Here is a 57166-nt window from a genome sequence, read left to right as displayed (position 1 = left end):
CATGGACATGAACATGGACACGAACCTGAACACGAACATGAAGGCCTGGATGCTCGACCAGCCCGGACAAGCCCTGGCATTGCGCGACGTGCCTGCGCCGCAGCCGCGAGCAGGCGCAGTGGTGGTGCGGATGGAGGCGGTGCCGCTCCTGAGCTACACCCGCGCGTACCTGCAAGGCGCGCTGCCCTACGCCTACCCGCCGGGGCCTTTCACCCCCGGCACCAACGGCATCGGGCGGATTGCCGCGGTGGGCGAAGGCGTGCAATCGTTGCAGGTTGGCCAGCGGGTCGCCGTGAATCCGCTCTGGCGCAGTAGCGAAGCCGGCCCGGAGCCCGAACAGGCCCTGATCGGGCTGACCGGCATCAGTGCTGGCAGCGCTGCCATGCTCGCCGCTTTCCCTCACGGCACGCTACGCGAGCTGGCCGAGATGCCGGCCTCGACATTGATTCCGCTGCGCGGGCTCGACCATCTGAGCTCCGCGCGGCTGGCGGCGCTGGCCAAGTTCGTCGTGCCATTCGGCGGCCTGCGCCGCGGCAGGCTGCAGGCGGGCGAAACGGTGGCCATCAATGGCGCCAGCGGATACTTTGGCAGCGCGGCGGTGATGGCGGCGCTTGCCATGGGTGCTGCCAGGGTCATCGCGCTAGGGCGGCGCGCCGCCTCGCTGGAACGGCTGGCCGCGCTTGGCGGCGGCCGGGTGACGCCGGTGGTCCTGCACGGCGAAGCCGACGCGAACGCCGAGGCGATCCGCGCAGCCGCGGGCGGCCGGCTGGACCTGGCCTTTGACATGGTCGGGCAGGCGAGCGATGCCAGCGCCACGCTCGCCGCGCTCAAGAGCCTGCGGCGCGGCGGTCGGCTGGTGCTGATGGGCAGCATGACGGTGCCGCTGCCGATTCCCTATGGCGAGATGCTGCGCAACAACTGGGAGCTGATCGGCCATTTCATGTACGAGAGCGCCGATTACCTTGCCTTGGTGGCACTGGCAGCCTCGGGTCAGTTAGCGCTGGATGCGGTGCGGTTGGAAACCTTTGCCTTCAGCGAACTGGAAAGTGCGATCGATGCGGCGGGGCGCATGGATGGGCTGGCATGCACGGTTGCGCTGCTTGGGGCGGGTGGGGTGTGACTGGGGGGAGGCGGAGCGTCAACGCGTCCATGCCACCGACAGCCAAATAGGCATCTTGCAGCACTCCCAAGTATGAACCACGTTCACTTGTCTGTAAATTCAGACATGTAGCTATTCAGTATCGCAAATGGCAGGTCTATGTTGATCCTTCGTCACAACCGTTCCCCATCGGCAGCGGTTGCGGCGATCGACGAGGGAAGCGTCGATTTTCTGAAGCCCCAACATAAGACAGGAAGAACATGCCACAAACTGCTCACGAAGCGGTGACCTCGCCTATGGACCCGGCCGGCACCCGCTTCACGCCAACCCGGCTCAGCGCCATCGCGCTCGCCTCTCTGGCGCTGACCCTGGGTGCCTGCGGCGGCGACGATCCCGTTGCTACCACCCCGGCTTCAACCACCCCGATAGCGGTCGCGGGCTGCGAACTGAACGGCACCACCGGGGGCGAAGCCGTGGTGCTGCCGGGCGACCCCAACGCGCCGGAGATCGCCACCGGCTATGCGCCCAAGAATACGGTCTATGCCAAGACCTATATGGCGGTGACCAACAACCCGGTCTCGACCAAGGCTGCCTGCGACGTGCTGAAGAACGGCGGCACGGCGGTGGACGCCGCGGTAGCGGCGCAGATGGTGCTGAACCTGGTCGAGCCGCAATCCTCCGGCATCGGCGGCGGCTCCTTCATCATGTACTACGACGCGGCCACCAAGCAGGTCACTGCTTACGACGGGCGCGAGATGGCGCCGGCCGCCGCCGACGGCAACTATATCCAATGGAAGTCCGCCGCCGACCAGACCACGCCGGCGCCTAACGCGACGCACAGTGGCCGCTCCATCGGCACGCCCGGCACGTTGCGCGTGCTGGAGCTGGCGCACGGCGAGCACGGCAAGCTGGCCTGGAAGGACTTGTTCTCTCCCGCCATCAAGCTGGCGACCGACGGGTTCCCGATTCCGCCCCGCATGGCTGCCGCGATCGCCTCGGCGGTCAGCAACCCGATGACGGCCCCGAGCATCAAGCGCGATGCCGAGATGGCCGGATACTTCCTCAATGCCGACGGCACCCCGCGCGCGGTCAACACCATCATCAAGAACCCGGCCCTGGCCAATGTGTTCACCTCGGTCGCCAGCGGTGGCGCGGATGCGTTCTACAAGAACGGCCCGATTGCCCAGGCTATCGTCGCCAAGATCCAGAACACTTACGGCGGCACCGCCACGCCGGGCCTGACCACGCTGGCTGACCTGGAGAGCTACGTCGCCAAGAAGCGCAAGGCGGTCTGCACGACCTATCGCGAGTACGAGATCTGCGGCATGCCGCCGCCGTCGTCCGGCGGCATCGCGGTGGCGCAGATCCTGGGCATCGTCGAGAACTACGAGATGTCGCGCTATGCGCCGTCGAACATGGACAAGAACGGCGGCCGCCCGAACGTGCTCGGCGTCCACCTGATGGCCGAGGCAGGCAACCTGGCCTWTGCCGACCGCAACAAGTATGTGGCGGACACCGACTTCATCGGCCTGCCGGGCGGCAGTTGGGAAAGCATGCTGAACAAGCCTTACCTGCGCAAGCGGGCGGACCTGATCAGCACGGTGGGCTCCATGACGCTGCCGGTCGCCGCGGGGGACCTCGGCGCTGTGCCGCTGGCCCCGTCGGTCATCAACGAGCACGGCACCACGCACCTGTCGCTGACCGACAAGTACGGCAACGTCGTCTCCATGACCACCACCATCGAGGCCGGTCTCGGCTCGTATCACTTCACCAACGGCTTCCTGCTCAACAACCAGCTGACCGACTTCAACGCGGCACCGGCCGATGCCGGCGGCGTGCCGATCGCCAATCGCGTGCAGCCTGGCAAGCGCCCGCGCAGCTCGATGGCGCCCACGCTGGTGTTCAAGCGCAATGCCGACGGCTCGCGCGGCGACTTCTACATGACCACCGGTTCGCCGGGCGGCGCCAGCATCATCCAGTACGTAGCCAAGACCCTGGTGGGCGTGCTGGACTGGAAGATGGACGCGCAGCAGGCCGTGTCGATGATCGACTTCGGTGGCTCAAACAACGCCACCAGCGGCATGATGGTCGGCGGCGAGCATCCCAACGTGGATGCCACCAAGCCGGCCGGCGGCCTGGCCGGCGACAACGATCCGCTGGTCAAGGGCCTGCGCGGGCTCGGTCACGTGGTCAACGTGACGGCGCAGTCGAGCGGCTTGAGCGCGATCATCCGCACCACCGTGGGCGGGTCGACGGCGCTGGTCGGCGGGGCCGATCCGCGTCGTGAAGGCGTGGTGCTGGGCGATACGTTCAAGCCATAAGCCGGGGCGGAAAGGTTTGCGGAAATTTCTCCGCATGCATTGGGAAGTGGCTGGTAGGCCGATGCGAGTCCGCTCGCTACAGTAACCACTTACCGCTCTCTCCCCGGGGGTGGTTTTCCCGAGAGGGCCTAATCCCTTGGTCCTCCTTCCGTGGCGCTGCATGCTCTTGCATGCAGCGCTTTTTTTTCCTCGCCTTCCCCACCGTCCCACCACGGGTTTCGCCTACCAGACCCGGATCTTGAGCTGCAGCGAGATGCAGCCATCCACCTTCCCCCGCATCGTCGGCACGTAGATCAGGTTTGCACCCACGCGCCCATACTCGACGCTGATGATGGGTGCCGCCATCGGCGACCATCCACCGTGATTGACATCCGGATACCCCCGCACCGCGCCAGCCGCGGCACCGATCCGCACCGGGCCAAGATGCAAAGGCTGCCAGGTGACGGTTGCATAGGTGGAGTGAAAGCGCATGCTGTTGCGGTACTCGCCGGCCGACAAGGTGAAATCCTCGGTGATGCGGACATCCGCGCCGAAGCCCCAGTTGGCCGCGTTGTAGTGCGCCGCATGATTGAAGTGGTAAGAGAAAAACCCGGCGTTCAGCCAGACCTGGGGGCTGAAGGCGGGCGCCGGCGTAGCCTGCGCCGAATCTGCCGGGGTGTCTGGCGGCGTGCTGTCATCCGCGCGAGCGGTGACGGCCCACAGGGATGCGCCTAGCGCAAACACCATCAGGAGCTTGCGCGAAAAAAGGCGATACCTCGCCGCGCCAGGAACTGGATAAGCATCCATGGCCGCTTCCTTGTCGATTGTCTTGGCTGGGAGCTGGCTGGACGCGACGCGAATCGGCGTGCGGGCGCAGCCATCCTGCGCGAGTCCGGCGTGGCGCCGGCGGCCCTAGGTGGCGGCGATGTGCATGATGTTCCCCGGTTGCGTGGCAAGTGCGAACGCGTACCGCGTGCTGCGCGGCCGCTTCGTCATCGGTCCCGGCGGCTAATTGGATCGGCGGGCCGGTTTTGTATTTATCGTGTTACCAGTCTGGTGCTTCGGCGCGTGGGATTCAATCAATCGAAAGCCGTAAGCCTATGGAGGGGATTGGAGGGCAGCGGATATCAACCTTCCGGAAAAAACGGGACATTGCGCGAGCTTGCGCAGGCAGGCGGGGGCGGGAGGGTTGATATGCCGCTGGCGGCTGCCAGGCGGCAGCGCCAGGGCATGGCGCAATCAGGCAAACACGCGTTTGACGATGCGGGCAGGCGAGCGCCGCGGCAGAGGCTGCGGCGCTTGGGTCATACGGGAGACGCGCTGGCGGAACTAGCCGGGCTGTGCGTCATCGCGCGCCAGGCCAGGTGCGCGGTGCCGGCGGGCGGCGCCGCACGCATGGCTTGCGCGCGCACATCCGGAAAATCCGCTGCGTCGAGCCAGACCGACAGGAAGGCGCCCATCGCATCGAGCAGCGTGTCCGAGTTGATGCCGGTCGGCCCGCCCACCTTCGGGCAGATGACCAGGTGGGTGCCCTCGTGCGAATACACGCGCAGCGTCTTGACGAGATCCGCCGGCTGCAGACGATGCTCCGAGCAGGGCACGCTTGGGAAGCCGAACGCCAGCAGGAATTCTTCTTCCTCGGCCTGCCCTGTGCAGAGAATCACCTTGGGACGCATGCGCTGGCGCTGCGCCGCGATAAAGCGGAAGCGCCCGCCCTGGCGGCAGAATTCCACATAGCGCCAGTTCGGGCTGAGGCACGGATTGCGGCGAAAGGACTCGATCTGCGACAGGTCCATCTGCTGCGGCTTGGGCAGGGGGTAGAGATTGATCTTGAACTCCCAGCCACGCGGCGCGTAGAGGTATTGGTCGAAGTAGCTGCGCCAGTCCAGCCCCGGCATGGTTTCACGCAGCGTGGCCGCGCGCGTCGCCGCCATGATGCGGGCGAGGCGCTGGTGCGTTTGCCAGCGCGGCATGTCGTGCCGGTGGCGCTCGCGGAATGCGCTATCCCAGGCAGGCGGCTCATGCACAGGCGCCAGCGAGGCACCCGGCGAAGACGCAAGCAGGTGCGGCTCCTTATCGCATATCCAGACAGCCGCGCCGATGTTCCCCCCCTCCATGCCGGCGTACGAAGAGAAATACGCGTCCAACTCCTCGCTGCTGAAAACTGATGTCATTTGATCTCTCATTCGTCGTGGCCCGTCATGCAAGTCCCTGCCGGCGCGCGCGGCGCGCGACAGGGCTCCCCAAGTGGCAGCGGCATGGCGCCGCGCGCCCGCGCGTGAATGACAAGGACTAGCGCAATCGCCGTGCCATCTGGCCGATGGCGCTAGCCGACGCGGCGCAGTGGCGGCGAGGGGCGGATGCGATCAGGCTGGAAGCCGCGCCAGATAAGGGGTTGCGGGCGATTTGCCTATGGCGGGGAATAGGGCGGATGTCGTGGGCCGCCGCGAGGCAGTGTTACGCCGCTGTTACGCGTTACGTAACGTGGGCGGTGTGGGGGAACGCGGAGGGTATCTTGCGTACTGCGCGAACGCGTCGTCGTACGGCGTCGGATGGCCGACTCAGCAGCATCAATTGCGGCGCGCGTACGCTTTTCTTCGCAACGAGGTAAGCGCGCGCCTGACCGTTCTGACGCACAAGCTTGGTTGGGCCGGCGCTGGACGCATTTTCGCTCCCTATGCCCAGCCTGGACGAGATCGGCGAGGTCACATTGAGCCGCGAGCGCCTTAATCTGGCCGACGTGCTGCAGGACAATGGCGTCGTTGAGTCGGGCGACCTGCCGGCGGCGGTAACGACGCAAACGCGCCCCGTATGCAAATGCCCGTTGCCAGCGCGCCAAAGACTGTCGTCGCAATCGAACGCACCGGCGGCAGGGGCGCCAACAAGCAGGCGGCGCGTTTCACTGGCTGGCGGCTCTAGTGTTGTTTGCGCAGGGCTGTACCCTTGCGGTGCAGCCCTCCAATCTAGGTGCTAGCATCAAGCATGCGCTCAGGCCGGGCTGGGGCGCACACGACGAATCTAGAATCTACCGTAGATGGGCAGGCCCCAAGATATTGGGCAGTGCAGAGCGACGGGGCCGTCGCGCAACTGTTGGGAAGAGACCACCATGTTAGCCAGATACGCTCGTAATGTTGCCAGCGGTGCTCGTCTCTATTGGCAAAGCCGTATTGCCCCGCATCCCATAACTTCGTTCGCGTTTTTTCTAGCGTTTTGCGCCGTAGAAATTTTGTTGATCGTGGCCGCGAGATTTGAGTTTTCGCTTGCGTGGTTAGCTGTTTGGCTAAGCTTCCTGGTCGGAGATATCAGCACATTAATAAGAGTGGCTAGATGTCGGAACTGTGGAATTCTTGTGGTACCCGCTCCCGCGTATCGTAAAGAGTGCCCGGTTTGCGGCCACATAATGTTTCCGTGAGCTTAATGCTCTCGTCAGAAAGCAACGTCACCCACTTTTCGCAAACCCCTCTGCTTTGGTCTTGTTGCCTTTGTCGTGGAACTTTGCGGCATGGCGTTTGGCTTTGCAATCGACTATGGCCCCCACAATCCGCTTTCCTTTGTGGCGTTCGGCATAGTGGTATTGGCTGCGCTCACCGAATTCGTCGCCATTATTTGGGGCTGGATTTAGATTTATCGTATTTTTCGTAGTTGGCGACACAAAGCGCGGCACTGAAGAAGCGCTGGCCGAGATAAGCTGTCCCCTCTGTTTGAAGCAAAGAATATCATTCAGCGTTATGCCGGCTACCAACTCGACCCCGGCGTCGAGTTTGAGGAGGTTGAGCCTTTCGTGGTACCCGCTGGCGCAAGCTACATCGTTGAGGCGGGCTTAGAGCTAAAGAAGGATGAAGAGGTCGCGGCCACGCAAATCGTCCACGTTGGCGCGGGCGAGATGGCAAGCTCAACGCAAAAGCGCGCCAAGTAGCCCAGTACATTCATGCGCGGTCCAGCTTACGCGCCGGCTTTGCGTCATGCGCAACGAGACGGTAGGCTCGGCTTCGCCGATTGGCTTGCGGCCATGACCGCGCCCAGCTCCGCCGCGAGTCATCGTCTTTGCCGGCCTTGCCGTTGTCGTCATCGCCTAGTCCAAAACCCGGTGCAGCTGGCTACATGAGGCCCAGAAACAACAAAGCCCAACCGGGAGGGCTGGGCTAAGTGTTTGATTCCTATGGTGCGAAGAGAGGAATCGAAAAACTTCCGTAATCCGGCATGAAATAAGGGATCTAGTGGCGATAGATGCGATTCATACCCCGTTGCATACCCCCAATTTCACGCAGTACCCCATAACGAGTGATTCTTTCGCCACTGTTGCCAAAGGTTGGCAAGGCGCCGTCAAACCCGAAGAGGGGCCGCGGGTGAAACACCTGCCAGAGGCATCGGACCGGGCTAGTTCTTGGAATGGGCAGCGGAAATTCGTGTCTAACTGCTCAGGCGCGCCAGGAGGCCGCGATGAGCATATGTATCAGAAACCTCACAATCTGCGTGGCCTTACTGCTGACCGGTTGCGTGGTAGTGCCTGCTTATGATGGCTATGGCTACCCGGCCTACGGCGCCTATCCCTACGAGCCTTACTATCCAGCCTACCCCTATGGCCCCTATTACAACTACGGTTGGTGGCCTGGAATTTATGGCGGTGCGGTTTTCTTCGGCGGCGGTGGCCATGGCGGGGGACGCCACGGCGGGCGCGGAGGTGGCCGCGGTCGCTGAGCCGTGTCGCTTCATTTCTTGCACGTCGCCATCACCCGCTCGTTCACGCCCAGCCGGTACAGCCTCGCGCCCACCTGAGTCAGTAAGGCCCGTCCCCTCGTTCTCCTGGTCCGTTAGCCGCTTCACCTGCTCCGCAGCGCGCTCGTCACGCCGGGTGCCCCTCAGATTTGAGGCTGCCGCTCCCCGCGGATATGATGGCGACTGAGGCGGCGGCGCTCTCGCCACGACGGATGGCGCCATGACCGCATCCCAGATGGAATCAACCGCGACTTCACAATGAAAACCCTCGGTATCGCTTTCTATTTCCTCGCTACTGCCGCGCTATCCGCTCAAGCAGTTGAAGCGCCTGACAGCCAATGGCAGCGCGTTGGGTTGTCGCTATCTGAGCTTGTTGGCCGTGGTTACGGCATTGCCGCGGTTACGAGCGACTCGTCTCCAAATGGGGTATCAACCGAAACGTTCTTCCTTCAAAGGGGCGAAAGCGCATACAAATGCATCGAGGTTCATGCCATTGATTTCAAGGCAAAAAAGTCTGCAGCGCTTTTTGATTGCTTTGAACTCGTTACGCCCTACGCAACACCTCGCGCCAAGTGAGGGGAGTACGCGGGACGGTGCGGGCCGTCTTGCGTCACCCTACGTGGCCTACCTAGACGCCCCCATCGCCGCCTTCAGCCTGACCTCATACCCGGCGTGCAGCGCCAGCTCGGCCAGCGCCGCCATCACCATAGATTTGACGCTCTCACACATGGCCCGCGCGGATGGTGAGGGCCGTGCAGGCGGTGCCCCTACTTGAGACGGCCCGATGAATTGCCGTGTGCTCATCCTCTTCGCGGTTGCTCTCATCTCTGCTTGTACGGGGCTACCGGCGCCAAGTCTCTGTTCACCACAGAGGGACGCGCTGGGCAGGATCACCCGTAGCCATACGGCCGTCGCGGAATTCAAGCGGCTCAATCCCTGTCCGGCCAACGGCGTCCGCTCTGGGCCATGCCCGGGGTACGTTGTCGACCACGTCATCCCCCTCTGTCATTGCGGGACCGACGCGCCAAGCAATATGCAGTGGCAGACGGTCGAAGAGGCCAAGGTCAAGGACAGATGGGAGCGCAGTATCTGCAGCGCGCCATCGTCGGCGCGCTGACGCCACTCCAGAAGGTCTGCCCTCGGCTGCAACCCCTCTGGGCCGGGCACGTCCCAAATGGGCCCGTTGCCCCGATGTCAGCGTTTCCAGACTATCGGCGCGGAGGCAGAGCAGGCGGCCACCTTGCCGGACCAGCTCCTGCTGGTAGTGAGCTTGATGAGCTGTTCGTTGACCGGCTCGATCTGCCGTTGCCTGCGCTCGGCCAGGCTGTTGGCCACGGTGGTAAGCGCTGCCTTGCACGCCGTCTCCGCCGCGCTAGATCGCACGGTGAACTGCTGATAGCGATAGTTGACCATGAGGGTGAAGCCGTCCGGAACGTATTCAACCGTGTATTCGGTGTCCATGTCATACGTCGACATCTGTCGGCTAGCAGATGGCGCGGGGGTAGTGCAAGCCGCTGATACCAGGCAGGCCATTGCTGCCAACACCTTCTTGTATTTCACAGCATGATCTCCATGGATTCCGTTGCAGGAAGCGAAGCGCATCTTGGCTTGTGTGCGAGTCTGGGGCTGGATGGTACCAAGGAATGGCGGCGCAGGAAGCCGGACGGATATGGGGGCGGCATGTTCCTGCAATGGCGGCTGGCGCCACCGCGGCATACCCGCTGTTAGACAATAGACGGAACTAGAGAAATCCAGAAACCGGCTACTGGATTGGGTTTGACGGTGATCCCGAATTGAATGCCGAAACTGAACACGATCTATACGTCTTCCGGCCCGATACTAACCACCAAGAACAAGCCGGCGCGCAGCGCTGCCGTTGCGCAGCATAGCGAAGCCCAACACCAAGCCGCCACAAATGAGGCCAAGCCACCCGAGGCGCAATCCCAGGGGATTGTCTTGCCGCGGGATGGCTTCTCCCGTTTCAAGCAGCTCCAGCCGTTCCTACCGGTCAGCCGCGAGACGTGGCGGAAATTGACCCGTGACGGCTTGGCGCCGGCACCCCAAAAATGGGGTGGACGCCGGGCAAAGTTTGCAAACGGCGGGCAACAAAAAACCCAGAGAGCGTTACGCTGTCTGGGTTTCTAGGCAATGCTGGTCAAACTTTGGAATTCTTATGGTGCCGAAGAGAGGAATCGAACCCCCGACCTTCTCATTACGAATGAGCTGCTCTACCGACTGAGCTACTTCGGCCCACCATCCGTCAACAACTGGATGAAGCCCGCAATCATAGCAGCGTTTTTTTTTGCTGGGAAGCCCCGGCGCAGAATTTTTGCCGGGAATCCCCGCGGGCGCGCCGCCGGGTGGCGGCGCGGTCATTTAGGCGGCGTCGTTGGCGGGCAGTGGCGCGGGCTCGGTGCGATGGCGGAACCGGAGCAGGTAGGCCACGCTGAGCACCGCCAGGAAGGGGATGCCAGTGAGCAGCGTCATGCGGAAGGCTTCGGTGAACAGGGTGGTCAGCATGATGGCCAGCAGCATGCCTGCGCCTAGCAGCGTGAGCACGGGGAAGCCGCGCATGCGGAAGGCCAGGGGGCGGTTGCCGGCGGCAGTCCATTGGCGGCGGAAGCGGTAGTGGGTGACGAAGATCATGAACCAGGTGAAGAGGGCGCCGAACATGGAGATGGCCATCATCAGCAGGAAGGCGTCGCCGGGGTAGAACACGTTGAGCCCGGTGGCCAGTGCGATGCCGATGCTGGAGAGCAGCAGCGCGCGCACGGGGATGCCGCGCTTGCTGACTTCGCCGAAGCTGCGCGGCGCTTGTCCTGCGCGGGCCAGGCTGAACATGGTGCGGGTGGTGATGTAGAGCTGGCTGTTCATGGCGGACAGCGCGGCGATCAGCACGACGAAGTTGATGATGGCGGCGGCGCCCGGCACGTGGATGGCTTCCATCACCTGGACGAAGGGGCTCTTTTGCGCGCCGGCCTGGTTCCAGGGGACGATGGCGAGCATCAGTGCGAGCGTGAGCAGATAGAACAGGCCGAGCCGGATCATGGTGGAGCGGAAGGCTTGCAGCACGGCGCGCTCGGGGTCCTGGGCTTCGCCGGCGGCGACCGCGATCATCTCGATGCTGAGGTAGCTGAAGATCGAGACGATCACCGCGACCCACATGCCCCACAGGCCGTTTGGCAGGAAGCCGCCGTGCGCCGTGTAGTGGTGAAAGCCCGCGCCGGCCGCGCCGCTGCCGGTGCTGCCGGGCGCGCCGAAGACGATGTAGGCGGCCACCAGGATAAAGGCGACGATGGCGATGATCTTGACCATCGAGAACAGGTATTCGACGGCGCCGAAGATGCCGACGCCGACCAGGTTGATCAGGATCAGCGCGGCGGAGAACGAGACGATCCAGAACCACGCGGGCACCTGCGGGAACCAGTAGCCCATGTAGAGCGCCACCGCGGTGACTTCGGTGCCGACCGCTAGCACGATGGAGGCCCAGTAGGCGTAGCGCACCAGGAAGCCCGCGAGCGGGCTGACATAGTGCTCGGCATACGCGCCGAAGGAGCCGGAGGTGGGGTGGGCTACCGTCATCTCGGCCAGGCAGCCCATCAGCAGCAGCGTGACCAGCGCGCCGATGGCATAGCTGAGCAGCACGCCGGGGCCGGCGAAGCCGATGGCAAAGCCGCTGCCCATGAACAGGCCCGTGCCGATGGCGCCGCCAATGGCGATCATCGCCAGCTGGCCGGGCTTCAGGGTGCGGTGCAGGCCTTTCTCGCGTTGGACGATTTGCTGGAAGCTGCTTTCCGCGCTCCCGCGTCCGTGGATCTGGTTCATGTCTCCTCCTTGGTTTTTTACGCCGCGGCCGTGTTGCCTGGCAGTGTTGGCGACATTTCGCTCGTTCGGGGTTGCTGTATCCGCAGTCTAAGCCCCGCGGGACCGCACTACGCAGGGAAGCGTCGCGCCAACGGTGCGGAAATTTCGCAATTCTTGCCTTCAGCCGTGCGCGGCGAGGTCACCGCCGAGCCCGAAGAAGCTTGCGGCATTGCCGCCGAGCAGGCGCCGGCGGGCGGCCTCGGCAAGATCGCTCTCGCGGATCAGCGCGCCGACCTGTTGCTCGCCGAGCGGATAGGGGTAGTCAGAACCCAGCATCACCCGGTCCTCGCCCATCACGTCGACCAGCAGCTTGAGCGCGCGCGGGTCGAACACGGCGGAGTCCACGAAGAAGCGGTTGACATACGACGAGGGCGGGTGCGGGCAGTCTTCGCGCACGATGTCGCGATGGCGCCAGGCGTTGTCGACGCGGCCGAGCAGGAAGGCAAAGCTGCCGCCGCCATGCGCGAAGCACAGCTTGAGCGAGGCCGGGATGCGCTCGAACGCGCCGGACAGGATCAGCGACAGGATGCCGAGCTGCGTTTCCGCCGGCATGGACACCAGCCACGGCAGCATCCACTTTTTCATGCGCGGGGCGCCCATCATGTCCCACGGGTGCACGAGTACGGGAATGCCTTCGTTGGCGCAGTGGATGAGGAAGGTGATCAGGCCTTCGTCGTCGAGATCGCGGTCGCCGAGGTGGTTGCCGATCTGCACGCCGACATGGCCACCGGCCTTGGCGCGCGAGGCTTCGCGGCAGGCGGCGTCGATATCCTGCAGTGGCACCTGGGCCAGCGCCTTGAGCCGCGCGGGACGGTGCGCGCAGAGTGCCAGCGCGTAGTCGTTCATGCGCTGCGACCAGGGCACCGCGACGTCCGCCGGATAGCGGTAGCCGAACATCACGGGCGTGGCGCACATCAACTGGATGTCGACACCGCAGCGGTCCATTTCCTCGATGCGGCGCGCGGGGTCCCACAGCGCGGAGTAGACCGGGCGGAACGGCTGGTCGCCGGTCATGATCATGGCAGTGTCAGTGCCATTGGTCTGCAGCCAGGGCGCGGCGACGGAGTCAAGCGCCGCGGCCTCCTGGCGGGTGATGGGCGGGAAGAAATGGCTGTGGATATCCACCACGCTGTTGGTGCTCATTTAGGGTCCTTGCTGGCCTGTGCCGAGGCCCGGCCAGGATGCACCGTGCCGCATTGCCCGCAGCGGCGCAGCGCTGCGTTGTCGTAAAAGCCGGCAAACAGCGGAGGCAGGTCGGTGACGATGCTCTTGAGCTGCACCTCCACGCGGTGCACCAGCGCGCTGCACGCGGGGCAGTACCACTCGAAGCCGTCCACCACGCCTTCGGGGCGCTGGCGCTCGATGACCAGGCAGCGGCTGTCGGCCTCGGGGCGTTGCGGGGAATGCCGCACGTGCGCGGGCAGCAGGAAGATGTCGCCCTCCTTGAGGTCGACGCGCTCGCGCTTGCCGCGGTCCATGATATCCAGCCAGGCATTGCCCTTGAACTGGTAGAAAAACTCTTCGAGCGGATCGTCATGGAAATCCGTGCGCTGGTTGGGGCCGCCCACCACCGTGACGATGGTGTCGGCGTCCTGCCAGACCTGCTGGTTGCCCACGGGCGGCTTGAGCAGGTGCGCGTGCTCGTCCAGCCAGCGCGGGAAGTTGAGGGGCATGCCGTAGGTGAACATGGCGCGAGTCTCTTGTGCGTGTGAGGTTGCGGTTGCGATGCCGGGCTTGTCAGTGCATCAGTACATCAGTGCGTCAGCGCGGCAGCGGCTGGTAGGCCACGGCCTTGATCTCGATGAGCAGATGCGGGTGCGGCAACTGGTGCACGGCCACGGTGGTGCGGGTCGGGCCGTCGTAGTCGAAGTAGTCGCCGTAGACCTCGTTGTAGCCGCCGAAATCGTTCATGTTGACGAGAAAGGTGGTGATCTCCACCAGGTCGGACAGATCGCAGCCGACGCTTTGCAGGATCTCGCGGATATTGAGGATCACGGCGCGGGTCTGCTCGCGGATATCGAGCGCGGTCACGCCCATGGCGTCGGCGCTGGCGCCGGCGAAGCTGTTGTCCGCACGGCGCGAGCTGGTGCCTGAGACAAACAGGAAGTCGCCGGCCCGCTTCACGTGCGGGAAGCGGCCGCGCGGGGTGGCCTTGCCGGTCAGGACTTTGGAAAGCGTGGTCATGCGTGGTCTCCGGTGGTCAGCGTGTGCTCAGTTCGACTTGCCCCATCCCGCTCACGCGGGTGCGCACGTGGCAGCCGGGACGCAGCGGCTCGGCAGCGGTGGCCGCGCCGGCCATGATCAGCGAGCCGGCCGGCAGCACCATGCCGGCCCGCGCCAGCAGTTGCGAGGCCTGCACCAGCGCGCGCAGCGGGTTGCCGAGGATGGCCGCGGTGGTGCCGAGCTGCGCCGCGCGGCCGTCGATCTCGAGCTGCACGCCGCGGTTGGCTAGCGCGCAGTCCCGGCGCGACCACGGCCCCACCACCAGCGCGGCGGACGAGCAGTTGTCGGCGACCACGTCGGCCAGCGAGAACTTGAAGTCGCGATAGCGCGAGTCGATGATCTCCATGGCCGGGGCCACCGCCTCGATGTGGCCGCCGGCATCGAGCAAGGTGAGCGGACCGGCGATATCGCGCGATGTCAGGAAGCACACCTCGGGCTCGATGCGCGGATGGATAAAGGCATCGAGCGCGAGCACGGCGCCTTCCTCGCACAGCATGGCATCGGTGAGCTGGCCCCAGATCAGGCTGTCCACGCCCATCTGGACCATCTTGGCGCGGCTGGTGAAGCCGAGCTTGATGCCGATCGGTTGCTCGCCGCGCGCGTGGCGCAGCGCGACGGCGCCGGCCTGGATGGCGTAGGCGTCTGCGATGGAATAGGGCGTGGCTCCGCCTGGCGGGTCGATGGCTTCACGCTGGCGCGCGGCGTCGTCGAGGCGGGTGGCGTACTGGGTAATCTGATCGGCAATCATGCGGCACTCGCGATCGGGGTGTTGGTGGTGGTGGCGGTGGGATGGGCGCCGGGATTGGCGGGATCGCGCTGGCGCAACAGGTCCAGCGCCACGTCCACGATCATGTCTTCCTGTCCGCCGACCATGCGGCGGCGTCCGAGCTCGACCAGGATGTCGACGGTGGCAATGCCGTAGCGCGCCGAGGCAGCCTCGGCGTGGCGCAGGAAGCTGGAGTACACGCCGGCATAGCCAAGCGCCAGCGTTTCGCGGTCGACGCGCACGGGGCGGTCCTGCAGCGGGCGAACCAGGTCGTCCGCGGCGTCCATCAGTGCGTAGAGGTCGGTGCCGTGCGGATACCCCGCGCGGTCGATCGCCGCGATAAAGACTTCCAGCGGTGCGTTGCCCGCACCCGCGCCCATGCCGGCGAGCGAGGCGTCCACGCGGTCGCAGCCGTGCTCCAGCGCCACCATGGAATTGGCCACGCCGAGCGACAGGTTGTGGTGGGCGTGCATGCCGGTCTCGGTGGCGGGATCGAGCACTTGCTTGAACGCATCGAAGCGCTCGGCCACGTCGCGCATCGACAGCGCGCCGCCGGAGTCCACCACGTACACGCATTGCGCGCCGTAGGACTCCATCAGCCTGGCTTGCTGCGCCAGCGCCGCCGGCGTGGTCATGTGCGACATCATCAGGAAGCCCACGGTATCCATGCCGAGCTTGCGCGCGTACTCGATATGCTGGCGCGAGATGTCGGCCTCGGTGCAGTGGGTGGCAACGCGCACGGTACGCGCACCGGCATCGTAGGCCGCGCGCAGGTCGTGGATGGTGCCGATGCCGGGCAGCAGCAGCGTGGCCACGCGTGCGTGCTTGAGCTCCGCCGCCACCGCGGCGATCCATTCGAGATCGGTGTGCGCGCCAAAGCCGTAATTGAAGCTCGAGCCGTTGAGGCCGTCGCCGTGGGCCACCTCGATGCTGTCCACGCGTGCCGCGTCCAGCGCGCGGGCTATGGCCACGGCTTGCGGCAGGCTGTATTGATGGCGGATGGCGTGCATGCCGTCGCGCAGCGTCACGTCCGACACGTAGACTTTCTTCATGGCCTTGCCTGCGGGATGTTGTGCTGCGGTCATTGCGTTGCTCCTTGCGCACGCGCCAGCTTATGCTCGGCCACGCGCTCGGCGGCGGCCAGCGCGGCGGACGTCATGATGTCGAGATTGCCGGCGTAGGCCGGCAGGTAGTGCGCGGCGCCTTCCACCTCCAGGAACACCGAGACCTTGAGGCCGGCCAGGCGGCCGATGCCCGGCAGCGTGAGCGGGCGGGCCGGGTCGATGCGCTCGAACTGCACCTGCTGCTTGAGCCGGTAGCCGGGCACATAGGCGGCCACCTGCGCCACCATGCGTTCGACCGAAGCGCGGATGGCGTCCTGGTCGGCATCGGCCGCGGTCAGGCAGAACACCGTGTCGCGCATCAGCAGCGGCGGCTCCGCCGGGTTCAGCACGATGATGGCCTTGCCGCGCGCGGCGCCGCCCACTTCCATGATCGCGTTGGCGGTGGTCTCCGTGAACTCGTCGATATTGGCGCGCGTCCCCGGGCCGGCCGAGCGGCTGGCGATGGACGCGACGATTTCGGCGTAGCTCACCGGCGCGACTTGCGACACGGCACGCACGATGGGAATCGTGGCCTGCCCGCCGCAGGTGACCATATTGATGTTGGGCGCGTTGAGGTGGCCGTCCAGGTTGACCACCGGCACCACATACGGGCCGATTGCCGCCGGTGTGAGGTCGATCACCTGGATGCCGTGCTTTTGCAGCACGGCGTTGTGATGCATATGGGCGCCGGCCGAGGTGGCATCGAAGGCTACGCGGATGTCCGCGAAGCCGGGCATGCCAAGCAGGCCTTCGATGCCTTCATGCGTGGTGGGCACGCCGAGGCGCTGCGCGCGGGCGAGGCCGTCGGAGGCGGCGTCGATGCCGACCATGGCGCCGACTTCCAGGTGCCGGCCGTGGCGCAGGATCTTGATCATCAGGTCGGTGCCGATATTGCCGGAGCCGATGATGGCTGCGCGCAGGCGCGTCCGGGATGGCTTGCTTATGCTCATGCTCGTGCTCATGCGGAGGGCTCCTTGTTGGCTGGGGCGAAGCGCGTGGACAGGCGTCCCAGCCCTTCGATCTCCAGGTCGAAGACGTCGCCGGCGGCAACCGGCACCATCGGGCCCAGCGCGCCGGTCATGACGATGTCGCCGGCTTGCAGCGGACGGCCCACGCGCACCATGGTGTCGGCCAGCCACAGCGCCGCGTTGAGCGGGTTGCCGAGGCAGGCGGCGCCGGTGCCGAGCGAAACCTGTTGGCCGCGGCGCTCCATCACCATGCCGCAGCCGATGAGGTCCAGGTCCGCCAGCTTGACGGGGCGCGAGCCGAGCGCGAACAGGCCGCTGGATGCGTTGTCGGCAATCGTGTCGGCCAGGCGGATATCCCAGCTGGCCACGCGGCTGCCGACGATCTCGGCAGCGGGCAGGGCGTAGGCGGTGGCGCGGATCAGGTCGGCGATGGTGTGGCGCTCATGCGCGAGCGGATGCGCCAGCACCAGCGCGATCTCGGCTTCGATCTTGGGCTGCAGCACGCGGCGCAGGTCGATCTCCTCGCCCTCGGCCACGGCCATGTCGGCGAACAGCATGCCGAAATCCGGCTCGCCCACGCCCAGCTGCTGCTGCACGGCGCGCGAGGTCAGGCCGATCTTGCGGCCCACCAGGCGGCGGCCTTCGGCGAGCCAGCGCAGCGTGTTGATCTCCTGCACCTGATAGGCCGCCTGCGGATCGGTCTCGCCGATCAGCGTGCGCACCGGTGCGCACGGCGCATGCCCGGCATGCGCCTGCCACAACAGGTCGGCGGCGGCGCGGATGGCGGCGCCGGCGTTGGATGGTTGTTTGGTCTCGTTGGTCATGGCTCAGAGCTTGATGCAGATGTTCGCCACTTCCGAGTAGAAGTCGAGCGAGTGGCGGCCGCCTTCACGGCCCAGGCCCGAGAGGCCGACGCCGCCGAAGGGCGTGCGCAGGTCGCGCAGGTACCAGGTGTTGACCCAGGTCAGGCCCACGCGCACCTGGCGTGCCACGCGGTGGGCGCGTGTCAGGTTGGTGGTCCACAGCGCGCAGGCCAGGCCATAGGCGCTGTCGTTGACGCGCGCGACGACTTCCTCTTCGCTGTCGAACGGGGCGATATGGCAGACCGGGCCGAAGATTTCCTCGGTGACGCAGCGCGCGCTGTCGGGCAGGCCGGTCCAGATGGTGGGCATCACGTACGCGCCTTCGTCGCGCGCATCGCCGAACAGCGGCACGCTGCCGCCGCAGACCACGGTGGCGCCTTCTTCCACCGCGAGGCGGAAATACGACGCCACCTTGTCGCGGTGGCCGCGCGAGATCAGCGGACCCATGTCCACGCCATCGTCGCCGGGGTAGCCGAGCTTGAGCGCTTGCGTGCGTGTCTTGAGCGCTGCCACGAAGGCGTCGAAGATCGGCCGCTCGACAAACACGCGCTCGGAGCACAGGCAAACCTGGCCAGCGTTGGTAAAGGACGAGCGCAGCACGCCCGCCACCGCGGCGTCGAAATCGGCGTCGGCGAACACAACCGCGGCGTTCTTGCCGCCGAGCTCGAAGGAGATTTCCTTCACGCCATCGGCTACCGCACGCATGATGGTGCTGCCGGTCCTGGACTCGCCGGTGAACGTGATGGCGTCGATGCCCTCGTGGCGGGTGAGGAATTCGCCGGTGGAGCCGCCGCCGAAGCCGTGCAGCAGGTTGAACACGCCGTGCGGCACGCCGGCCTGGTGGATGACCTCGGCCAGCAGCGCGGCCGAGGCCGGGGTCTCTTCCGATGGCTTGGCCACCACGGTGTTGCCGCACGCGAGCGCGGGCGCCACCTTCCAGGTCAGCAGCAGCAGCGGCAGGTTCCACGGCGAGATGATGCCGACCACGCCCACGGGCTTGCGCACCGTGTAGTTGAGCGCGCCTGCGCCATCCGCCGTGGGCGTCTCGTACAGTTCGTTGCCGGCGGTCTTGGCGAGGTCGGCGAAGGTGCGCAAGTTGGTGACGGCGCGCGCTACGTCCAGCGTGCGGGCCTGGTGCTCGGGGCGGCCGGTGTCTTCCACCTCGGCGGCCACGAACGCGTCGAAGCGGGCTTCGATGCCGTCGGCGATGCGGTGCAGCAGCGCGGCGCGCTGTTGGACGTCGAGTTGTCCCCAGGGGCCTTGCAGCGCGCGCCGCGCGGCTTGCACGGCGCGGTCCACGAGCGCCGCATCGGCTTCGCACACGTTGGCGACAAGGTGGCCGTCGACCGGGCAGGTGTCGGGAAAAGTGCCGGCGCTGGCGACGAACTCGCCGTCGATGTAGTGCCGGATGAGTGGAATGTTTTGCTTGGGCACGGGTTGGTCTCCGTGCTGCGCGGGGTGGGGGAAGGGTGCGCAGCGAGGACCAGTATATGGAGCGCCCCCCGGCCTTGCATAATGAAGAAGAAGGCCCCTGGTATTCCAAAATGGCATGTCTGGAAGCGGCCAGGGTGGCCGGCTTCGGGGCGCTCAGCGCGCTTGCGGCAGCGCGGCGGCTTCACGCAGGCAGGCGATGAAATGGGCGGCGGCGGGTGCGGGCGCGCGGTCCGTGCGCACCGAGTAGCCGATGGTGCCAAAGCGCCCGATATCGCCCAGGTCGAGGATGGCCAGCAGCCCGAGGCGCACGAAATGATCGGCCACATCGCGTGCCATCAGGCCGATGGCGCCGAGATCCTGCATCAGGCCGATATTGGTCAGCAGCGAGAGCGACTCCACCAGGTTGGCGGGCACCTGCAGGCCGGCGTCGAGGAACAGGCGCTCGGCGGCCAGGCGCGCGGGGGATTCGTTCAGCGGCAGGATCCACGGGTGCGCGGCCAGTTCGGCCAGGCGCAGGCCGGCGCTGGTGGCCAGCGGGTTGTCGCGCGCCACCACCACGCACATGGCGGTGTCGTACAGCGCGGTGTGCGTGAGCGCGAACATGCGGGCGAGCGGCAGGTCGCTCTCCGGCAGGCGGCCGATGACCAGATCGAGCTCGCCGGTGGCAAGGGCGGGGAAGAGGCGGTCGGTGGGGGCTTCGCGCACCGTCACCAGGATGCCGGGGCGGCGCGTTTTCATCAGCGCGATGGTGCGCGGCAGCAGCCGGGCCGAGGCCGAGATCAGCGTGCCGACGATGACGTTGCCGGTGTCGCCCGAGCGGAAGCTGTTGAGCTCGTCGGTGAGGTAGCGCAGCTCGGCGATGACCGACTTCACGCGCTCGCCCAGCAGCAAGCCGTAGCTGGTTGGCACCACGCCGCGGTTGGTGCGCTCGAACAGGGGAACTTCGAGATCTTCTTCCAGCTCCTGGATCGCCTTGGTGACGGCGGGCTGGGTCAGGCTCAGCTCGCGCGCTGCCCGCACGATGGAGCCGGACTGCAGCACGCGATCGAAGATCAGCAGGGGCTTGAGCTTGAGGCGGCGCAGCATCACGTCGCTCAAGGTAACGGTGGGACGGCTGGACATGAGGCACATTGCTTTGACCGCCTGGTGGGGCGGAAGACCATGCGCCGATTATAGGGTGGGCACCGGTGCCGCCATATTGAGGTTTACCGCCGGCGCGGCTCGCGGGCCGCGCCGGTGTGCTTGCCGCCGCTTGCCGCTTACTCCGGCTGGATGCCGGCTGCGTCGATCACCGGCTTCCACTTCTTCTGGTCCTGCTTGATGCGCTGGGCGAATGCTTCGCGCGTCTCACCCAGCGGGATGATGCCGGCCTTCTCCAGGTGCGCGCGGAATTCCGGCTCGGCGATGATCTTCTTTGCCTCGGCGCCAATCTTGTCCACGATCTCGGGCGGCATCTTCGATGGGCCGACCAGGCCGTTCCACGTATCCACCTGGTGGCCGGGATAGCTCTCGGCGATGGTGGGCAGCGACGGCAGCTGCGCCAGGCGCTTGTCGCTGGACACGGCGAGCAGGCTGAGCTTGCCGGTGCCCGCATACGGCATCACCTCGGACACGCTGGCGCTGTACAGGTCGATCTGGCCGGCCAGCACATCGGCCAGCGCGGGCGCGCCGCCGCGGTACGGCACCATGGTGGCCTGCACGCCGGCGCGGCTCAGGAACAGCAGCGCGGAGAGCTGGGTCAGGCCGCCGTTGCCGGCGTGGCCCACGTTCAGCTTGCCGGGGTTTTCCTTGCCATAGCGCACCAGGTCCGCCACCGTCTTGAAGTTGTGCCGAGTGCTGGCGGCGAGGATGAAGGGGTTGCCGCCGACGTTGACGATGGGCACGAAGTCCCGCACCGGGTCGTAGCGGATCTTGTTGGTCATCGGGGCGGTGACGATCTGCGTCATCGTCGACATGAACAGCACATAACCATCGGCCGGTGCGCGCGCGACATACTCCGCCGCGATCAGGCCGCCCGCGCCGCCGCGGTTGTCCACCACGAAAGGCTTGCCAAAGATCCTGCCCAGGCGCTCCGCCAGCAAGCGCGCAATCATGTCGGTATTGCCGCCAGGGGCGAACGGCACCACGATGGTGACCGGACGCGCGGGCCAGGGCTCCTGCGCGTGGACCAGCGCGGGCAGCGCAGCCGCGAAGGCCAGTGCCAGGCTTGCGGCAAGGCGGCCGCCGAGTTTGCCTGCGATGYCTCCGCACGCCTTTGCCGTGCTGGCGGCTTGCGCGGGCAGCGCGCCCGCGGCCCGTTGCGTCCATGCGCAGTGGACGCTGTGTGTCTTCATCATGGGTCTCCTCCGTGGTGATTGCCGGCGTTCTTCGCGGGGGGAAGCGCCGCGCGGATTGTTTTCGGAAATCTACTCGATGCGGCAGGCCTGCCCAAACGCGAGGCGGGGCAGCCGTGGAAACAGGCGGGCGGGGTCGCCGCAGCCGAGGTTGCACAGGAAGTTGACGCGCCAGCGGCCATCGGGGAAGAACGCCTGGTTGACGGCGCCGGCGTCGAAGCCCGAGAGCGGCCCGCAGTCCAGCCCCAGCGCGCGGGCGGCCAGGATCAGGTAGCCGCCCTGCATGGAGCCGTTGCGCATCGCTGTCTCCTGCGACAACGATGCGTTGGCGGCGAACATCTCGTACATCGCCGGGCGGTGTGGGAACAGGGTCTCGGCCAGCGCATGAAACTGCGTGTCGTAGGCGACGATAGCGGTGACCGGTGCTTGCATGACCTTGTCCACATTGGCGGGAGCGAGCGCCGGCAAGAGCTTGGCCTTGGCCTCGGGCGAGCGCACGAACACCAGCCGCATCGGGCAGCAGTTGGCGCTGGTCGGGCCTTGCCGCACGAGCGTGTACAGGCGCTCCAGCGTGGCGTCGTCGATGTTGCCCTCGAGCCATCCGTTGTGGCTGCGGGCCGCCATGAACAGGGTGTCGAGCGTGGCGGTGTCGATCATGTGGCCTCCTCGTCGCGCCATGCGGTGGCGGTGATCTCCACGCGCATGTCGGGGTGGGGCAGCGCGGCCACCGCCAGGCATGTGCGCGTGGGCACGGCCGCGGGGAAGTGGCGCGCGTAGGCGGCGTTGAAGATCTCGTAGTCGGCCATGTCGATGAGGTAGCAGGTCATGGCCACGCAATCGGCCAGGCCCATGCCTTCGCTGGCGAGCGCGCGCTCGATCTTGCCCAGCACGCAATCGGTCTGCGCGGCAACGTCGTACACGCGCGTGCCGTCGGCGGCCATGCTGACGCCGGCGCAGCCATCGGCCGTGCGTGCGCTCATGCCGCTGACATGCACATGCCGCCCGGCCCGGCGGCTCGCCGCGTAGCGCGCCAGCGGTGGCGGGTCCTGCCGCACCGGCGCGTTCATGCCGGCTGCGCCAGGCCGCGCAGGGCCGGCATGGCGGTGGCCATGGCTTGCGCGAGCTGCAGGGCGGCATCGGCCGCGAGCGGCACCAGCGGCGGGCGCACCTGGCGCCAGCCCGTATCGCTCGCCAGCAGCGACAAGGTGTGCTTGACGGCAGCCACCATGGGGAAGCGCTCCGCGGTCTTGCGCACCGCGGTGATGCTGTCGTTCAGGCGCGCGGCCTCGGTCACCGAGCCATAGGCCAGCGCGATATCGCGCGCGTTGATGTTGTTGGTGGCGGAGATGCAGCCGGCGGCGCCCAGCGCCAGGCTGCGCAGCATCAGGATTTCCGAAGCGGGGAAGATCGACAGCGTGGGGAAGCGCTCCAGCATCGCCACCACGTTGTCCCAGTCGCCGCTGCTGTCCTTCACGCCGGCGATATGCGCGGGGAAAGCCGCCACCAGCCGCTCGATCAACGGCAAGGTGATGGGCACGCCCGACATGGCGGGGATGTGATACAGCACGACGCGCAGCGCGGGATCGTCCACGCGCTGGATCAGCTCGCGGTAGTAGGCGAACACGCCGTCCTCCTGCACGCTCTTGAAGAAGAACGGCGGCAGCACCAGCACGCCCGCGCAGCCGCGGTCGATGGCATGGCGGGTCAGCGCCACGGCGTCTCCAATGGCGCAGCAGCCGGTGCCGACCAGCACGCGCTCACCGGGGATGCCGGCGTCGATCACGGCGTCGACCAGCGCCATGCGCTCCTCGAAGGTCTCCGAGCAGGCTTCGCTATTGGTGCCGGAAATCGCCACGCCCGCGCCGTCGGCCACAAGGCGCTGGCAGTGCGCGACGAAAGCCGGCAGGTTGATCGAGAGATCGTCATTGAAGGGCGTGACCACAGGCGCGAACACGCCGCGCAGTTTGTCTGCTGCCATGGGAAAGTCTCCTGTCTTGCTGTTTGTTGTTTCTGTTTGTTATTTCGAGGCGGCGCGGTGCGTGACGACGGATTCGATGAAGCCGCTCAGCGCGTCGGCCAGCGCGGTATCGGCGCTGCCGAGATGCGCCACCACGGACGTATGGTTGTGGTGCGGCACCTGGACCACGCGCGGCGCGCGCCGCTGCGCCTTGGCGACGCGCGCGGCGTACTGCAAGGCGTAGAGGTCGAGGTAGGGATTCTCATGCTCGGCGAATACCACCATCAGCGGCGCCGTCAGCCGCTGCGCAAACGCCATCGGCGCGCGTTGCTGCTGCTGCGCGCTGTCCGCGCCGTAGTAGGCGACGACGCCGCCGGCGTTGGGGTTGTCCGGCAACGTGTCGGCCTGCAGGCGCGCGCTGACCAGCACCGCGCCAGCCACGCCCGCGGCCTCGCCATCGAACAGCGGATCGCTCAATGCGCTGGCCACGTGGCTGCCGCCGGCCGAATGGCCGATGAGCACGATGCGGCGCGCGTCGCCGCCGTAGGCGTCCACCGATGCGCGCAGCCATGCCAGCGCCGCCACCACATCCTGCGCGCCGGCCGGATAGGGCGCCTGCGGCGCAAGCCGGTATTCCAGGTTCACGCCGACATAGCCTAGGCGCGCGAACAGGCGCGGCACGTTGGCGTAGATGTAGGGGCTGGCGTCCTTGTTGCCGCGCAGGAAGGCGCCGCCGTGCACGAACACCACCACGGGCAGCGCGCTGGCCGGCGTGGCATCGGGCGGCAGGTAAAGATCGAGCTGCTGGCGTGGATCGCTGCCATAGGCCAGGCCCGCCACGCGCTGCATGCCGTCGGCGGGCAGCGCTGCGTGGACAGCGTCATAGATCTCGCAGACCTGCTTGCGGTTGCCCTGGATGTCGCGCGCCCAGTCATGCCCCAGCGCGCGCATGGCGTCGCGCTGCGCGGGCGAGAGGCCTGGCAGGGCCTGGTCACTCAGCGGGCTCGTCGGACCCGCCGGGCTGGCACCCTGGCTCACGGCGCGTCTGCGGCTTGCGGGTCCGCGGGCTGGTCTTCGTCCTTGGCCGGTTGCTTGCCATGCTTGGCGGCGAGCATGGCGGCGGGCGGGGTCACCACGAAGTGCGCAAGGCGATGGCGATCGAAAGATTCGAGGTTGCGTTCCCAGGTCTGCGGCTCGTGCGCGGTGCCGGTGGCGATGCGCTCCATGTCGGTGTAGATCTCGACGTTGTTGCCGTCCGGGTCCTTGAACACCAGGAACCAGTTGCCGCCCGGCCCGTGCTGGCCGATGCCGCGCTCGATCACCACGCCGTGGCTGCGCGCCACGTCCACCGCGCGTTTCATCTCGTCCAGGGACTCCACGTAGTAGGAGAAATGCTCCAGGCCGGGGCGCGTGTAGCGCGGCAGGTCGTCGCGCTCGGCGCTGTCCTCGGGCAGGCGCGAGAGCGCCAGGTCGTGGTGGTCCTCGCCGGCGCGCAGGAAGACCATCTGGTCGGCGATGCGGTCCGAGACCTTGAGGCCCATCACTTCCGTATAGAAGCGGGTGGATTGTTCAAGGTCGCGCACCATCAGCACCAGGTGGCCCAGCTTGCGGGTACGTATCGGGTTCATGCCAGTCTCCTCCAGGTCGCCGTGGCGATGCGTGTGGGCGCAGTGTGCCTGCGCCGCCCGCGCATTGCCACGGCGGTCGTGTTCAACGCGCCGCCAGCGCCTCTAGCGCCACCGCGTTCTCGATCGAGCCAATGCCTTCGACCCAGGCCACCATGTTGTCGCCGGGTTTCAGGAACACGCCGCGTCCCATGCCGACGCCATCCGGCGTGCCGGTGGCGATCAGGTCACCCGGCTGCAGCGTCAGGATGCGCGACAGGTAGGCGATCTGCTCGGCCACCGAGAAGATCATCTGCGAGGTATTGCCATCCTGCATGGTTTCGCCGTTCACGCTCAGCGACATGCGCAGGTTCTGCGGGTCGGCGATGCAGCCCGCCGGCACCACCCACGGGCCCATGGGGCCGAAGGTGTCGAAGCTCTTGCCGCGGAACCAGTCGTGGGTGAAGGGATAGTCGGTGCGGCGGTTGAGGTCGCGCGCGCTGATGTCGTTGAAGACGGTATAGCCGGCGATGACCGATAGCGCGTCTTCCACCGATACGTGGCGGCAGCGCTGGCCGATCACCACGCCAAGCTCCACTTCCCAGTCGAGCTTGGTGGTTTCCGGCGGCATCAGCACGGTCGCGCCGGTGGGGATCACGCTGGTTTCCGCCTTCATGAAGGCATAAGGCTGGCTCTCGCTGCGCACCGCCAGCTTGGTGCCCATCTCATCGGCGTGGTCGTAGAAGTTCGACGCCACGCCAAAGATGCGGCCCGGCTGGTAGGGCACGGCGTAGGTGGCGGCCGCATCCACCGCGGCGAGCTTGCCGCTGGTTGCCAGTCGGGCCGCGCGGCCGGCCATGTCGGCCAGCAACGGAGCGTGTCGCGCCCACTGCGCAAACACCTGGTTCATGTCGCCGGGCAGGCTGGCGGGATCGAGTCCGCAAGCGCGTCCGAGCGCGGCCAGGTCGTACAGGGTATCTGCGACTACCAGGCCGGCGCGCTTGGCGCCGGCGAGTTCATAGGTTGCGAGGCTGTGCCAGTTCACCTTGTCTCCTTGTCATTTGTGTTCAGGATGGCGGAATGCACCGCCTTTTATTGCTATGCATTTCGATCTATGTGAATACTTTAAGTGTTGCGTGTATACACGTCAACGCCTTCGTGATAATTTTGTTCAACACCGCTTCCAGGCGGATTCGAAGACGGAGGAGAAGAGAAGATGGCTAGCGGATTGCATGGTGAACAACAGGCACTGGAGCAGGTACTGGTGTTGACGCGACTGGCGCTGGACGCCGCCTGGCTGGCGGCGCAGGCCCCGCGCTATCGCTTCATGGCGTGGAACGAAGCCGGCGACGGCGCCCGTGCCAGCGCGCGCGCCGTGCTGACCAATGGCTCGACCGGCTTGTCGGCCGCGGAGCTGGTGGCGCTGCCGGCGCTGGAGCTGGTGGCGAGTTTCGGTGCTGGCTACGAGAACATCGACCTGGCCGCCGCAAGGGCGCGCGGCGTGCGCGTGTGCCATGCCCCCGACACCAACAGCCAGGTGGTGGCCGACCACGCGCTTACGCTGATGCTGGCGCTGTCGCGCGGGATTGCCGTGCTCGATCGCGGCGTCAAGTCAGGCCAGTGGGAAAGCCTGCGCGCGCCGCGCCCGGGCGTGCGCGGCAAGACGCTGGGCATCGTCGGGCTGGGCAATATCGGCGGCAAGCTGGCCGTGCTGGCGCAGGCCATGGGCATGCAGGTGGCCTACCTGCGGCGCAGCGCCCCGGCCGCAGCGCACTACACGCCGTATGCCGATCCGATTGCGCTGGCGGCCGCAAGCGATGTGCTCGCGCTGACCTGTCCGGGCGGCGCGGCCACGCATCATCTGGTTGACGCGGCGGTGCTGCGCGCGCTGGGGCCGCGCGGCCTGCTGGTGAACGTGGCGCGCGGCAGCGTGGTGGATACGCTAGCGCTGGTCGAGGCGCTGGCGCGCGGGGAGATCGCCGGTGCCGCGCTCGACGTCATCGAGACGGAACCATCGGTGCCGGCGGCCTTGCACGAGATGGACCAGGTCATTCTGACGCCGCACCTGGCCGGYCGCTCCCCGGAAACACGAGTGGCGCAGCACACGGCGCTGGCGGGCAATCTCGATGGCTGGTTCCTGCAAGGCGAGCCGATGCATCCGGTGGCGTTGCCAGCCTGAGCGCGTCCCCGCGGCGCGGGGACGCAAACGTTGCGGCGAGGCGCCTACAGGCCTTCGCGATCCGCGTTGAGGTCCGGGTTGCGCAGCGCCGGGCCGGCGCCGCCGCCGCTGCCTTCCTTGGAAGCGCCGCCCCAGCCGTGATCGGTCAGGTCGATGATGATGTCATGCGGGTCGCGGTACTTCACCTCGTAGAAGATGTTGCCCTTGACCGGCACTTCGCCCATGTAATAGCGGCCACCCGCTTCTTCCACGGTCTTGCGCGCCTCGGCGATGTCGTCGACCCACACGCCGATGTGGTGCAGGCCGACGAAGTCCTTGCCGCGCTCTTCCCCGGCAGCCTCGTCGCTTTTGTAGTTCAACAGCGCAATGCTCATGGTCCCGTCCGTCAGGTAGACCCCGCGCGCCAGCGACGAGTCGGTCTCGCCGACTTTGCGAAAGCCGAATGCCTTTTGGTAGAACTCGGCCGCGGCCCAGGGATCGGGGACGGACAGGGCAATGTGGCGCAGTTTGCTGGTCATGTTTGTGCTCCTCGTTTGGCGATGGATTATCGGCACGGCGTAATTGCCGCTGGCCAATATGTATACACTCAATGCAAAGTGTATTCAATAGAAGTTGTGGGGAACATTTTTGGCGCTGCTTGATGAGGTGAAGGGCGCGCCGCGTATAATTGCGCCCATATCCGGGGCAATGGCTGCTTTGCGATGCCCCGAACCGGGGGCTCGCCATGCCGAACGCTTCGATCAAGGACAAGGACACAAGGACAACAGTGACCACCATTGCCGCCCAAATCAGCCAGAAGCTTGCCGATGAAATCATCGCCGGCACCTTGCCGCCCGGCGAGAGGCTCGAGGAACCCGCGCTGGCGGAGCGCTTCCAGGTGTCGCGCACGCCGGTGCGCGAGGCGCTGCGCCTGCTGGACGCGCGCGGGCTGATCGAGCTGGTGCCGCGGCGCGGCGGCGTGGTGGCCAATGTGGGCGCCGGGCAGCTGGCCGACATGCTGGAGGCGCTGTGCGAGCTGGAGTCGCTGTGCTGCCGCATCGCCACGCAGCGCATGAGCGCCATGCAGCGCCGCCAGCTGGAGCTGCTGCACGAGCAGACCGAGGCCGTGGGCGAGCGCCGCGATGCGCAGGCGTACCTGGAGCTCAACCACCGCTTCCACCAGCTGATCTGCCAGGGCACGCAGAACGAGACGCTGATGGCTGCGGTCGAGAACCTGCGCGACCGGCTGGCGCCGTTCCGTGCCGCGCAGTCCGGCGTGGAGCGCCGCTTCGAGACCTCGCACCGGGAGCACCAGAAGATTGTCGAGGCGATTCTCGCGGGCCAGCCGGAGGAAGCCTACCTGGCGATGCGCAGCCACACGACGCGCCTCACGCTCAACGTGATGGAGCTGATCGAGGCGCAGCGCGCCGGCGGTGCGGCCAAGCGCGACTAGTCGCATCCAGGTCAGCACCAAAGGCAGCAGAAAGGGCGCACCGTATCGTGCGCCCTTTCTTTATGCAAACGGCCGTGCGCGGCCTTGTTTCAGAACTTATGCGTGATCCCCAGCCCCACGCCGGTGGCGGAGTCGCCCGGTTTCAGGCCGGGCACAGAATTGCCGGAGAGGTTGTAGCGCGCCGTCGCGTGGTTCACCAGGCGCGTCCATGCCGCCCATAGTTCGGTCCGCTTCGACAGCGTGTACCCGTAGCCCAGCGAAACCTGCCAGGCGCCGGAATCCGTGCCCGGCAGGCCGATGCCGCCCACCGCCGCCGTGCTGCTTCCGTGGGCGTTGCCGCCCGCGGTGTACGACGCGCGGAACTCATGCGCGCCGATGGCATGCGTGGCCGCTACCTGCCACGCATCGCGCCGCACCGATTGGCCCGGCGCCGGTTCGTAGGAGAGCCGTTCGTAGGCGCCGCGCAGCTTGGTGCCGCCAAAGGCGTACACCACGCCGAGCCGGTCCGCGTGGTCGCGCGAGCCGTTATAGAAGTAGTCGCCGTGATACTCATGCCCCCACGCCACGTACCAGCTCTTGTCCTCATAGGACAGCAGGCCGGACCAGGCGATCGGGTTGGTGGTGGGGGTGCGGTCCTCGGGCATCGACAGGGCCAGCCGTGCGGAGACGCCGCCCCAGTGCGGCGTGCTGTATTGCACCAGGTTTTTCTGGCGGCGGTCGAACGACTCCGGCGCGGCGCCGTTGGCGCCTGTGGTGAAGCCGTTGCCCATGATGGAGTTCGAGGCAAAGATGCCCGCGGTGAACGGGTCTACCTTGTACACGGAGACAAAGCGCAGCGGCATTTCCCACTGCCCCATCAGGATCTGGCCCCACGGGCTGCGCAAGCCTACGCCGGTATTGCGGTCGCCGATCTGCGACGTGCCGGTGCCATCCATGCGCAGGTTGGTCTCGATCTGGAAGAAGGCCTCCAGCCCGCCGCCAAGCGACTCGCGGCCACGAAAGCCCAGCACTGACAGATCGTTCGACAGGCGCGACACCGAAGCGGTACGGCCGTTGCCCGAGAGCCGCACCTGTTCCACGTTTTCCTTGATGAAGCCGTAAATCTGCACGCTGTCGCTCTGTGCCCGGGCGAGTTCGGGAAAAGCACCGGCAAGGGCAGCCAGCGCGGGCAGGGCGGCAAAGCGAGAGATGGCGCGCGCGGCGCGCCGGCCAGGGCAGGGCGTGGTCATGGTGTCTCCTTATTGTTGAAGTACAAATACTATCTGTTTGTAAACATACTGTAATATGTGTATACACTTAGTGATAAGTGAGTGCAAAAGAGAAAAAAGTGTGTGGTGAGGCGCATTGTTTGTGCGTGGCGCTATCAATGCGATGACAGCGGCATGGCTGTGGCTGTGGCACGTGGAAAGAGAAAAGAAGGAGAAAGGAGAGGGCGAAGCAGGCAGGGGAGCAAGCCGGCAGATTCGCGCTTGTGCCGGACCCGGGCGAGTGTCATTCGCACTCGCCGGAGCGCGCCGGCGCAACGTGGATTTTTCAGCGTAAACGAGGCTGTTTTCTCATCGCATCGAGGCGGTGCGGAGGCACTCGTTCCGCCGTTTCCGGCCATAAATTAAAGGCATCCCGGAGGCGGAATATTTCATTTTCGCCGCATGCCAGCCCTCTCCATACTGCGGCTGAACACTGCGCAAGAAAGGCCCCGAACAAGCGGGTCGCGCATGACCAGGGCACCGGCAAGAGCCAGCCGGTGCAGCCAGCGCGCATGCACACATGCATACAGGCACTCAGGCAGGTGCAGCGCGACGGCCAACCACAAAAGAGGAAGAGGAGAGGAGAGGAAATGAGAAGAGCTGACAAGGTGTCGTATGCCCGGGCCATGGTGTCCTGCGCGCTGGCAGTGGGGGGCGCGCAAGTCTGTGCCGAGGAGTCCTGGGTCAGGCTGTCAGGCTTCGTCGACATCAGCGTGGAGCGCCTCGCGCAGTCGGGCAAGGGGGGCTCGGTGTATCGCGTGTCCAGCGGCCAATTGAGTTCGTCGCGGATCAACTTCAGCGGGCAGGAAGTGCTCAGCAGCGACCTGAAGGCCATCTTCACCTACGAGCCGCAATTCTCGGCCGATACCGGCACGGCGGCGGCGCAGGCGCGCCAGTCATTCGTCGGGCTGCACAGCAACAAATACGGCGTGCTGACCATGGGCCGCCAGAACACGCCGTCATACTGGATCGCCGGCTATGCCGACCCAAGCTTCTCGGCGGACTACAGCATGGTCAGCAACATGCAGTTCTTCTACGCGGCCTACCGCGTGGACAATGCGATCCAGTACAACACGCCGCGCTTCTACGGGTTCATGGGACGCTTCATGGTGACCACCGGCCTGGAGGACACCACCCGGGCTGGCCGCTACCTCAGTACCGGCATCGAGTACCGCGACGACAAGCTCTACGCGGGCTTCGTCAGCGACCTGCGCTATACGCGCAATATCAACAACGCCGGCAGCGTGCCTTCGGCGCGCGACAACTACGCCTCGCTGGCCTACAAGTTCGGCGATTTCGAGCCGACGCTGGTTTACCACACCTACAACGGCTACTACGCGTATCCGCCTTATGCGGACTTCCAGTCCAAAGGCTGGGATATCCAGATCGGTGCGCGCTACAAGCTCAACCCGTCGAACCGTTTGTACGCCAGCTTCGTCCATCGCAAGGACGACAACAACACCAAGCTGTCGGACGCCAACGGCTTCGTGCTGGGCTACATCTACAGCCTGTCCAAGCGCAGCGAGATCTACGCCACGTACGCTCACGTGCAGCACAAGCATGACAGCCCGATCCGCTACCCGGTCACGTTCTCGGCCTCGCCTACCAGCCAGCAGAACCCGTCCGGCATGGCCATCGGCATTCGCCACGCGTTTTGAGCGCCCGGCCTGGACATGATGCGGCGGTCTTGGTCCGGTGGGTTGCGCCCTGCGATGGGCACCGGCCGCGGCGGGCGAGGGCATTGTTAATAGAAAAGGGAAAAGGAGGAAGCCATGCTTCGAATCAGAACGTTCAGATCAATCCTGGCAACGGGGACAGCTTCAGCGGCCATATGCATGATGGCCTGCGCAAACGCGGACACGGTGCAGGCCACGGCGGCGCCAGGGGCATCCCTAATGCAGGGAGCGCAGGGAGCGCAGGGAACACCAGTAACGCCAGGCACGCCCAATGTTCAGGATCCCCRTCTCGCCGCCTGGCTGCGGCTGACGCCCGATCGCTCGCCCGCGCCGCTCAAGCCGGGTGTCGACTACGGGATGGATCCGGCCACCGGACAGTTCGTCTGGCCGAAAGCAACGCCTGAAGTGCACAAGGGGCAGCGCTTCCCCGGTGAAATGACCACATGGGACAAGAAGAGCTTTGCCAAGAACGTGGAGGTTCTGGCCTTCTATCCCGCCGTTGGCTCACCCTTCCATGCCTGGAACAACATCGCCGACTTCGAGGGGCGCCGTTACCTCTACATTCATGACCGGGACTATCTGCGGATCATGGACATCACCGATCCCGCCCATGGCAAGGTGGTCTATTCCAAGGGCGGTGTCTGGGGACCGAAAGGGTCGAGTGAGAATTACGATCCGCGCAACGTCGACGACTACCTGGGTGGCGCGACCATTGCCTGGAGCAAGGCACTGGGCAAGCCGGTGCTCGTCGCGTCATTTGAAATTGGACGCTATGGCCTGATGACTGACAAGACCCAGCAGCCTGACCAGGTCGCGGCGCAGCGTCGCTACAATTCGCTGAAAGGGTTCAAGGTCTTCGCCATGGATGGCCCGCTGCCAAGCCAGTGGCGGCTGCTGGCAACCCGCACCACCGACTACAAGCACCCCGATGCGCCGATCGGGCAACAGCAGGGGTCCGGGTCGCTGGATTCGCCTGAATACCATGGCGGCAAATACATGATCCTGGCGTCGGCGCCGGATGACACGTACGGCCTGACCGAGTATCCCAATTATCTTTACTCGCCCGGCTATCAGGTCTGGGACATGTCCGATCCCGCGAATCCGACCTTTGTTTCCCAGATCTCGGTGCCGGGGCAGATCCTCGGCAACGAAGCCCATGAGCAGGCGTATCTGATGAATCAACGGGCTGGCAACCGTACCTCATGGATGGGGGCGCGCATTCCAATTTTCCTGCCCAAGCCATTGGAGGACGGTGGCAAGATCGGCTTCGGCGCGATGGGTGGCCTCGGTCTCTATGCGTTCGACCTTTCCGACCCGGCAAAGCCGAAGGTGCTCGGCAACGTCAATACGCCGCCCAGCTTTGCCGGTACCGAATACGACAACGCCGATGTCAGCCAATATGCGCGCACGGGCTATGTCCTGACCGGCGGCTATCCGATGAACCGCGATTGCTATGAGCCATACAAGGACATTTTCGTCGTCGACGCACGCGATCCGTCTCACTTGAAGGTGGCCGGCAAACTGCCGCAGCCGAAGGTGCCGGAGGGGGCGGCATTCACGAGCTTCTGTCAGCGTGGCGGCAATTTCGGCCCGAAGCGGGCGAACTCCATCGGCCAGCCCGGCCAATGGCGTCAGGGCATCGTTCCCTATTCTTTCTACAATGCCGGCGTGCAGATTTTTGACGTCAGCCATCCGGAAAAGGCGACGATCGCGGGCTATTTCGTGCCTGCGCTGGCGGACGAGACGGAATTGCCGAATTACACGCTCGGCAAAGGCGTGTTCGCGATCTACACGGAGTACGACCGCAATATCATCTGGGCCTTCACCGAGAACGGTGCCTACGCGCTGTCAACGCCCCTGCTTGGCAAGCCGGTCCTGGGCGCGTCCGCTACGCCCTGGCCATCGCGCAAAGTTGCCGCACGGGCGCAATAGATGCAATAGACGCAATAGAAAAAGGGACGCCGCGGCGTCCCTTTTTCGTCGGGTCGATGAAGCCGCCCGCAATCAGCCGGCCGCTTTCTCTTCCTGGTGGTAGCGCGTGGCGCGTTCCACTTCGTTCTTCGAGCCGAGGATCACCGACACGCGCTGGTGCAGCTTTTCCGGCTGGATGTCGAGAATGCGCTCATGGCCGTTGGTGGCCGCGCCGCCGGCCTGCTCGACCAGCATGGCCATCGGGTTGGCTTCGTACATCAGGCGCAGCTTGCCGGGTTTTTCCGGTTCGCGCTTGTCCCACGGGTACATGAAGATGCCGCCGCGCGTGAGGATGCGGTGTACGTCGGCCACCATCGAGGCGATCCAGCGCATGTTGAAGTTCTTGCCGCGCGGGCCTTCGTCGCCGGCCAGGCATTCGTCGATATAGCGGCGCACGGGCGGGGCCCAGTGGCGCATGTTGGACATGTTGATCGCGAATTCCTTGGTGTCTTCCGGGATCGTCACGTCCGACTGCGTCAGCACGAAGCTGCCGGCCTCGCGGTCCAGCGTGAACATGTGCACGCCGTTGCCAACGGTCAGCACCAGCGTGGTCTGCGGGCCGTACACGGCGTAGCCGGCGGCGACCTGGCGGCTGCCGGCCTGCATGAAGTCGGCTTCAGTGACGGTCTGGCCCGGCTTGGGCATGTGCAGCACCGAGAAGATGGTGCCGATCGACACGTTCACGTCGATGTTGGACGAGCCGTCGAGCGGATCGAACAGCAGCAGGTATTCGCCCTTGGGATAGCGGTTCGGGATCTCGTAGATGCTGTCCATTTCCTCGGACGCCATGGCGGCGAGGTGGCCGCCCCATTCATTGGCGTCGAGCAGGACTTCGTTGGCGATCACGTCCAGCTTTTGCTGCGTCTCGCCTTGCACGTTGCCGGTGCCGGCCGAGCCGAGGATGCCGGCGAGGGCGCCCTTGCTGACGGAGTTGGAAATGGCCTTGCAGGCGCGCGCCACCACTTCGATCAGGAGCCGCAGTTCGGGCTCGATCGTGTTGTGCTTGCGCTGCTCCTCGACCAGGTAGCGGGTGAGGCTGATGCGACTCATGGGGATTCTCCTTGAATGGCCGCAATTCTACATGGGCGCCAGCCCGCCAGGCCAATGCCACCGGCCCGTGGGGTACTGTCGGCGGGGGCGGGGCGCGGTGCTGCCGGCCGCGCCCCGGCCAGCCCGGCGCTGCCTTACGGCGCCAGCGCCTTGCTCACGATCTCGCGCACATCGCGGGACAGGTCGCTGGCCGCCGCCACCTGTTCCAGCGCGGCGCGCATGCGGTCGCGCAGCGGCAGCGCGTACTTCTGCCAGCGGTCCATCACCCGCGCCAGGCGGGACGCCACTTGCGGGTTGATGGCGTCCAGCGCCAGCACCTGCTCGGCCCAGAAGGCGTAGCCCGAGCCATCCTCGGCATGGAACTGGGCCGGGTTGGCCGCGCAGAAGCTGAAGATCAGCGAGCGCGCGCGGTTGGGGTTGCGCAGGTTGAAGGCGGGATGCTGCATCAGCGCGCGCACCGTGTCGATGGTGTGCTTGCCTTTGTGGCCGGCGCTTTGCGGCCCCACGGTGCCGCGCTGCGTGCCTTGCAGCGAGAACCATTTGTCGATCACCAGCGGGTCTTGCTCGAAGCGCTGGTAGAAATCGGCCAGCGCGGCCTCGCGGCCAGGGGCAAAGGTGTTAACCATGGCGCTGAGCGCGGCGAAGCGGTCCGTCATGTTGTCGGCGGCCTGGTACTGCGCTTCGGCCAGCGCCTGCATGGCGGCGTCGCCGCTGTCGGCCAGGTAGCCCAGTGCCAGGTTGCGCAGCGCGCGCTTGCCGGCGGACACCGCATCGGGGCTGTAGGCGCCCGGCGTGGCATTGGCCTCGAACGCGGCCAGCCAGTCGGTCTTGAGCGCGCGCGCCAGCGCTTCGCGCATGAACTGGCGAGCGCGGTGGATGGCGGCCGGATCGGCCACGCCCATGCGCTCGGCGAGGTAAGCCTCGGCCGGCAGCGTCAGGGCCTGCTCGCGAAAGGCGGGGCTGAGCTGCTGGTCGTTGAGCACGGTGCGCAGCGCGGCCACCAGCGCCGGGTCGAGCTCGAGCTCGCGGCCGGCCTGGCTCTGGGCCACCAGTTGCAGCAGCGCGCGCGTGGTCAGGCGCTGGCCGGCCTCCCAGCGGTTGAACGGATCGCTGTCGTGCGCGAGCAGGAAGGTCAGCTGCGCCTCGCTGTACTCGGCGTCGATGATGACCGGCGCGGAGAAGTCGCGCAGCAGCGACGCCAGCGGCGGCTCGGCGCCGCGAGGCAGGTTGATGAAGCGGAAGGTCTGCTCGGCCTCGGTGAAATCCAGCACGCGCGTGGTGGCGCCGGGCTGGCTTTCCCCCTCGAGCTGCAGCGCGAGGTCGGCGCCGCTGGCGTCGATCAGGCCCAGGGCGAAGGGAATGTGGAAGGGCAGCTTGTCCGGCGTGCCGGGGCGCGTCTCGATGCCGACCTTGGGGCACGTTTGCGACAGCGTCAGCGCCAGGGTGCCGGCGGCCGCATCCCACGCGGTGCGCACCGCGACCACCGGCGTGCCGGCCTGGCTGTACCAGCGGCCGAACTGCGTCAGGTCGCGGCCATTGGCATCGGCCATGGCGGCGCGGAAGTCGTCGCAGGTCACAGCCTGGCCGTCGTGGCGCTGGAAGTACAGGTCCATGCCCTTGCGGAAACCGTCGCGGCCTAGCAGGGTCTGGTACATGCGCACGACCTCGGCGCCTTTCTCGTACACCGTCACGGTGTAGAAGTTGTTGATTTCCTCGTAGCTGTCGGGGCGCACCGGATGCGCCATGGGGCCGGCATCCTCGGGGAACTGCACCTGGCGCAGCATGCGCACGTCCTCGATGCGCTTGACCGCGCGCCCGGATTCGGAGCCCATCATGTCGGCCGAGAACTCCTGGTCGCGGAACACCGTCAGGCCTTCCTTGAGCGAGAGCTGGAACCAGTCGCGGCAGGTCACGCGGTTGCCGGTCCAGTTGTGGAAGTACTCATGCCCGACCACGGATTCGATATTGCCGAAATCGGCATCGGTGGCGGTCTCCGCGTTGGCCAGCACGTACTTGGTGTTGAAGATGTTGAGGCCCTTGTTCTCCATCGCGCCCATGTTGAAGTCGCCCACGGCGACGATCATGAAGCGCTCGAGGTCCAGCTCCAGACCAAAGCGCTGCTCGTCCCAGCGGATCGAGTGGATCAGCGAATCCATGGCATGGCGCGTCTTGGGCAGGTCCTGCGGTTCCACCCAGACCTGCAGCAATTTCTCCTTGCCGGAGGCGGACCGGATCCGCTCCTCGATGCATTCCAGCTTGCCGGCCACCAGTGCGAACAGGTAGGCGGGCTTCTTGAACGGGTCTTCCCAGACGGCCTCAAAGCGGCCGTCGGGCAGCTCGCGCTCGCTGATCAGGTTGCCGTTGGACAGCAGCACCGGGTAGGCCGCGCGCTGTGCGCGCAAGGTGACCCGGAAGGTCGACATCACGTCGGGGCGGTCCAGGTAATAGGTAATCTTGCGAAAGCCCTCGGCTTCGCACTGGGTAAAGAAGTTGCCGTTGGAAACGTAGAGGCCGGACAGCGACGTGTTGGCGGCCGGCTGGCAGGCGGTGACGATTTCCAGCGTGCCTTGCGCGGGCAGCTCGGGCAGCGTCAGGCTGTCGGGCGCCTGCTGCGCGCCTTCCAGCGGCTTGCCGTCGAGGCGGACCCCGACCAGCTCCAGTGCCTCGCCGGCCAGCACCAGCGGGCCAGGTGCCTGGCGCGTGAAGCGCAGGATGTTGGTGACCACCGTGCGCGCCGGGTCGAGCTCGAGGGTGAGGTCGACGTGCTCAAAAGCGAAGGCCGGCGGAGTATAGTCTTTGCGATGGACGGTAACGGGCGTGTCGGTGCGCAGCATGAAGGGATCCTGTCCTCTGAGGGCCACTTGGGGCGGCATGGTCGCCATGGTCACGGCGGGCGGGCAGGGCGGTAGCCGCTGCCGGGCCGCGTGCCACGGCACTGAAGAACCCATTGTAGCCAAGCGCGGGCGCCCCGGCGCGGGCGCGCGGCGCGGATGGCGGCGCGGGTGGCGGATTGGGGCGGAATTCCGCCGGCCCGGCCCGGTCTGAGTCACACAATGGACAACGTGGACAACGAATCGATGAGGGGCATGATGCCGAAACGATGGCTGGCGACGCTCGGGAAGCTGGCGAAGCTTGGTAAGGATTGGCGCCGGATAGCCGGCGAAGGCGGGCGTGGCGGCCGCCTGATGGCGAGCGCGGCGCTGCTCGGCGTGGCGCTGCTGTCTGGCTGCGCCAGCACTGTCACCACGGAGGTGACGGCCTTCCGCCAAGGCAACTGGCAGAACGATCCGCCGCGCACCTATGCCTTCGATCGCACCAGCGGCCAGGAGGCGCAGCTCGAGGACCAGACCTATGAGCAGTGGCTGGCGCAGGCGCTCTCCGGAATCGGCTTCGAGCAGGTGGCCCGGCCGCAGGCGCATTACCTGGTCAGCATGGAGTACGACAGCAACTCGCGGCTGATGCGGATCCAGGAGACCAACTACGCCGACCCGTGGGGCCCCGGCTTTTATCCCGGCCCTTACTGGGGGCCTTATTACCGCCCCTGGGGCCCGTACGGCTGGGGTGGCCCGGGTTACTGGCCGCCGGTGACCACGGTGCGCGATGTGCCGGTCACCCAGTCCACGCTGCGCGTATTCTTCAAGGATGCCGCCAGCGGCCGCCGGGTCTACCAGGTCACGGCGAACCACCGCGCAGAGGGTTCGTCCCTGCAGGCGGCGATGCCCTACCTGATCCGCAGCGCCTTCGTGCAGTTTCCGGGGGAGAGTGGCCGGCCACAGCGGGTGACATTGCCGCTGGACCCGAATGACAAGTAGCAGGCAGCAAGCAGCAAGCAACAAGCAACAAGCAACAAGCAACAAGCAACAAGCAACAAGCAACAAGCAAGGCATTGCCTGTGCGGCGGTAAAAACTGAATTGCCCGGCGAAAAGCCTTAAATCCCTGAATGCCCCAGTGGGAGGGGCTTCGCGCCGGGCTTGGGTGAGCTAGAATGACGGCTCGATTTTTCGGCCCGAGCCGCCGGAGCCCGTCTTTGAAAGCTGCAATGGAAGATTCCGGCAAGCCACGCCGGATACGACCGGCGCGGCCTCGGCGGGCACTGGCAGGGCCACTTCCTGGACGAGCATAATGACCAGCAAGACCGGCGGTGATGCACCGCAACATGCCCCCAACAGTCCTGAAGCGCAATTGCGCCTGGCCGCGCTGGAATACCACCGCAGCCCGACCAAGGGCAAGATCCAGGTAAACGCGACCAAGGCGCTGTCCAACCAGCGCGACTTGTCCCTGGCCTACTCCCCGGGCGTGGCCTACGCCTGCGAGGAGATCGCCAAGGATCCCGCGATGGCCGCCGAGTACACCTCGCGTGGCAACCTGGTGGCAGTGATCACCAACGGTACCGCCGTGCTCGGCATGGGCGACATCGGTCCTCTGGCCGGCAAGCCGGTGATGGAGGGCAAGGGTTGCCTGTTCAAGAAGTTCGCCGGCATCGACGTGTTCGACATCGAGCTCGATGCGCACGACCCGGACAAGATCGTCGAGATCGTGGCCGCGCTGGAGCCGACGATCGGCGGTGTGAACCTCGAAGACATCAAGGCGCCCGAGTGCTTCTACATCGAGAAGAAGCTGCGCGAGCGCATGAACATCCCCGTCTTCCACGATGACCAGCACGGCACCGCCATCATCTCGGGCGCGGCGCTGCTCAACGGCCTGAAGGTGGTCGGCAAGGATATCGCCAAGGTCAAGCTGGCGGTCTCCGGCGCTGGCGCCGCGGCCATCGCCTGCCTGGACACCATGGTGAGCCTGGGCGTGACCCGCTCGAACATCTCGGTGGTGGACTCCAAGGGCGTGATCTATGTGGGCCGCGACGCCAACATGGAACCCAACAAGGCGCGCTACGCGCAGGAAACGTCCAACCGCACGCTGGCCGACATCGTCAACGGCGCTGACGTGTTCCTGGGCTGCTCGACCGCTGGCGTGCTGACCGCCGACATGGTCAAGACCATGGCCGACAAGCCCATCATCCTGGCGCTGGCCAACCCGGAGCCGGAAATCCGCCCGGAAGTGGCCAAGGCCGCGCGCCCGGACTGCATCATCGCCACCGGCCGCTCGGACTACCCGAACCAGGTCAACAACGTGCTGTGCTTCCCGTACATCTTCCGTGGCGCGCTGGATTGCGGCGCCACCAAGATCACGGAAGCCATGAAGCTGGCCTGCGTCAAGGCCATCGCCGACCTGGCCGAAGCCGAGCTGAACGACGCCGTTGCCGCCGCCTATGGTGGCCAGGAACTGAAGTTCGGCCCCGACTACATCATCCCGACGCCGTTCGACCAGCGCCTGATCGAGAAGATCGCGCCGGCGGTGGCCAAGGCCGCCGAGGAGTCCGGCGTGGCCACCCGTCCGATCAAGGACCTGGAAGCCTACCGCCAGCAGCTCACCCAGTATGTCTACCACACCGGCCTGATCATGAAGCCGGTGTTCTCGGCCGCCAAGGCCGCGCCCAAGCGCGTGGTCTATGCCGAGGGCGAAGAAGAGCGCGTGCTGCGCGCGGTGCAGACCGTAGTGGACGAAGGCCTGGCCCGTCCGATCCTGATCGGCCGCCCGCACGTGATCCAGATGCGCATCGACAAGGCTGGCCTGCGCCTGAAGGCCGGCACGGACTTCGAGCTGATCAACCCGGAAGACGACCCGCGCTACCGTGCCTACCACGAGGCCTACCACGCGCTGCGCGGCCGCGACGGCGTCACGCCGGACATGGCCAAGGTGGCGCTGCGCCGCTCCAATACGCTGATCGGCACCATGCTGATGCATATGGGCGATGCCGACGCGCTGCTGTGCGGCACCGTGGGCCGCTTCGAAGCCCACCTGGAGCACGTGCGCGACGTGATTGGCCTGGCGCCGGGCGCCAAGGTGTTCGCCGCGATGAACGCGCTGATGCTCGAGAAGTACACGCTGTTCATCACCGACACCTTCGTCAACGACGATCCCACCGCGGAGGAACTGGCCGCCATCACGCAGCTGGCCGCCGAGGAAATCGCGCGTTTTGGCCAGCACCCGAAGGTGGCGCTGATGTCGCACTCGATGTTCGGCTCGTCGGACCGCCCGTCGGCCAGGAAGATGCGCGCGGCCCAGGAGATCCTGGCCCGCGAGGCGCCGCACCTGGAAGTGGAAGGCGAGATGCAGGGTGACGCCGCCCTGGTCGAGGACGTGCGCCGTCACTTCCTGCCGGGCACCAAGCTGGCCGGCAGCGCCAACCTGCTGGTCATGCCGACGCTGGATGCGGCCAATATCGCTTTCAACCTGCTCAAGATCACGGGCGGGCAAGGCGTCACCATTGGCCCGATCCTGTTGGGCGCGGCCAAGCCGGTGCACATCCTCAACCCGCAAGCCACCACCCGTCGCATCGTCAACATGACGGCGGTAGCGGTGGCGGAAGCCAACGCGGTGCGCTGATCCGGCGGCACGGCCGGCAAGCCGGCCGCCGCCCAATGAGAACGGGGCTCCTCTGGAGCCCCGTTTTTTTGACCGGCTTGTGAAGCAGTTCCGCCGGCCCGGAAAACCTGTCCTGCGTCGATCCCGTTGCCGTTTCCCGTTGCCGCTATTGCAGCAGGTTGTACTGCTCGCGCATCACGACGATGATGGACTTGGCTGCTGCCAGCCGGGTTGGCAAATGGTCGTCCTCTTCGCGCGGGAAATCGACTTCCGCGCTCCAGTTGCAACCGGTGTGGTCGGGCTGGTGAACTCGCATGGCGTGCAGTTCGCACTCGCCGCACTCTGGATTGTTGTTGAGGAACTGGTTCAGGATGGCCATCAACTCCGACCGGGTCTTTGCATCACGCCGCATGAGTCACCTCGTCCGTTGCCGTCTTGTTGCCTGGAACCTAAATTTAGGCACGCGGGCGCAGGCCCGCCAATTGAATCGCCCTATTAAGCAGCGACTTTCGATCCCGAATTCCGGTAGTTTGTCTCTATCGCACCGCAGCAAATCCATGCCGCGTCGCGGTACCGGCGAAACCAGCGGCGCCCAATCCGGTCGAACCGCCATGGTGCGGCGCGCGCCGCCCGGCAGCGCGCGAGGCGTGCAACGCGCCACTGGTCTGGCGGCGAGGGATCCCTTCGGCGCCAGGGCAATCTCGCGACCCTGGCGACCCTGGCCATCCCTCGCGGCCATCTCAAGACAATCCCGATGCTGAAGGAATCTCTGGTACGTGCTGGGCCATTCAACGGATGTGCGTGCCGAGCCTGTCCTGGGTTTGCCCCCAGCACACGCCCGACGACTGGCAGGAGGAGGTGTCGGTGCGCTCGGACCGCTTGCAGATCGCCTTTCGCAAGACGCTCAAGGCGCTCGAAGCGCGCGGCTGGGAAGTCGACCCGGCCCGCCGGGGCCAGCGAGTTCGCGGGGCGCAAGGCCTGCGCGATTCCTTGCCCGGCACGGCGTGAATCGTCGGCCTGGGCCATCGCCGGCGTGCCAACCCGGGGAGGCGGCTGAGCCACACCGCCATGCAGCATGTGGGCTAAATGACGAAAGCGCTTACATGCGAATAATAATAACTATCATTACGATTTACATGCCAGTATTTGTTCTGAAATAATCCAGCCCGACATCCCAGGCCACTCGCGCGCCACATCCGCCACGTTCGCCGCCAGGGCCGGGAGGCTTGTTTCTGGGTCAGCCACATGCCCTTCGTGGCGTAGAGAACATCGGGAGCTTTACCTTGCCATCCGCATCACGCCGCCTGCGCCAAGCGCGCCCCGGGCGCTACTTTTCCATGCCTGCCGCTAGCCTGCGGCCCATCGTGGCGGCGCTCGCCGTTGCAGGCGGCCTGCCGTCGTTCGCGCTCGCGCAGGAGGCCGCTGCCGCAGGGAGCCTGCCGGCCGTCACCGTGCGCGCCGATGCCGCGCCCGACCAGTCGCCGCCCGCTTACGCCGGTGGCCAGGTGGCACGCGGCGGCCGGGTCGGCATCCTGGGCAACCAGGACATGATGGACGTCCCGTTCAGCATCACCGCCTACACCGCCGAGCTGATCCAGAATCAGCAGGCGCGCAGCATTGCCGATGTGCTGGCCAACGATCCGGGCATCCGCAGCAGCCTGGGCTTCGGCAATTTCTCCGAGACCTTCGTGGTGCGAGGCTTCCAGCTCACGGGCGACGATATCGGCTACAACGGCCTGTACGGCATCGCGCCGCGCCAGCTGGTCGCGGTAGAGGGGCTGGACCGGGTGGAAGTGTTCCGTGGCGCAAGCGCCTTTATCAACGGCGTATCGCCGGGCGGCACCGGCATTGGCGGCGGCATCAACCTGCAGCCCAAGTTCGCCAAGGACCAGCCGGTCACCCAGGCCACGCTGGACTACACCAGCGACGCGCAGGCAGGCGGGCACGTCGACATCGGCCGGCGTTTCGGCGACCAGAACCGCTTTGGCGTGCGCGTGAATGCCATGGCGCGCGGTGGCGACACCGCGATCGACAAGGAGAACCGGCAGCAGCGCCTGTTGACCACCGGGCTGGATTACCAGGGCGACAAGGTCAGGCTGTCGGCCGACTTCGGCTACCAGAAGCAGACCATCAACCAGGGGCGTTCGGTGGTCTACCTGAGCGACACCACGGTGCCCGCCGTGCCGTCGCCCAGCGCCAATTATGCGCAGCCATGGAGCAACTCCATGCTGGAGGACACTTACGGCACGCTGCGCGGCGAGGTCGATATCGCGCCGCGCTGGACAGCCTATGTGGGACTGGGCGCGCACCACAGCAACGAGTTCGGCAACTACTCCTCGCCCACCGTGAGCGGCTCCGGTTTCGGCGCGGCCACGCGCCTGACCGTGCCCTACAAGGCCGATACCACGTCGGAAGAAATCGGCGTGCGCGGCGCGTTCGAGACCGGTCCGGTCAAGCACCGGGTCAACCTGGCCTGGTCCGGCATGCAGGCCAGGAAGCGCGCTGCCTACCAGTTCTCCGGCAGCTTCCCCAGCAATATCTACGACGCCGTCGACGTGGCGCGGCCGCCCACCGCGCTCGCGGGCGGCAACATGAATGATCCCGGCGTGACGGGCCGGACCAACCTGAGCAGCTTCGCGGTCTCGGACACGCTGTCCTTCCTGCAGGACCGTGTCTTGCTCACGGCCGGCGTGCGCCAGCAGAACATCAGCGTGCGCGGCTACAGCTACACCGGCGTGCAGACCGCGGACTACAACCAGTCCGCGACGTCGCCGGCGTTTGGCCTGGTGGTCAAGCCGATCCAGAGCGTCTCGCTGTACTACAACCACATCGAAGGCCTGGCGCAAGGACCTACGCCGCCCACCTCTGCCATTAACCGCACGGAGGTTTTCGCGCCGATCAAGTCCAGGCAGGATGAGCTTGGCGTCAAGTGGGACGGTGGCAAATTTGGCGCCACGCTGGCGGTCTACCAGATCAAGCAACCGGTGGGCATCACCCAGGGCGGCGTGTTCTCCATTGCAGGCGAGCAGCGCAACCGCGGCGTGGAACTGAGCGGTTTCGGCGAGCCGCTGCGCGGCGTGCGCCTCTTGGCCGGCATCGCCTATATCGACGCCAAGCTGACCAGCACCGGCACGCCGGCCAACGACGGCAACCTGGCTGTGGGCGTGCCCAACTACACGCTGAACGTCGGCGCGGAATGGGACCTGCCATTCCTCGCGGGCGCCACGGTCTCGGGCCGCTACCTGCAGACCGGCCGCCAGTACCTGGATGTGGCCAACCAGGTCAGCATCCCTTCCTGGAACCGCTTTGACCTCGGCGCGCGCTACCGTTTCAAGGCCGCGCAACAGCGCTACACGGTGCGGGCTTTGGTGGAGAACGTAGCCAACAAGGCGTACTGGGCATCCACCTACGGCGGCTACCTGACGCAGGGCGCGCCGCGTACCTTCAAGGTGGCGATGACGGTGGACTTCTAAGCGCAGCGGCCCGCGGGATCGGCAACCGCCTGACGCCCTCGTTTGCTAGGGGCGAACACCATCAGGCTGAGCAGGGCGAGGACCCAGGCGCCAATCCCGCCGTACAGCATCACCCAGCCAAAGCCATGGACCAGCGCCGCATGCAGCGCGGTGCCGGACGGGTCCAGGGCGGGCAGTTGCGCGAAGGCGGCACCGGGCGCATCCAGGTTGCCCGCGGCAATGCGCTGCGCCAGCGCGCGCAACTGCAACGAATCGAGCGCCCCTGGAAAGGCACGCTTCAGATACGCAGAGATCCCTGCCACCAGGATGAATCCCATCAACGCGATATTGACCGCCAGCGAGATCATCCGCGCGCTCATGTCGATGCCGGACGCCATGCCCGCGCGGCTGCTGGGGACCGAGCCAGTGGTGGTGTTGGTCACCGGCGTGTTGGTGATGCCCAGGCCGATGCCGGCCAGCAGCGAACCCGGCAGCAGGGTCAGCCAGCTTGCCTGCGCCAGGCTGCTGCCCAGCTTCATCAGCATGAAGCCCAGCCCGATCGTGAACAAGCCCAGGGGAATGACCATGCCGGCCCGGTAGCGCAGCACAAGCCGCTCCCCCAGCGGCGGAAACAACAGCGTGGGCAGCGTGTAAGCCAGCAAGGACAAACCGGCGGCCACGCTGCCGTAGCCCAGGCCGCCGTGGAAATAAAGCGGCAGGTAAATCATGAACGGCCAGAAACTGAAGTTCATGCCCATGGACCCAAGCAGCGCGCCCGAGAAGTCACGGCTGCGGAACACCGAAACATCGAACATCGGATGCGGGTTGAGCTTTTCCGCAAGCAGGAAGGCCACAAAGCTGGCCGCCGTCGCGGCCGTCATGCCGATCGCGGCGGCGCGGGAGACGCCGGCCTCCGGGCCCTGCGTGATCAGGTATGCCAGGCCGAAAACGGCCAGCGACAGCGTGACGATGCCCGCGATATCGAGCTTGCCCGCCTGCGGATCGCGCGACTCCTCCACGCCCGCGAATACCAGCGCCAGGGTCAGGATGGCCAGCAGGACGTGAACCAGGAACACCCATTGCCAGCTGGATACGGCAACGATCATGCCGCCCACGATGGGCCCGAAACCCAGGCCGATCCCGAACACGATGCCCCAGGCGCCAAAGGCTTTGCTGCGTTCCTTGCCCTCCTGGAATTGATGCGACAGGATCGCCACCAGGCAGATCAGCATTGCGCCGCCGGCCATGCCCTGGAGGAACCGGCTGGCAATCAGCACCGCGGCGCTTTGCGCCAGGCCGCAGATCAGGGAGGCGACGCCGAACAAGGCAATGCCGAGGATGAACATGCGCTTGCGGCCAAAGCGGTCCGCCAGCGTGCCGGCCGCCATCAGCACCGTGGTGCAGGCGATGGTGTAGGCATTCATGATCCATTGCATGTCCCCGAAGCCGCCGTGCAGGACGCGCTCAAGGGTGGGGAGTATGACCGGTACACTGGAGATCTCCAGGCCGAACATCAGCGCGGCCAGGCAGACGGCGGCCAGTGCCATTTGGTTCTTACGGGAATGAGTGAGGCGCATCGATGGTGCTTTCCAGGCGAATCCGGTTGCGGGGAACGGATGGCGTCGTACTCGACGCCAATCTTGGCGCACATTGTGGGCGAGTCCTCGCTATGATAGAAATGATCTAATTTCTTCCGATTCATTAGCACTCATCATCAATACGGAGCCATGGATTTCGATCCGACACTGTTGCGGGCCTTTGTCGCCGTCAAGGAAACCGGCGGCTTCACGCGCGCGGCGCAGCGGCTGCACCTGACGCAGTCCGCGGTCAGCCATCAGATCCGGCGGCTCGAAGAGCAGGTGGGCCGGCCGCTGCTGTACCGCACGACACGCACCTTGACCCTGACCGAGGACGGCAACGATTTTCTCCAGCACGCGGAGCAGATCCTGGCCTCGCTCGATGCGCTTTCGCGCCGGTTCCAGCCGTCTCCCGTTTGCGGCGTGGTGCGCTTCGGCGTGCCGGAAACCTTCCTGGGCGAGCGGCTGCCGCAACTGCTGTCGCGGTTCTCCCGTGCATTCCCGGCGGTGCGTCTCGACGTGAGCGTGGGCACTTACCTGGACTTGCGCGCGATGATCAAGGCCGGCGAACTGGATCTTGCGGTGGTATTGTCGGCGCCCGGCGGGGAGGGCGGCACGGTGCTGCAGCACACGCAGTTCGTGTGGGCCGCCGCGCAGGCCTTCGAGATCGCACCGGGTGCGTCGTTGCCGCTCGCGCTGTCGCCCTCGCCGTGCGTCAACCGGCAGGTGGGCGTGGCGGCACTGGAGGGCACCTCCATACCGTGGCACGTGGCGTTTACGTCGCCAAGCCAGGAGGGCATCCGCACGGCGGTGCTGGCAGGGCTCGGCGTCTCGGTGCAGATCCGCGGCGACCTGAAGCCGGGGATGAAGGTGGTCGATGGCCAGTGTGGCTTGCCGGCGTTGCCGGCAGCGGATTTTGCGCTGATCTGGAGCGATGGCGAGAAGACGCCGGCCGCCCGCGAGTTCGGGCAGTTGCTGGTGAGCCTGCAGGCGCCGCCGCCCAAGCCCGGCCGGCGGCTCAAGACGCCCTAGCGCCCGCAGCGCCGCGCGCTAGGCGATGTCGGGCCGCGCCGGGAACCCATGCCGGCGCGAGGCCCACGCAATCAGCAGCCCCACAACCAGCAACGCAAGCAGCGCCCACGGGAACGCGCCGACGCCGTGGGTATCGAGCAGGACGCCGCCGACGATGCCGCCGGCTGCGATGGCGAGGTTCCAGGTGGTGACGAGCATCGATTGCGCGACATCCGCGCCGGGCCCTGCCGCCTCGGCCGATGCGGTCTGCAGCAAGGCGGGGGCGCCGCCGAAGGTCAGGCCCCAGGTCACGACGGCCAGATAGACCACGACCGGATGGCTGCCGCCGATGGCGAGCGCCAGCGAGGCCATGGCGAACAGCGCAAGGCTTGCCAGCACCAGCACGCGCAGCATGCGGTCGATCAGCAGGCCGCTGATCCACACGCCCCCCAGCGACGCCACGCCGAACACCAGCAGCACGATATCCACCTGCCCGGCCAGGCCGGCGGGCACGAGAAAGGGCACGACATAGGTGTAGAGAATGTTGTGGGCCATCACCCACAAGGCCAGCACAGCCAGGACTGGCCGCACGCCAGGGGTCGCGAATATCCGGCGCACCGGCATGTGCTTGCCCGCCGCCTGGCCAGGGTAATCCGGCGCTCCCAGCGCGACCCACGCCATCACGGCCAGCGCCAGGACCGACATCGCGCCAAACGCGGCGCGCCAGCCCAGCGTGTTGCCCAGCAGCGTGCCGAACGGCATGCCCAGGCACAGCGCCAGCGGCGCGCCGACGCCGGCCACGGCCAGTGCGCGGCCTTTGAGGTGATCCGGCACCATGCGCCGCGCATAGCCCGCTAGCATGCCCCAGACCAGGCCGCCGGCCATGCCTGCCAGGAAGCGTGCCACCAGAGCCACCACGAAGCCCGGCGCCAGCGCGGCAAGCGTATTGAAGACCAGCAGTCCGGCCAGGGCTGCCAGCAGCAACGGCCGGCGGCGCCAGCCTTGCGTGGCCGCCGTGAGCGGGATGGCCGCCACCAGCGAGCCGATGGCGTAGAGGCTGACGAACTGGCCCGCGAGCGCCTCGGATACGCCCAGCCCTTCGCTGATGCGGGAGAGCATGCCGGCGGGGATGGTCTCCGTGAGCAGCGTCAGGCATCCCGCCATGGCAAGCGCAAGCAGGGCCGGCAGCGGCAGGCGGTCCGTGCCTGCGGCCGCGGTGTTGTTCATTGTCAGCATGTCGATCCTTCCCATTTCCTGGGCAACAGAATGGGGCGAGTATTGTCTGCGCGGGACTAATGAACAATGGGCTATAGTTCCAAACATATCTGACAGATCGGTCAGCAATCAGGGCCTGTCAGTAATCAGGCCTGTCAGCCATCGGAATCATCGAAGCCATCATGGAGAGGCCGGCAATGGATAGCCTGGGTTCGCTTGGCGTGTTCGTCAGGGCCGGGGAAGCCCGCAGCTTCACCGTGGCGGGCCAGCAGCTGGGCATCTCGTCCTCGGCGGTCAGCAAGGCAATCGTGCGGCTGGAGGCGCGCCTTGGCGTGCGGTTGTTCCATCGCTCCACCCGCAACGTCAGCCTGACCCCGGAGGGCGCGCTGTTTCTCGAGCGCTGCCGGCGCATCCTTGGCGAGGTCGAGGCGGCGGAGATGGAGCTCTCGCAGACGCAGAGCGCGCCGCGCGGCAAGCTGAGGATCAGCCTGCCGTCGATCGGCACCGCGTTCATGAACCGGCTCGCCGAGTTCAAGCGGCTTTATCCCGAGGTCGAACTGGAGATCGATTGCTCGGACCGGCTGGTGGAGGTGATCGAGGAGGGCTTCGATGCGGTGATCCGCACGGGAGAGCCCAACGATTCCCGCTTGATGTCGCGCACCATCGGCTCGTTCCGGCTGGTGATGGTCGGCTCGCCGGATTATTTCCGGCGAGCGGGGCTGCCGCGGGAGCCCGAGGATCTCGCCCGCCATGACCGCCTGCTGTATCGCTACCCCACCACCGGCAAGCTGCAGCCGTGGCCGCTGTACCGCGATGGCCAGCCGGTCGGGATCGGTGCCGAGCGGCAGGCCAGCATGGTGACCAACACGCTGGAGCCGCAGGTGTGCTTTGCCGAGCAGGGCCTGGGCATCGCCTGCGTGCCGGATATTTCCATCCGGCGCCAGCTGGACGAAGGCACGCTTGTCAGCGTGCTGGACGACTACAACCAGGACCGCACGATGCTGCGGGTGCTGTGGCCATCCAGCCGCCAGCTGTCACCCAAGCTCAGGGCCTTCGTGGACTTCATCGCCGGCAATCTGCTTGCCGCCTGAGCACGACGCGCGGGCGGGGCGTAAAAAAACCCGCCACAAAGGCGGGTTGGGCGGGAGGGCGGATGTCCGTTCCCGTTGACCAGGGGAAAGCGTCAGAACTTGTGGCGCAGGCCCACACCGAAGGTGTCGCCGTGCGACAGGTCGGTGATCTTGTCGTAGAAGTAAGCGGCGTAGACGTCGGTGCGCTTGGACAGGTTGTAGTCGTAGGCGACTGCCACCGTGTTGCGCTTGAAGTTCGCGACCGAGTTCTTGGTCTTGTCGTAGGCGTAGGACGCCAGGATATTGCCATTGCCGACCGGCACCGAAACGCCGACCTGGCCGTTGGTGTGCTTGATGTCGCCGTTGACGTTGTTGTTGATGTCCGACTTGATGTACTGGCCTTGCGCGAACAGCTTGACGATCTTGAAGTCGTAGCTCACGCCGCCCTGCACCGCATTTTGCTTGCTGAAGCCAACCAGCAGCGGGCTGGTCGACGCGGTCACGTCACCCGGCGTGCTGTCGAACTTGACTTGCTGGAAGGCCAGCGTGGCAGCGAACGGGCCGTTGAAGTACAGCAGGTTGCCGCCCCACTTGTTCTGGCCGGTGGCGCCAGCCTTCTCGCCAAACGAGTAGATCACGTTGGCGGTCAGGCCGCCGAAGTTCGGCGTGGAGTACAGCAGCGAGTTGTTCCAGCCCGAATCGCCGATGATGCCCGGGTCGTTCACACGGGCCGTGGCGGCGCCGAAATAGGTGTGGAACACCATCGGCGAGAACACGTAGGAGTCAACCAGCGGGTTGAACAGGATGGTCGACACGAAGAAGGGCGTGGTGTTGCGGCCCAGCTTGATGGTGCCCAGCTTGTCGTTCTGCAGGCCCACGAATGCATTGCGGCTGAACATCGAGTCGCCGTTGAAGCGGCCCGAGGAGCCACTGTCGGTGCGGAAGAAGCCGTTCAGGTCGAAGATGGCCTTGGTGCCGCCGCCGAGGTCTTCGGTGCCCTTGATGCCCCAGTACGAGGTTTGCATGCCGCCCGAGTTGGCGACATAGGCGCGGTTGGCTGCGCCGACGTTCTTGACGCCGCCGACGAACATGTCGGCCTGGCCGTACAGCGTGACGCTCGATTGCGCCATGGCCGCGCCGCTGAAAAGGGCTGCCGCCATCGCTGCCAGCTTGAGGGCCGGCTTGATCTGCTTATGCATTGTGGGTTTCTCCGTGGTTGATCCGTTGCGTTCTTTGTGTACTGGGTCCCTGACGGGTTCTATTAGCTTTATTAGCTTTATTAGCTTTATTTGCTTTACTAGCTTTACTAGCTTTATTGGCTCTGGTGCTTTTCTTGGTGCCGGGCAGGCGCCGGACCTGGGCTCGGTCCGGCGCCTGCCCGTGACAGCAGCATGGGTAAGTCAGTGGTAAGTCAGTGGCGAATCAGTGGCAAACCAGTGATAACGCGGGGCCGACGAAACAGCTGCTTTTTTGGCTCAGCCGGATACTAAGTCGTTCAGGCGGAATTGCGCAATGCGGTGGATCTGGTTGATGCAAGTTTGCAACTCTGCGGCTGGTTCGTTGTTCACGCGCCTTGCGAACTCGCCGATGATGCCGGCGCGGTCGTAGCCGCGCACCGCCAGGATGAAGGGGAAGCCGAATTTCTCGTTGTACTGGCGGTTGAGCGACTGCAGTTGCTCGAACTCCGCCGCGGAGCACTGGTCCAGGCCAGCGCCGCTTTGCTCGCGGGTGGATTCGGCGGTCAGCTCGCCGCGCACGGCGGCCTTGCCTGCCAGCTCCGGGTGGGCGCGCACCAGCTTGATCTGGGCGGCATCGCCCGCGCCGTCCACGATGGCGCGCATGGCGTCGGCCAGCGCGGCAGCATGGGCGAAGGGGCGCTGCGTGGCGGCGGCTTGCGCCACCCACGCGGAGTGTTCATAGATGCCGCCGAGCGCCTGGATGAAGTCGGCGGCTGGCAGGGCGTTGAGTTGGTCGAGGGTGTAGGTCTGGCTCATGGTTCGGCTTATGGATTCGGCTTATGCGTGGTTCTGTGCGGAGTGGGGATGGGTTTCGGCCCAGTGGCGCGCGATGTCCACGCGCCGGCAGATCCAGACCTTGTCGTGGCCCTGCACGTAGTCGAGAAAGCGCTGCAGCCCGCGCATGCGGCCCGGGCGGCCCAGCAAGCGGCAGTGCATGCCGACCGACAGCATCTTGGGGCGGTCCAGCCCCTGCGGATCGCCCTCGGCGTAGAGCACGTCGAAGGCGTCCTTGAGGTACTGGAAGAACTGCTCGCCGGTGTTGAAGCCTTGCGGCGTGGCAAAGCGCATGTCGTTGGAGTCGAGCGTATAGGGCACCACCAGGTGCGGCTTGGTCTCGCCGTTGCTGACCTCCACCTCGGTCCAGAAGGGCAGGTCGTCGCCGTAGTAGTCCGAGTCGTACAGCAGCCCGCCGTGCTCCACCACCAGGCGGCGCGTGTTGGGGCTGTCGCGGCCGGTGTACCAGCCCAGTGGCAGCGATCCGGTCAGCTCCTTGATGATCTGCATGCCGATGCGCATGTGCTCGCGCTCGGTGGCTTCGTCCATGCCCTGGTAGTGGATCCAGCGCCAGCCGTGGCAAGCGATCTCGTGGCCGAGCTCGACGAACGCGCGGGTCAGGTCCGGATGGCGCTGCAATGCCATTGACACGCCAAAGATCGTCAGCGGCAGCCCGCGCTGCTCGAACTCGCGCAGGATGCGCCAGACGCCGGCGCGCGAGCCGTACTCGTACACGCCCTCCATGCTCATGTGGCGGTCGGGGTAAGCCGCCGCGCCGATGATCTCGGAGAGGAACTGTTCGGAGCCGGCATCGCCGTGCAGCACGTTGTTTTCGCCGCCCTCTTCGTAGTTGAGGACGAACTGCAGCGCAATGCGCGCGCCGCCCGGCCAGCGGGCGTGCGGCGGCTGGCTGCCGTAACCGATCAGATCGCGTGGATAGTTGTGGCTTGTCATCAGGGTCATGGTTCTTCAGGAAACTGTGCCGGCCGCCGCCGGCTGGACTTATTCCGTGCCGTGCGAGTTGGCCGCGGCGTTGCGCATGGCTTCTTCACGCGACTGGATGCCGTTGAAGAAGACGTTGAGCACGACTGCCACGATGGTGCCCAGCACGATGCCGCTGTGGGTGAACGGGTCAGTCCACTTGGGCAGGTACTGGAAGAAAGTCGGCGCCAGCGTCGGGATCATGCCGAAGCCGATCGAGATGGCGACGATGAACAGGTTGAAACGGTTGCGGTTGAAATCGCACGAGCCCAGGATGCGGATGCCGGTGGCGGCCACCATGCCGAACATCACGATGCCCGCGCCGCCGAGCACGAACTGCGGCACCGAGGCCACGATGTGCGCCATCTTCGGGAACAGGCCCAGGCCGATCAGGATGATGCCGCCGGCCACCGCCACATAGCGCGAGCGCACGCCGGTCACCGTCACCAGGCCCACGTTCTGCGAGAACGAGGTGTAAGGGAAGGTGTTGAACAGGCCGCCAATCACGGTGCCAAGGCCGTCCGCACGCAGGCCGCGGGTCAGGTCCTCGTTGGACAGGCGCTTGCCGGTGATGTCGGCCAGCGCGAGGAACATGCCGGTGGATTCCACCAGCGTGATCAGCATCACCACGCACATCGACAGGATGGCGGGAAGGTCGAAGGTCGGGATGCCGAAATGCAGCGGCGTGATCAGCGCGATCGCGCTGGCGTCGTTAAGGCCTTCGAAGGAGACCTTGCCCAGCGCCATCGCCACCAGGGTGCCGATCACGATGCCAAGCAGCACCGCGCAGTTGGAGATCAGGCCGCGGCCATACTTGCTCAGCAACAGGATCGCCACCAGCACCAGCGCCGCGATGCCCAGGTTGCCCAGGTCGCCATAGGCGAGGTTTGGCACATCCTTGACCACGCCGTCGATCACGGCACGGGTGGTGGGCTGGCCGCCGGCCGCCCAGTTGATGCCCACCCGCATCAGCGATACCCCGATCAGCGTGATCACCGTGCCGGTGACGACGGGTGGGAACAGCCCGAGCATGCGTCCCATCAGCGGCGCCACCAGGATGCCGAACACCCCCGCGGCAATCACCGCGCCGTAGATGCCCAGCAGGCCCACGTTGGGGTCGGAGCCGATGGCGATCATCGGCGCCACCGAGGCAAAGGTCACTCCCATCATGACCGGCATGCGGATGCCGAACTTCCAGAAGCCGAAAGCCTGGATCAGCGTGGCCAGGCCCGCCGCGAACAGGTCGGCATTGATCAGGAAGGCGAGCTGGTCCTTGGGCAGCTTGAGCGCGCCGCCGATGATCAGCGGCACCGCGACGGTACCGGCATACATCACCAGCACGTGCTGCAGGCCGAGCGCAAGCAGCCGGCCCGAAGGCAGCCGCTCGTTGGTTTGGTCCGTTGTGACCGTGGTGCTAGCGCTAGTCATGAATGTGTCTCCTCTCCTTTGGATTTGATGGGAACGCTGCCGGGCGGGGTGGCTCTCGGTATGTGACTCCGGCTGCGTCGCATCGTCGGGGACGCGTTTCTCATGAGCAGGAATCGGGCCTTGGCCGCAGGTTGGCAGCGGGAACAACTTGCTAGGTGGAGTGACCCAGCACGCTGCGAAGATCGAAATTGCCCGGTTCATCGGGCTGCACGCGGTCGGCGCAAGCGCCGAGATGGTGCGCCATGCGGCTCTGGGCCAGGGCGGCATCGCCCTGTTCCAGTGCGTCGAGGATCTCTTCGTGTTCGTCGAAGGAGCAGGCGTTATTGCCCGGCGCCTCGACGCTGGCGATCATCAGCGTGGTGCGCGACACCAGCCTGCGCATCATGGTGACCAGCAGCGCGTTGCCCGAAAGCTCGGCCAGCGCGGTATGGAACTCGGCGGACAAGCGGATCCACTTGGGCCGCTCATTGGTGAGGAAGGCCTGGCGCTCGGCTTCCACCATCTTGCGCAGCGGCGCGATCACGCGCTTGACGTCGCGCATGCCGGCGAGCTTCTCCAGCACCGCGCGCTCCAGCATCTGGCGCAGCTCGAACATGTCGTGCGCCTCGTCGGTGGAGGGGCTGGCGATGAAGGCGCCGCGGTTGGGCTCCAGGTCCACCATGCCGTCGGCGGCCAGGTGCGCCAGCACCTTGCGCACCGTGTGGCGCGCGGTGGCATAGATTTCGCACAGCGAGTGCTCGGTCAGCTTGGTGCGCGGGGGCAGCCGGTGCTCCATGATCGCGTCATAGATCTCGTGATACATGCGCTCCTCGACGGAACCCTTGCGGGCGGGCTTGATTTCGGTCGGGGCGGCGGTGTCATCGGCACCGGCGATCAGCTTGAGACTCTTGGACATCTTGGCACCAGCGTATCGGTGAGGAGGGGAGCAGCGCGCCATGTAAGCGGGGTGAAGCAGAGTGGCGCGCCCCAAAAATTGTTGACAATTATTTGGTTAGCACGGCAATATTGTCAACAAAACCGAGCTAGGTTTTCGACAAGTCAGGGTAATTCCTGAGTTGCCATCCGGAGTGGTGCGAAGCATTGTCGCCATGCACCAGTCCAGCGCCGGGATGCGTTAGAAATACGTACCGAGCGGGCGCCATTCCCACAAATGGTGCTAGTGAAGGCAGCGGCGCCTCTCACAACCCAAAGCCCTAAGGAATAACAGGATGGGACGCTTGACCACACATGTACTCGACACCGCAGCCGGCACGCCCGGCGCCGGTATGTCGATTACCCTGCATAAAATTGTCGACAATCGTAAGGAGACGCTGAAGACAGTCGTCACCAACCACGATGGCCGTTGCGACCAGCCCCTGCTGGATGGCGACACCATGGCGGTCGGGGTGTACGAACTCGAATTCGGCGCCGGCGATTATTTCCGCACCCAGGGCACCAAGCTGCCCGAGCCAGCTTTCCTCGACGTGGTGACGCTGCGCTTCGGCATTGCCGACACCAGCGCGCATTACCACGTGCCGCTGCTGGTCTCCCCCTGGTCGTACTCGACCTACCGCGGCAGCTAAGCGCGGCAACGGGCAATCAAGGAGACAAGACATGGAAGGCTATATCCTCGACTGGGCCAATCTGCTGCTGCGCTGGGTGCACGTCATCACGGCGATCGCGTGGATCGGTTCCTCGTTCTATTTCGTCTGGCTGGACAACAGCCTGACCCGTCCCGACGACCCCGACCTGCAGGAGAAGGGCGTGGGCGGCGAACTGTGGGCGGTGCACGGCGGCGGTTTCTACAACCCGCAGAAATACCTGAGCGCGCCCAAGACGCTGCCGGAGAACCTGCACTGGTTCTACTGGGAGTCCTATTCCACCTGGATGACCGGCTTCGGCCTGCTGGTGGTGCTGTACCTGTTCAACGCCAGCACGTTCCTGATCGACAAGAACGTGATGGACATGTCGCCGGGCGCGGCGATCGGGTTTGCGTTGTCGTATCTTGGCGTGGGCTGGGTGGTGTACGACTGCATCTGCCGCGTGTTCGGCAAGAGCGACCGCACCGTCGGCATCCTGGTGGCGATCTACGTGGCGCTGGCCGCGTTCGTGGCGTGCCACGTGTTCTCGGGCCGCGCGGCATTCCTGCTGACCGGCGCGATGATCGCGACCATCATGAGCGCCAACGTGCTGGTGTGGATCATCCCGGGGCAGCGCAAGGTGGTTGCCGCGCTGCGCGCGGGCGATCCGGTGGATCCGGTGCATGGCAAGAACGCCAAGCAACGCAGCGTGCATAACACGTACTTCACGCTGCCGGTGCTGTTCGCCATGCTGTCGAACCACTACAGCATGACCTACAGCTACAAGTACAACTGGGCCGTGCTGGTGCTGATCATGCTGGCTGGTGTGCTGATTCGCCAGTTCTTCATCCTCAAGCACAAGGGCAAGATCAACGTCGCGTGGCCCGCTGCCGGCGTGGCCGTGCTGGCGGTGGTCGCGGTGATGATCGCGCCGGTGCCGCGTGAGGTGGTCGCCAGCAAGGACGGTGCAGCGCCCGCGCAGGTGAGCTTCACCAAGGTGCAGGAAGTCATCAACTCGCGCTGCATCCAGTGCCATGCCGCGGCGCCAAAGATGATGCCGAGCGCCGCCAAGGGCATCAAGCTCGATACCGCCGACGAGATCAAGGCGCATGCGCAGATGATCTACCAGCAGGCGGTGCAGCAAAAGGCCATGCCGCTTGGCAACGTCACGCAGATCACGGATGACGAGCGCGCGCTGCTGGGCCAGTGGTTCGAGGCAGGCGCCAAGACCACCAACTGATTCGATAGAGATCAACGGGCCTGGCCGAGAGGCGGGCCATTTACCGAGCATCGGTGATCGGCGGTCCGGTGGCTATGTTGTTGATGGCCGGAGGTCCGGACCGACGAGGGTTTGAGCGGGGCGAAAGCCCCGTTTTTTTTTGTAAATTGGGGGGCGTTGCTTATTTCGTTGGCGGTGGCATTTTGGACTCAAGGTGCCATACGACATCGCCCTGCGGGGTTGGTCGCTGTTTCATTTGGCGGCGATGGTTTTTGCACCCAAGAGCCATACGACATCCCCCTGCGGGGGCTGCCGGTCACTTATATGAACGCGCCCCGCCCTCCCATGGAGCGCGAGACGTCGAAGAAGTCTTGCGGGGTGGGGCAAAACTGCCCTGGCGGTAAGGGGCCCCTCCAGGACCGAACGGCATCGC

Annotated in this window: 48 protein-coding genes and 1 tRNA gene; 16 read left to right on the top strand and 33 right to left on the bottom strand. The window is 65.9% G+C overall.

What is annotated here, in order from left to right; all coding sequences use genetic code 11:
* The first annotated feature begins 37 nt into the window (after positions 1-37).
* Both AB4061_RS28255 and AB4061_RS28250 read left to right on the top strand, forming a co-directional pair.
* Entirely contained in the window at positions 38-1120 is a 1083-nt protein-coding gene (locus AB4061_RS28255; protein WP_441639572.1) for a zinc-binding dehydrogenase, read from the top strand.
* Between the two features lie 275 nt (positions 1121-1395).
* The gene (locus AB4061_RS28250) at positions 1396-3420 is read left to right on the top strand and encodes a gamma-glutamyltransferase family protein (RefSeq protein ID WP_441639571.1); all 2025 of its coding nucleotides are present in this window, start codon (positions 1396-1398) and stop codon (positions 3418-3420) included.
* 222 nt (positions 3421-3642) lie between these two features.
* On the opposite strand, the gene AB4061_RS28245 is transcribed toward AB4061_RS28250, so the two are convergent.
* Both AB4061_RS28245 and AB4061_RS28240 read right to left on the bottom strand, forming a co-directional pair.
* Positions 3643-4206: a hypothetical protein gene (locus AB4061_RS28245; protein WP_441639552.1), complete on the bottom strand. Its 564-nt coding sequence runs from the start codon at positions 4204-4206 to the stop codon at positions 3643-3645.
* A gap of 497 nt (positions 4207-4703) precedes the next feature.
* On the bottom strand, positions 4704-5573 hold the full coding sequence (locus AB4061_RS28240; RefSeq protein ID WP_441639551.1) for a transcriptional regulator: 870 nt from the start codon (positions 5571-5573) through the stop codon (positions 4704-4706).
* Between the two features lie 2800 nt (positions 5574-8373).
* Here AB4061_RS28240 and AB4061_RS28235 point away from each other — a divergent pair.
* The gene (locus tag AB4061_RS28235; protein ID WP_441639550.1) at positions 8374-8691 is read left to right on the top strand and encodes a hypothetical protein; all 318 of its coding nucleotides are present in this window, start codon (positions 8374-8376) and stop codon (positions 8689-8691) included.
* A gap of 618 nt (positions 8692-9309) precedes the next feature.
* Here the strand turns inward: AB4061_RS28235 and AB4061_RS28230 are convergent.
* Complete coding sequence (locus AB4061_RS28230; protein WP_441639549.1) at positions 9310-9576, bottom strand: hypothetical protein; 267 nt, start codon at positions 9574-9576, stop codon at positions 9310-9312.
* Positions 9577-9912: 336 nt separating this feature from the next.
* Between AB4061_RS28230 and AB4061_RS28225 the strand changes: the two genes are divergently transcribed.
* Entirely contained in the window at positions 9913-10260 is a 348-nt protein-coding gene (locus tag AB4061_RS28225; protein ID WP_441639548.1) for a helix-turn-helix transcriptional regulator, read from the top strand.
* A 29-nt stretch (positions 10261-10289) separates the two neighbouring features.
* Here AB4061_RS28225 and AB4061_RS28220 read toward each other — a convergent pair.
* From AB4061_RS28220 to AB4061_RS28135, 18 genes are all read right to left on the bottom strand, one after another.
* Positions 10290-10365: transfer RNA gene (locus AB4061_RS28220), tRNA-Thr, on the bottom strand.
* 126 nt (positions 10366-10491) lie between these two features.
* Entirely contained in the window at positions 10492-11940 is a 1449-nt protein-coding gene (locus AB4061_RS28215) for an amino acid permease (protein ID WP_441639547.1), read from the bottom strand.
* Between the two features lie 159 nt (positions 11941-12099).
* Positions 12100-13122 carry an amidohydrolase family protein gene (locus tag AB4061_RS28210; protein WP_441639546.1) on the bottom strand — a complete coding sequence of 341 codons (1023 nt, stop codon included), beginning with the start codon at positions 13120-13122 and terminating at the stop codon, positions 12100-12102.
* Positions 13119-13667 (bottom strand): 3-hydroxyanthranilate 3,4-dioxygenase, encoded by a 549-nt coding sequence (locus AB4061_RS28205; protein WP_441639545.1) that lies wholly within the window; start codon positions 13665-13667, stop codon positions 13119-13121. Before AB4061_RS28205 ends, AB4061_RS28210 begins: the two co-directional genes overlap by 4 nt.
* A 73-nt stretch (positions 13668-13740) precedes the next feature.
* Entirely contained in the window at positions 13741-14163 is a 423-nt protein-coding gene (locus AB4061_RS28200) for a RidA family protein (RefSeq protein ID WP_441639544.1), read from the bottom strand.
* 16 nt (positions 14164-14179) lie between these two features.
* On the bottom strand, positions 14180-14950 hold the full coding sequence (locus AB4061_RS28195; RefSeq protein WP_441639543.1) for a 2-keto-4-pentenoate hydratase: 771 nt from the start codon (positions 14948-14950) through the stop codon (positions 14180-14182).
* Entirely contained in the window at positions 14947-16053 is a 1107-nt protein-coding gene (gene dmpG / locus AB4061_RS28190; RefSeq protein ID WP_441639542.1) for a 4-hydroxy-2-oxovalerate aldolase, read from the bottom strand. The genes AB4061_RS28195 and dmpG overlap by 4 nt, the downstream gene beginning before the upstream one ends.
* Positions 16050-17021, bottom strand: a complete 972-nt coding sequence (locus AB4061_RS28185) for an acetaldehyde dehydrogenase (acetylating) (RefSeq protein WP_441639541.1) — start codon at positions 17019-17021, stop codon at positions 16050-16052. Before AB4061_RS28185 ends, dmpG begins: the two co-directional genes overlap by 4 nt.
* An 8-nt stretch (positions 17022-17029) precedes the next feature.
* Entirely contained in the window at positions 17030-17863 is an 834-nt protein-coding gene (locus tag AB4061_RS28180; protein ID WP_441639540.1) for a 2-keto-4-pentenoate hydratase, read from the bottom strand.
* 3 nt (positions 17864-17866) lie between these two features.
* Positions 17867-19336 carry a 2-hydroxymuconic semialdehyde dehydrogenase gene (locus tag AB4061_RS28175; RefSeq protein ID WP_441639539.1) on the bottom strand — a complete coding sequence of 490 codons (1470 nt, stop codon included), beginning with the start codon at positions 19334-19336 and terminating at the stop codon, positions 17867-17869.
* Positions 19337-19489: 153 nt separating this feature from the next.
* Positions 19490-20458, bottom strand: coding sequence for a LysR substrate-binding domain-containing protein (locus AB4061_RS28170; protein ID WP_441639538.1), 969 nt, complete (start codon positions 20456-20458; stop codon positions 19490-19492).
* Positions 20459-20595: 137 nt separating this feature from the next.
* Positions 20596-21672, bottom strand: a complete 1077-nt coding sequence (locus AB4061_RS28165) for a Bug family tripartite tricarboxylate transporter substrate binding protein (RefSeq protein ID WP_441639537.1) — start codon at positions 21670-21672, stop codon at positions 20596-20598.
* A 69-nt stretch (positions 21673-21741) separates the two neighbouring features.
* A complete protein-coding gene (locus tag AB4061_RS28160; RefSeq protein WP_441639536.1) occupies positions 21742-22326 on the bottom strand; it encodes a malonic semialdehyde reductase in 585 nt (194 codons plus the stop codon).
* Positions 22323-22736: a RidA family protein gene (locus AB4061_RS28155; RefSeq protein WP_441639535.1), complete on the bottom strand. Its 414-nt coding sequence runs from the start codon at positions 22734-22736 to the stop codon at positions 22323-22325. The genes AB4061_RS28160 and AB4061_RS28155 overlap by 4 nt, the downstream gene beginning before the upstream one ends.
* Positions 22733-23647, bottom strand: a complete 915-nt coding sequence (locus tag AB4061_RS28150) for a dihydrodipicolinate synthase family protein (protein WP_441639534.1) — start codon at positions 23645-23647, stop codon at positions 22733-22735. Before AB4061_RS28150 ends, AB4061_RS28155 begins: the two co-directional genes overlap by 4 nt.
* 39 nt (positions 23648-23686) lie before the next feature.
* Positions 23687-24664, bottom strand: coding sequence for an alpha/beta hydrolase (locus AB4061_RS28145; RefSeq protein WP_441639533.1), 978 nt, complete (start codon positions 24662-24664; stop codon positions 23687-23689).
* Positions 24661-25254 (bottom strand): VOC family protein, encoded by a 594-nt coding sequence (locus tag AB4061_RS28140; RefSeq protein ID WP_441639532.1) that lies wholly within the window; start codon positions 25252-25254, stop codon positions 24661-24663. Before AB4061_RS28140 ends, AB4061_RS28145 begins: the two co-directional genes overlap by 4 nt.
* A gap of 82 nt (positions 25255-25336) precedes the next feature.
* Positions 25337-26275 (bottom strand): fumarylacetoacetate hydrolase family protein, encoded by a 939-nt coding sequence (locus AB4061_RS28135; protein ID WP_441639531.1) that lies wholly within the window; start codon positions 26273-26275, stop codon positions 25337-25339.
* 171 nt (positions 26276-26446) lie between these two features.
* On the opposite strand from AB4061_RS28135, the gene AB4061_RS28130 reads away from it, so the two are divergent.
* Positions 26447-27409, top strand: coding sequence for a 2-hydroxyacid dehydrogenase (locus tag AB4061_RS28130; RefSeq protein ID WP_441639530.1), 963 nt, complete (start codon positions 26447-26449; stop codon positions 27407-27409).
* A gap of 44 nt (positions 27410-27453) precedes the next feature.
* On the opposite strand, the gene AB4061_RS28125 is transcribed toward AB4061_RS28130, so the two are convergent.
* On the bottom strand, positions 27454-27927 hold the full coding sequence (locus AB4061_RS28125) for a VOC family protein (protein WP_441639529.1): 474 nt from the start codon (positions 27925-27927) through the stop codon (positions 27454-27456).
* Between the two features lie 206 nt (positions 27928-28133).
* On the opposite strand from AB4061_RS28125, the gene AB4061_RS28120 reads away from it, so the two are divergent.
* On the top strand, positions 28134-28841 hold the full coding sequence (locus AB4061_RS28120) for a GntR family transcriptional regulator (protein WP_441639528.1): 708 nt from the start codon (positions 28134-28136) through the stop codon (positions 28839-28841).
* Between the two features lie 89 nt (positions 28842-28930).
* On the opposite strand, the gene AB4061_RS28115 is transcribed toward AB4061_RS28120, so the two are convergent.
* Positions 28931-30070 (bottom strand): porin, encoded by a 1140-nt coding sequence (locus AB4061_RS28115; protein ID WP_441639527.1) that lies wholly within the window; start codon positions 30068-30070, stop codon positions 28931-28933.
* 608 nt (positions 30071-30678) lie between these two features.
* On the opposite strand from AB4061_RS28115, the gene AB4061_RS28110 reads away from it, so the two are divergent.
* Together AB4061_RS28110 and AB4061_RS28105 are read left to right on the top strand one after the other, a co-directional pair.
* Positions 30679-31746 (top strand): porin, encoded by a 1068-nt coding sequence (locus tag AB4061_RS28110; RefSeq protein ID WP_441639526.1) that lies wholly within the window; start codon positions 30679-30681, stop codon positions 31744-31746.
* A gap of 114 nt (positions 31747-31860) precedes the next feature.
* Positions 31861-33696, top strand: a complete 1836-nt coding sequence (locus AB4061_RS28105) for a hypothetical protein (protein ID WP_441639525.1) — start codon at positions 31861-31863, stop codon at positions 33694-33696.
* A 72-nt stretch (positions 33697-33768) separates the two neighbouring features.
* Here AB4061_RS28105 and AB4061_RS28100 read toward each other — a convergent pair whose 3' ends face one another.
* Together AB4061_RS28100 and pepN are read right to left on the bottom strand one after the other, a co-directional pair.
* Positions 33769-34785: a class 1 fructose-bisphosphatase gene (locus tag AB4061_RS28100; RefSeq protein ID WP_441639524.1), complete on the bottom strand. Its 1017-nt coding sequence runs from the start codon at positions 34783-34785 to the stop codon at positions 33769-33771.
* A 134-nt stretch (positions 34786-34919) separates the two neighbouring features.
* Positions 34920-37619, bottom strand: coding sequence for an aminopeptidase N (pepN, locus tag AB4061_RS28095; protein ID WP_441639523.1), 2700 nt, complete (start codon positions 37617-37619; stop codon positions 34920-34922).
* 351 nt (positions 37620-37970) lie between these two features.
* Between pepN and AB4061_RS28090 the strand changes: the two genes are divergently transcribed.
* Both AB4061_RS28090 and AB4061_RS28085 read left to right on the top strand, forming a co-directional pair.
* Entirely contained in the window at positions 37971-38597 is a 627-nt protein-coding gene (locus AB4061_RS28090) for a DUF4136 domain-containing protein (protein ID WP_441639570.1), read from the top strand.
* Positions 38598-38908: 311 nt separating this feature from the next.
* Positions 38909-41230 (top strand): NADP-dependent malic enzyme, encoded by a 2322-nt coding sequence (locus tag AB4061_RS28085; protein ID WP_441639522.1) that lies wholly within the window; start codon positions 38909-38911, stop codon positions 41228-41230.
* Between the two features lie 145 nt (positions 41231-41375).
* Here the strand turns inward: AB4061_RS28085 and AB4061_RS28080 are convergent, their stop codons facing one another.
* A complete protein-coding gene (locus AB4061_RS28080; RefSeq protein ID WP_441639521.1) occupies positions 41376-41621 on the bottom strand; it encodes a hypothetical protein in 246 nt (81 codons plus the stop codon).
* 389 nt (positions 41622-42010) lie between these two features.
* On the opposite strand from AB4061_RS28080, the gene AB4061_RS28075 reads away from it, so the two are divergent.
* Together AB4061_RS28075 and AB4061_RS28070 are read left to right on the top strand one after the other, a co-directional pair.
* The gene (locus AB4061_RS28075; protein ID WP_441639520.1) at positions 42011-42217 is read left to right on the top strand and encodes a hypothetical protein; all 207 of its coding nucleotides are present in this window, start codon (positions 42011-42013) and stop codon (positions 42215-42217) included.
* 329 nt (positions 42218-42546) lie between these two features.
* Positions 42547-44682: a TonB-dependent receptor gene (locus AB4061_RS28070; RefSeq protein WP_441639519.1), complete on the top strand. Its 2136-nt coding sequence runs from the start codon at positions 42547-42549 to the stop codon at positions 44680-44682.
* Here the strand turns inward: AB4061_RS28070 and AB4061_RS28065 are convergent.
* The gene (locus AB4061_RS28065; protein WP_441639518.1) at positions 44679-46208 is read right to left on the bottom strand and encodes an MFS transporter; all 1530 of its coding nucleotides are present in this window, start codon (positions 46206-46208) and stop codon (positions 44679-44681) included. The two genes, AB4061_RS28070 and AB4061_RS28065, sit on opposite strands and share 4 nt — an antisense overlap.
* A gap of 180 nt (positions 46209-46388) precedes the next feature.
* Between AB4061_RS28065 and AB4061_RS28060 the strand changes: the two genes are divergently transcribed.
* Positions 46389-47270 (top strand): LysR substrate-binding domain-containing protein, encoded by an 882-nt coding sequence (locus AB4061_RS28060; RefSeq protein ID WP_441639517.1) that lies wholly within the window; start codon positions 46389-46391, stop codon positions 47268-47270.
* Between the two features lie 18 nt (positions 47271-47288).
* On the opposite strand, the gene AB4061_RS28055 is transcribed toward AB4061_RS28060, so the two are convergent.
* Positions 47289-48485 carry an MFS transporter gene (locus tag AB4061_RS28055; RefSeq protein WP_441639516.1) on the bottom strand — a complete coding sequence of 399 codons (1197 nt, stop codon included), beginning with the start codon at positions 48483-48485 and terminating at the stop codon, positions 47289-47291.
* A 176-nt stretch (positions 48486-48661) separates the two neighbouring features.
* On the opposite strand from AB4061_RS28055, the gene AB4061_RS28050 reads away from it, so the two are divergent.
* Complete coding sequence (locus AB4061_RS28050) at positions 48662-49555, top strand: LysR family transcriptional regulator (RefSeq protein WP_441639515.1); 894 nt, start codon at positions 48662-48664, stop codon at positions 49553-49555.
* A gap of 92 nt (positions 49556-49647) precedes the next feature.
* Here the strand turns inward: AB4061_RS28050 and AB4061_RS28045 are convergent, their stop codons facing one another.
* The 5 genes from AB4061_RS28045 to AB4061_RS28025 all read right to left on the bottom strand — a co-directional run bounded on the left by AB4061_RS28045 (position 49648) and on the right by AB4061_RS28025 (position 54850).
* Positions 49648-50733 carry a porin gene (locus AB4061_RS28045; protein WP_441639514.1) on the bottom strand — a complete coding sequence of 362 codons (1086 nt, stop codon included), beginning with the start codon at positions 50731-50733 and terminating at the stop codon, positions 49648-49650.
* Positions 50734-51009: 276 nt separating this feature from the next.
* Positions 51010-51528 carry a 2-oxo-4-hydroxy-4-carboxy-5-ureidoimidazoline decarboxylase gene (uraD, locus tag AB4061_RS28040; protein WP_441639513.1) on the bottom strand — a complete coding sequence of 173 codons (519 nt, stop codon included), beginning with the start codon at positions 51526-51528 and terminating at the stop codon, positions 51010-51012.
* A 21-nt stretch (positions 51529-51549) separates the two neighbouring features.
* Positions 51550-52500, bottom strand: coding sequence for an allantoinase PuuE (puuE, locus tag AB4061_RS28035; protein WP_441639569.1), 951 nt, complete (start codon positions 52498-52500; stop codon positions 51550-51552).
* Positions 52501-52548: 48 nt separating this feature from the next.
* Complete coding sequence (locus AB4061_RS28030; protein WP_441639512.1) at positions 52549-53955, bottom strand: nucleobase:cation symporter-2 family protein; 1407 nt, start codon at positions 53953-53955, stop codon at positions 52549-52551.
* A gap of 151 nt (positions 53956-54106) precedes the next feature.
* Entirely contained in the window at positions 54107-54850 is a 744-nt protein-coding gene (locus tag AB4061_RS28025) for a GntR family transcriptional regulator (RefSeq protein ID WP_174423888.1), read from the bottom strand.
* Between the two features lie 313 nt (positions 54851-55163).
* On the opposite strand from AB4061_RS28025, the gene uraH reads away from it, so the two are divergent.
* Both uraH and AB4061_RS28015 read left to right on the top strand, forming a co-directional pair.
* Positions 55164-55517 carry a hydroxyisourate hydrolase gene (gene uraH, locus AB4061_RS28020; RefSeq protein ID WP_043344662.1) on the top strand — a complete coding sequence of 118 codons (354 nt, stop codon included), beginning with the start codon at positions 55164-55166 and terminating at the stop codon, positions 55515-55517.
* A 31-nt stretch (positions 55518-55548) separates the two neighbouring features.
* Positions 55549-56754, top strand: coding sequence for a urate hydroxylase PuuD (locus AB4061_RS28015; protein ID WP_441639511.1), 1206 nt, complete (start codon positions 55549-55551; stop codon positions 56752-56754).
* Positions 56755-57166: the final 412 nt, after the last annotated feature.

The sequence above is a fragment of the Cupriavidus sp. YAF13 genome, assembly GCF_052113425.1.
In the GTDB taxonomy this organism is placed as follows: domain Bacteria; phylum Pseudomonadota; class Gammaproteobacteria; order Burkholderiales; family Burkholderiaceae; genus Cupriavidus.
This window is presented reverse-complemented; position numbering and strand designations above follow the sequence as displayed.

Excerpts from the sequence above, each read along its gene's own strand:
- AB4061_RS28255 (WP_441639572.1), top strand. The coding sequence starts at position 38 with ATGAAGGCCTGGATGCTCGACCAGCCCGGACAAGCCCTGGCATTGCGC.
- AB4061_RS28245 (WP_441639552.1), bottom strand. The coding sequence starts at position 4,206 with ATGGATGCTTATCCAGTTCCTGGCGCGGCGAGGTATCGCCTTTTTTCG.
- AB4061_RS28240 (WP_441639551.1), bottom strand. The coding sequence starts at position 5,573 with ATGACATCAGTTTTCAGCAGCGAGGAGTTGGACGCGTATTTCTCTTCG.
- AB4061_RS28235 (WP_441639550.1), top strand. The coding sequence starts at position 8,374 with ATGAAAACCCTCGGTATCGCTTTCTATTTCCTCGCTACTGCCGCGCTA.
- AB4061_RS28230 (WP_441639549.1), bottom strand. The coding sequence starts at position 9,576 with ATGGACACCGAATACACGGTTGAATACGTTCCGGACGGCTTCACCCTC.
- AB4061_RS28225 (WP_441639548.1), top strand. The coding sequence starts at position 9,913 with ATGCCGAAACTGAACACGATCTATACGTCTTCCGGCCCGATACTAACC.
- AB4061_RS28215 (WP_441639547.1), bottom strand. The coding sequence starts at position 11,940 with ATGAACCAGATCCACGGACGCGGGAGCGCGGAAAGCAGCTTCCAGCAA.
- AB4061_RS28210 (WP_441639546.1), bottom strand. The coding sequence starts at position 13,122 with ATGAGCACCAACAGCGTGGTGGATATCCACAGCCATTTCTTCCCGCCC.
- AB4061_RS28205 (WP_441639545.1), bottom strand. The coding sequence starts at position 13,667 with ATGTTCACCTACGGCATGCCCCTCAACTTCCCGCGCTGGCTGGACGAG.
- AB4061_RS28200 (WP_441639544.1), bottom strand. The coding sequence starts at position 14,163 with ATGACCACGCTTTCCAAAGTCCTGACCGGCAAGGCCACCCCGCGCGGC.
- AB4061_RS28195 (WP_441639543.1), bottom strand. The coding sequence starts at position 14,950 with ATGATTGCCGATCAGATTACCCAGTACGCCACCCGCCTCGACGACGCC.
- dmpG (WP_441639542.1), bottom strand. The coding sequence starts at position 16,053 with ATGACCGCAGCACAACATCCCGCAGGCAAGGCCATGAAGAAAGTCTAC.
- AB4061_RS28185 (WP_441639541.1), bottom strand. The coding sequence starts at position 17,021 with ATGAGCATAAGCAAGCCATCCCGGACGCGCCTGCGCGCAGCCATCATC.
- AB4061_RS28180 (WP_441639540.1), bottom strand. The coding sequence starts at position 17,863 with ATGACCAACGAGACCAAACAACCATCCAACGCCGGCGCCGCCATCCGC.
- AB4061_RS28170 (WP_441639538.1), bottom strand. The coding sequence starts at position 20,458 with ATGTCCAGCCGTCCCACCGTTACCTTGAGCGACGTGATGCTGCGCCGC.
- AB4061_RS28160 (WP_441639536.1), bottom strand. The coding sequence starts at position 22,326 with ATGATCGACACCGCCACGCTCGACACCCTGTTCATGGCGGCCCGCAGC.
- AB4061_RS28155 (WP_441639535.1), bottom strand. The coding sequence starts at position 22,736 with ATGAACGCGCCGGTGCGGCAGGACCCGCCACCGCTGGCGCGCTACGCG.
- AB4061_RS28150 (WP_441639534.1), bottom strand. The coding sequence starts at position 23,647 with ATGGCAGCAGACAAACTGCGCGGCGTGTTCGCGCCTGTGGTCACGCCC.
- AB4061_RS28140 (WP_441639532.1), bottom strand. The coding sequence starts at position 25,254 with ATGAACCCGATACGTACCCGCAAGCTGGGCCACCTGGTGCTGATGGTG.
- AB4061_RS28125 (WP_441639529.1), bottom strand. The coding sequence starts at position 27,927 with ATGACCAGCAAACTGCGCCACATTGCCCTGTCCGTCCCCGATCCCTGG.
- AB4061_RS28120 (WP_441639528.1), top strand. The coding sequence starts at position 28,134 with ATGCCGAACGCTTCGATCAAGGACAAGGACACAAGGACAACAGTGACC.
- AB4061_RS28115 (WP_441639527.1), bottom strand. The coding sequence starts at position 30,070 with ATGACCACGCCCTGCCCTGGCCGGCGCGCCGCGCGCGCCATCTCTCGC.
- AB4061_RS28110 (WP_441639526.1), top strand. The coding sequence starts at position 30,679 with ATGAGAAGAGCTGACAAGGTGTCGTATGCCCGGGCCATGGTGTCCTGC.
- AB4061_RS28100 (WP_441639524.1), bottom strand. The coding sequence starts at position 34,785 with ATGAGTCGCATCAGCCTCACCCGCTACCTGGTCGAGGAGCAGCGCAAG.
- pepN (WP_441639523.1), bottom strand. The coding sequence starts at position 37,619 with ATGCTGCGCACCGACACGCCCGTTACCGTCCATCGCAAAGACTATACT.
- AB4061_RS28090 (WP_441639570.1), top strand. The coding sequence starts at position 37,971 with ATGGCGAGCGCGGCGCTGCTCGGCGTGGCGCTGCTGTCTGGCTGCGCC.
- AB4061_RS28085 (WP_441639522.1), top strand. The coding sequence starts at position 38,909 with ATGACCAGCAAGACCGGCGGTGATGCACCGCAACATGCCCCCAACAGT.
- AB4061_RS28080 (WP_441639521.1), bottom strand. The coding sequence starts at position 41,621 with ATGCGGCGTGATGCAAAGACCCGGTCGGAGTTGATGGCCATCCTGAAC.
- AB4061_RS28070 (WP_441639519.1), top strand. The coding sequence starts at position 42,547 with ATGCCTGCCGCTAGCCTGCGGCCCATCGTGGCGGCGCTCGCCGTTGCA.
- AB4061_RS28065 (WP_441639518.1), bottom strand. The coding sequence starts at position 46,208 with ATGGCACTGGCCGCCGTCTGCCTGGCCGCGCTGATGTTCGGCCTGGAG.
- AB4061_RS28060 (WP_441639517.1), top strand. The coding sequence starts at position 46,389 with ATGGATTTCGATCCGACACTGTTGCGGGCCTTTGTCGCCGTCAAGGAA.
- AB4061_RS28055 (WP_441639516.1), bottom strand. The coding sequence starts at position 48,485 with ATGCTGACAATGAACAACACCGCGGCCGCAGGCACGGACCGCCTGCCG.
- AB4061_RS28050 (WP_441639515.1), top strand. The coding sequence starts at position 48,662 with ATGGATAGCCTGGGTTCGCTTGGCGTGTTCGTCAGGGCCGGGGAAGCC.
- AB4061_RS28045 (WP_441639514.1), bottom strand. The coding sequence starts at position 50,733 with ATGCATAAGCAGATCAAGCCGGCCCTCAAGCTGGCAGCGATGGCGGCA.
- uraD (WP_441639513.1), bottom strand. The coding sequence starts at position 51,528 with ATGAGCCAGACCTACACCCTCGACCAACTCAACGCCCTGCCAGCCGCC.
- puuE (WP_441639569.1), bottom strand. The coding sequence starts at position 52,500 with ATGACAAGCCACAACTATCCACGCGATCTGATCGGTTACGGCAGCCAG.
- AB4061_RS28030 (WP_441639512.1), bottom strand. The coding sequence starts at position 53,955 with ATGACTAGCGCTAGCACCACGGTCACAACGGACCAAACCAACGAGCGG.
- AB4061_RS28025 (WP_174423888.1), bottom strand. The coding sequence starts at position 54,850 with ATGTCCAAGAGTCTCAAGCTGATCGCCGGTGCCGATGACACCGCCGCC.
- uraH (WP_043344662.1), top strand. The coding sequence starts at position 55,164 with ATGGGACGCTTGACCACACATGTACTCGACACCGCAGCCGGCACGCCC.
- AB4061_RS28015 (WP_441639511.1), top strand. The coding sequence starts at position 55,549 with ATGGAAGGCTATATCCTCGACTGGGCCAATCTGCTGCTGCGCTGGGTG.